This is a genomic window from Xanthomonas maliensis, from assembly GCF_009192945.1.
In the GTDB taxonomy this organism is placed as follows: domain Bacteria; phylum Pseudomonadota; class Gammaproteobacteria; order Xanthomonadales; family Xanthomonadaceae; genus Xanthomonas; species Xanthomonas maliensis.
In genome coordinates this window covers 1-56,683 of record NZ_NSET01000063.1, presented here as the reverse complement: position 1 = coordinate 56,683, position 56,683 = coordinate 1, and the positions used below count along the sequence as shown (strand labels likewise).

General features: G+C 64.8%; 36 protein-coding genes, 1 tRNA gene and 1 pseudogene. 24 read left to right on the top strand and 14 right to left on the bottom strand.

Features of this window, described 5'->3' with window-relative positions:
- Positions 1 to 46 precede the first annotated feature (46 nt).
- The 5 genes from CKY51_RS18870 (at position 47) to CKY51_RS18855 (ending at position 6,977) form a co-directional block, all read left to right on the top strand.
- Positions 47 to 4,435 (top strand): AAA domain-containing protein, encoded by a 4,389-nt coding sequence (locus tag CKY51_RS18870; protein ID WP_211904928.1) that lies wholly within the window; start codon positions 47 to 49, stop codon positions 4,433 to 4,435.
- Positions 4,436 to 4,437: 2 nt separating this feature from the next.
- Complete coding sequence (locus tag CKY51_RS18865; RefSeq protein WP_152249667.1) at positions 4,438 to 5,007, top strand: J domain-containing protein; 570 nt, start codon at positions 4,438 to 4,440, stop codon at positions 5,005 to 5,007.
- Between the two features lie 477 nt (positions 5,008 to 5,484).
- A complete protein-coding gene (locus CKY51_RS18860; RefSeq protein ID WP_152249666.1) occupies positions 5,485 to 5,754 on the top strand; it encodes a hypothetical protein in 270 nt (89 codons plus the stop codon).
- 473 nt (positions 5,755 to 6,227) lie between these two features.
- Positions 6,228 to 6,401: a hypothetical protein gene (locus tag CKY51_RS22520; RefSeq protein WP_170292354.1), complete on the top strand. Its 174-nt coding sequence runs from the start codon at positions 6,228 to 6,230 to the stop codon at positions 6,399 to 6,401.
- A 12-nt stretch (positions 6,402 to 6,413) separates the two neighbouring features.
- Entirely contained in the window at positions 6,414 to 6,977 is a 564-nt protein-coding gene (locus tag CKY51_RS18855; RefSeq protein ID WP_170292353.1) for an AlbA family DNA-binding domain-containing protein, read from the top strand.
- A gap of 32 nt (positions 6,978 to 7,009) precedes the next feature.
- Here CKY51_RS18855 and istB read toward each other — a convergent pair whose 3' ends face one another.
- Both istB and istA read right to left on the bottom strand, forming a co-directional pair.
- Positions 7,010 to 7,792: an IS21-like element ISXci1 family helper ATPase IstB gene (istB, locus tag CKY51_RS18850; protein WP_022973738.1), complete on the bottom strand. Its 783-nt coding sequence runs from the start codon at positions 7,790 to 7,792 to the stop codon at positions 7,010 to 7,012.
- Positions 7,792 to 8,802, bottom strand: a pseudogene (istA, locus tag CKY51_RS18845) (IS21 family transposase). The gene istB and the pseudogene istA overlap by 1 nt, the downstream one beginning before the upstream one ends.
- A 143-nt stretch (positions 8,803 to 8,945) precedes the next feature.
- Here istA and CKY51_RS18840 point away from each other — a divergent pair.
- Entirely contained in the window at positions 8,946 to 9,401 is a 456-nt protein-coding gene (locus CKY51_RS18840; RefSeq protein WP_170292352.1) for a hypothetical protein, read from the top strand.
- Positions 9,402 to 9,459: 58 nt separating this feature from the next.
- Here the strand turns inward: CKY51_RS18840 and CKY51_RS18835 are convergent, their stop codons facing one another.
- The 3 genes from CKY51_RS18835 to CKY51_RS18825 all read right to left on the bottom strand — a co-directional run bounded on the left by CKY51_RS18835 (position 9,460) and on the right by CKY51_RS18825 (position 15,133).
- Positions 9,460 to 12,504 (bottom strand): TrlF family AAA-like ATPase, encoded by a 3,045-nt coding sequence (locus CKY51_RS18835; protein ID WP_152249663.1) that lies wholly within the window; start codon positions 12,502 to 12,504, stop codon positions 9,460 to 9,462.
- Between the two features lie 85 nt (positions 12,505 to 12,589).
- Entirely contained in the window at positions 12,590 to 13,696 is a 1,107-nt protein-coding gene (locus CKY51_RS18830; RefSeq protein ID WP_152249662.1) for a restriction endonuclease, read from the bottom strand.
- Positions 13,697 to 14,047: 351 nt separating this feature from the next.
- A complete protein-coding gene (locus CKY51_RS18825) occupies positions 14,048 to 15,133 on the bottom strand; it encodes a site-specific integrase (RefSeq protein WP_022974746.1) in 1,086 nt (361 codons plus the stop codon).
- 104 nt (positions 15,134 to 15,237) lie between these two features.
- On the opposite strand from CKY51_RS18825, the gene CKY51_RS18820 reads away from it, so the two are divergent.
- From CKY51_RS18820 to relB, 5 genes are all read left to right on the top strand, one after another.
- Positions 15,238 to 16,137, top strand: coding sequence for a DNA-binding protein (locus tag CKY51_RS18820; RefSeq protein WP_081641473.1), 900 nt, complete (start codon positions 15,238 to 15,240; stop codon positions 16,135 to 16,137).
- 88 nt (positions 16,138 to 16,225) lie between these two features.
- A tRNA-Ile gene (locus CKY51_RS18815) sits at positions 16,226 to 16,318 on the top strand.
- Between the two features lie 63 nt (positions 16,319 to 16,381).
- Positions 16,382 to 16,936, top strand: coding sequence for a 3'-5' exoribonuclease (locus CKY51_RS18810; RefSeq protein ID WP_152249661.1), 555 nt, complete (start codon positions 16,382 to 16,384; stop codon positions 16,934 to 16,936).
- 36 nt (positions 16,937 to 16,972) lie between these two features.
- Entirely contained in the window at positions 16,973 to 17,332 is a 360-nt protein-coding gene (locus tag CKY51_RS18805) for a hypothetical protein (protein WP_152249660.1), read from the top strand.
- Between the two features lie 83 nt (positions 17,333 to 17,415).
- Complete coding sequence (gene relB / locus CKY51_RS18800) at positions 17,416 to 17,592, top strand: type II toxin-antitoxin system RelB family antitoxin (RefSeq protein WP_152249659.1); 177 nt, start codon at positions 17,416 to 17,418, stop codon at positions 17,590 to 17,592.
- 238 nt (positions 17,593 to 17,830) lie between these two features.
- Here the strand turns inward: relB and CKY51_RS18795 are convergent, their stop codons facing one another.
- Positions 17,831 to 18,307, bottom strand: a complete 477-nt coding sequence (locus CKY51_RS18795; protein WP_152249658.1) for a DUF3693 domain-containing protein — start codon at positions 18,305 to 18,307, stop codon at positions 17,831 to 17,833.
- A 153-nt stretch (positions 18,308 to 18,460) separates the two neighbouring features.
- Here CKY51_RS18795 and CKY51_RS22515 point away from each other — a divergent pair, with 153 nt between their 5' ends.
- From CKY51_RS22515 to CKY51_RS18755, 9 genes are all read left to right on the top strand, one after another.
- On the top strand, positions 18,461 to 18,619 hold the full coding sequence (locus CKY51_RS22515; protein WP_155975891.1) for a hypothetical protein: 159 nt from the start codon (positions 18,461 to 18,463) through the stop codon (positions 18,617 to 18,619).
- The gene (locus CKY51_RS22510; RefSeq protein ID WP_022973013.1) at positions 18,612 to 18,773 is read left to right on the top strand and encodes a hypothetical protein; all 162 of its coding nucleotides are present in this window, start codon (positions 18,612 to 18,614) and stop codon (positions 18,771 to 18,773) included. Before CKY51_RS22515 ends, CKY51_RS22510 begins: the two co-directional genes overlap by 8 nt.
- A complete protein-coding gene (locus CKY51_RS18790) occupies positions 18,770 to 19,867 on the top strand; it encodes a replication initiation factor domain-containing protein (protein ID WP_244952557.1) in 1,098 nt (365 codons plus the stop codon). Before CKY51_RS22510 ends, CKY51_RS18790 begins: the two co-directional genes overlap by 4 nt.
- 108 nt (positions 19,868 to 19,975) lie before the next feature.
- On the top strand, positions 19,976 to 20,266 hold the full coding sequence (locus tag CKY51_RS18785; protein ID WP_152249657.1) for a hypothetical protein: 291 nt from the start codon (positions 19,976 to 19,978) through the stop codon (positions 20,264 to 20,266).
- A 268-nt stretch (positions 20,267 to 20,534) separates the two neighbouring features.
- A complete protein-coding gene (locus CKY51_RS18775) occupies positions 20,535 to 20,738 on the top strand; it encodes a hypothetical protein (protein ID WP_152249656.1) in 204 nt (67 codons plus the stop codon).
- 141 nt (positions 20,739 to 20,879) lie between these two features.
- A complete protein-coding gene (locus tag CKY51_RS18770; protein WP_152249655.1) occupies positions 20,880 to 22,274 on the top strand; it encodes a hypothetical protein in 1,395 nt (464 codons plus the stop codon).
- Positions 22,274 to 22,564: a hypothetical protein gene (locus CKY51_RS18765; RefSeq protein ID WP_031340113.1), complete on the top strand. Its 291-nt coding sequence runs from the start codon at positions 22,274 to 22,276 to the stop codon at positions 22,562 to 22,564. The genes CKY51_RS18770 and CKY51_RS18765 overlap by 1 nt, the downstream gene beginning before the upstream one ends.
- Position 22,565: 1 nt before the next feature.
- The gene (locus tag CKY51_RS18760) at positions 22,566 to 23,717 is read left to right on the top strand and encodes a zonular occludens toxin domain-containing protein (RefSeq protein WP_152249654.1); all 1,152 of its coding nucleotides are present in this window, start codon (positions 22,566 to 22,568) and stop codon (positions 23,715 to 23,717) included.
- 163 nt (positions 23,718 to 23,880) lie between these two features.
- Entirely contained in the window at positions 23,881 to 24,153 is a 273-nt protein-coding gene (locus CKY51_RS18755; RefSeq protein ID WP_022973014.1) for a hypothetical protein, read from the top strand.
- A 50-nt stretch (positions 24,154 to 24,203) separates the two neighbouring features.
- Here the strand turns inward: CKY51_RS18755 and CKY51_RS18750 are convergent, their stop codons facing one another.
- Complete coding sequence (locus tag CKY51_RS18750; protein ID WP_031340108.1) at positions 24,204 to 24,587, bottom strand: DUF3653 domain-containing protein; 384 nt, start codon at positions 24,585 to 24,587, stop codon at positions 24,204 to 24,206.
- Positions 24,588 to 24,934: 347 nt separating this feature from the next.
- On the opposite strand from CKY51_RS18750, the gene CKY51_RS18745 reads away from it, so the two are divergent.
- Positions 24,935 to 26,518, top strand: coding sequence for an MBL fold metallo-hydrolase (locus CKY51_RS18745; protein WP_152249653.1), 1,584 nt, complete (start codon positions 24,935 to 24,937; stop codon positions 26,516 to 26,518).
- A 13-nt stretch (positions 26,519 to 26,531) separates the two neighbouring features.
- Positions 26,532 to 28,130 carry an MBL fold metallo-hydrolase gene (locus CKY51_RS18740; RefSeq protein ID WP_022973010.1) on the top strand — a complete coding sequence of 533 codons (1,599 nt, stop codon included), beginning with the start codon at positions 26,532 to 26,534 and terminating at the stop codon, positions 28,128 to 28,130.
- 71 nt (positions 28,131 to 28,201) lie between these two features.
- On the opposite strand, the gene CKY51_RS18735 is transcribed toward CKY51_RS18740, so the two are convergent.
- The 7 genes from CKY51_RS18735 to dpgA form a co-directional block, all read right to left on the bottom strand.
- The gene (locus tag CKY51_RS18735; protein WP_152249652.1) at positions 28,202 to 28,420 is read right to left on the bottom strand and encodes an MbtH family protein; all 219 of its coding nucleotides are present in this window, start codon (positions 28,418 to 28,420) and stop codon (positions 28,202 to 28,204) included.
- 100 nt (positions 28,421 to 28,520) lie between these two features.
- Entirely contained in the window at positions 28,521 to 30,254 is a 1,734-nt protein-coding gene (locus CKY51_RS18730; RefSeq protein WP_022973008.1) for a cyclic peptide export ABC transporter, read from the bottom strand.
- Between the two features lie 73 nt (positions 30,255 to 30,327).
- Positions 30,328 to 31,125 (bottom strand): enoyl-CoA-hydratase DpgD, encoded by a 798-nt coding sequence (gene dpgD, locus CKY51_RS18725; protein ID WP_022973007.1) that lies wholly within the window; start codon positions 31,123 to 31,125, stop codon positions 30,328 to 30,330.
- A complete protein-coding gene (locus tag CKY51_RS18720; RefSeq protein WP_038221624.1) occupies positions 31,122 to 32,426 on the bottom strand; it encodes an aminotransferase-like domain-containing protein in 1,305 nt (434 codons plus the stop codon). The genes dpgD and CKY51_RS18720 overlap by 4 nt, the downstream gene beginning before the upstream one ends.
- 44 nt (positions 32,427 to 32,470) lie before the next feature.
- A complete protein-coding gene (locus tag CKY51_RS18715) occupies positions 32,471 to 33,748 on the bottom strand; it encodes an enoyl-CoA hydratase/isomerase family protein (RefSeq protein WP_022973005.1) in 1,278 nt (425 codons plus the stop codon).
- Positions 33,745 to 34,485, bottom strand: a complete 741-nt coding sequence (gene dpgB, locus CKY51_RS18710) for an enoyl-CoA-hydratase DpgB (protein WP_022973004.1) — start codon at positions 34,483 to 34,485, stop codon at positions 33,745 to 33,747. The genes CKY51_RS18715 and dpgB overlap by 4 nt, the downstream gene beginning before the upstream one ends.
- A gap of 37 nt (positions 34,486 to 34,522) precedes the next feature.
- Positions 34,523 to 35,770, bottom strand: coding sequence for a 3,5-dihydroxyphenylacetyl-CoA synthase DpgA (gene dpgA, locus CKY51_RS18705; protein ID WP_022973003.1), 1,248 nt, complete (start codon positions 35,768 to 35,770; stop codon positions 34,523 to 34,525).
- A gap of 289 nt (positions 35,771 to 36,059) precedes the next feature.
- Here dpgA and CKY51_RS18700 point away from each other — a divergent pair, with 289 nt between their 5' ends.
- Entirely contained in the window at positions 36,060 to 50,531 is a 14,472-nt protein-coding gene (locus tag CKY51_RS18700) for a non-ribosomal peptide synthetase (protein ID WP_022973002.1), read from the top strand.
- On the top strand, positions 50,528 to 56,683 hold a 6,156-nt coding region (locus CKY51_RS18695; RefSeq protein WP_170292351.1), incomplete at its 3' end, for a non-ribosomal peptide synthetase. The genes CKY51_RS18700 and CKY51_RS18695, both read left to right, overlap by 4 nt.

The window sequence follows — 56,683 nt, the reverse complement described above, 5'->3', positions numbered from 1 at the left end:
CTACATCGAGCAGGTCGAGAAGCTGAAGACCAAGCCGGCCTTTACGGTGCCGACCGAGTTCTTCGTCGCGCATCAGCATGAGCTCAAGGGCCTGCCGGAGCTGCAGTTCAACCTGCAGGTCGAAGGCGACGACGTCTGGCTCCGCGTGCCTCGCTTGCAGGAAATCGCGCCGCCCGAGCTCGAGGAGCAGCTGAAGCCCTGGGTGACGCTGCCCAAGAGCCCCGAGAAGTCCCCTGAGCTCAAGAGCGAGACCGTCACTTTCGAGGGCAAGCGCGAGGTCGCTCGCGCGCAGCTCAAGGACCATCCCGAGGTGCAGGAGGCCTTCGACTGGTACGTGAGGTACCAGTGGGAGCCCTGGGCCGTGGCCGAGCGCCCGCGGCGCAAGACCATCGCCCGCTACAACCAGCTGTTCTCGCTGCAGCAGGCTATCTCCTCCGAGGGCACCGAGACGCCACTCGAGCTGGTCTGGGGCATCGGCTACGCGGCCTGGAAGAAAGAAGGGTTCGCCACGGCACTGAAGCACCCCCTGCTGGTACAGGCCTGCGAAATCTCGCTCAACGAGAAGACCTTCGACCTCGAGGTTCGGCCGCGCGACGTCGAGCCTCGCCTGGAGGCCGACTGCTACGCCGAGATGGAGCTGCCCGGCATCAAGCAGCTGGAAGCCTACTGGCGCAGCGCGCTGGCCACCGGTGCCAACCGGGTCAATCCGTTCGAAGCTTCGACGTTCGACGGCATCCTGAAGGCAGCTGTTGGCCACTTGGACCCAACGGGCACCTACGAAGTCCGCACCGATGACGTCACGCCGCCCGCCCCGAGCGACAAGCTTACTATTGCGAACACTTGGGTGCTCTTCGGCCGCAAGCGGTCTGGAGACATCTTCCTGGAGGACATCCGGCGCCTGAAGAAGAAGGTCGAGGAAGTCAAGCAGCTGCCGAGCGTCATCCGCAGCTTCGTCGAGCGCGGCGACTCCACGTTGAAGGTGCGGCCCGAGCAACCGTTCCGAGGCCTGTCGACCAGCGATGCCGGCTCTCAGGCCATGGAGCTCTACTTCCCAATGGCCTACAACGATGAGCAGGTCTCCATCGTTCAGAAGCTGCATGCCAATGACGGTGTCGTCGTCCAGGGCCCGCCGGGCACGGGCAAGACGCACACCATCGCGAACGTCATCTGCCACTACCTCGCACAGGGCAAGCGCGTCCTTGTGACCGCCAAGGGCGAGTCAGCGCTGGCGGTGCTGCAGGAGAAGCTTCCCGAGCGCATTCGGCCGCTCAGCGTCGCACTGCTTTCAGACGAGCGCGACGGGATGAAGCAGTTCGAGCACTCTATCCAGACTATTGCGTCCAGTGTCGCGGGTCTGAACCCGACGCGCGCCGCGCAGAACATCAACGCGGCCGAGGAGAAGCTGAACCAGCTGCACGCTAAGATTGCGCACGTCGACCGCACGGCGTCGGCGTATGCGTCGAAGCACATGCAGAGTTATCCCTTTAAGGGCCGCGACGTTACGCCCGAGGAGTTGGCGAAGGTGGTGCTGGAGCAAGCCGAAGCGCACCAGTGGTTCGACGACGAGCCGCCTCCGACCAAGGACGGGACGCTGCCCTTCGACGACGCAGCCGTCAATGCGCTGCGTCGTGCCCGGATGACCGTCCGCGAGGACCTTCTGTACCTCGGCTGCACATTGCCGTCGCCTGACGCGGTCCCCGTCTGGGCTGACATGCTCGGGCTGCACCGCGACTTGGTCAAAGCCAAGTCGATTGACGCCAGCGTGAACCAGGGTGCCATCCTTGCTCTGGTGGACTCGCGCCTGGAGACCTTCGAGAAGGCCCAGGCGCTGGGCAAGTTTCTCGAGGACCGCATGACGCTCAAGGCGAAGCTGGCTGGCGCGCGCCGACTGTGGCTCGAGGCACTTGGCAAGCGCTTCGCGGACATGCAGCCGACCGACCCGGTGCTGATGGCGCTCGTCAGCCTCTGCTCCGATGTGCGCACGCTCGAGCGCAAGCGTCGCGAGCTGCTGGCCAAGGCGGTCGAAGTCCCGGCCGACGCCGAACTGAACGAGGACGTGGGAGACGCTGTCGGCCGACTGGTCGCCGGTAAGAGTGCTTTCGCGCTGCCTTTCGGCAAGGGCGACGCTCGAAAGCTGGTGGCCGCGGTGACGGTGAGCGGCGTGGCTCCCGCGGGCAAGCCGGAGTGGGAGCTTGTCCAGGAGCTGCTCGCCTGGCGTGTTGAGGCGCGCAAGTTGCTCGCTCGCTGGTCATCGCTCTCGGGAGAGTTCGGGCTGGAAGCGCCCGGGCCTGGCGTTGAGCCGGCGCTGAAGAGGGTGGCGACGTGGCAAGCCGGCATCGAAGAGGTTCGGCAGCTGACCTTCGAGTTCGACGCGAAGCTGCACTCCCGGCTGGCGGAGGTGTTTGGCAAGCAGACCGCCGACCGGATGTGGGACGGTGGGGAGCCGTTCGTCGCAACCGCCTACTCCAGCTTGCAGGCGCATGTCGACAAGGGGCGACTCGCCTACGCCATGAAGCGCGTGCAGGAGCTGGTCCGCAAGCTCGAGGGCCACACCGGCGGCATCGTCGAAGAGCTGCGCTCCTTCCTCACCGAGTCGGTCGGCCGAACCAGCGCCGACGAGTCCGTGTTGCAGACCACCTGGCTGGCGCTCCAGGCCGAACTGTCGCGCCTGACTGCGCTGAATCCATCGCTGGATGAGATTGAACGCGTGACGGCCGCAATCGAATCGGCGGGGGCGACCAAGTGGGCACGTCGCCTTCGTACCGAGCCGGCGACGGCTGACCTCGACACTGCAAATCCCGCGACATGGCTCGACGCATGGAATTGGCGGCAGGCGGTAATGTTCCTCGACCGCATCGACGGTCACCACAAGATGCGCGAGCTGTTCGACGAGCGCCGCACGCTGACGACCGCGCTGGCCCGGACCTATCAAGACCTCGTTGCAGAGAAGACGTGGCTTGGCGTGTTCCAGAACTCGCCGGACTCGGTGCGGCAGGCCCTGCAGGCGTATCTCAATGCCGTTCAGGCGATGGGCTCCGGCACTGGCGTGCGGGCCGTGCGTCACCGTAAGACTGCGCGCGAGGCCATGCTACGGGCCTATCAAGCCGTGCCGTGCTGGGTACTGCCACAGTGGCGCGTGTCCGAAACCATTCCGCCCGAGGTGGGCCTGTTCGACCTGGTCATCATCGACGAGGCCTCTCAATCGGACATCTGGGCGCTTCCGGCGCTCCTGCGAGGTCAGAAGGTGCTGGTCGTCGGCGACCACAAGCAGGTGTCGCCGTCCGCTGTCGGTACGGCGGAAGAAAAAATCAAGGAGCTGACGAACCGCTTCCTGACCAACCAGCCTCACGGCTCGGAGATGACGCCGGACAAGTCCATTTACGACCTGGCCCGAGTCGTGTTCGCCGGCAACTCGGTGATGCTCAAGGAGCACTTCCGGTGTGTCCCGGCTATCATCGAATTCTCGAACCGAGAGTTCTACCAAGGCGACATCCGGCCGCTGCGCGTGCCCAAGGCCAATGAGAGGCTCGACCCGCCGCTGCTCGACGTGTTCGTCAAAGGCGGATACCGCAAGGGTGACATCAACGACCCCGAGGCCAAGGCCATCGTCGACGAAATCGAGGCCATCCTTGCCGACCCGCAGTTCGACGGACGCAGCATCGGCGTTGTCACTCTACTCGGCACGTCGCAGGCGGCGCGCATCCACGAACTGGTCAGCGAGCGCATCTCGCCCGTCGATGTCGTGGAGCGCAGGATTGCCATTGGGCCGCCGCCGGTGTTCCAGGGGCGCGAGCGCGACATCATGATGGTGTCCATGGTGCTCGGGCCCGGCGACCGCTCGGCCGCCAATCGGGCCGATATGCATCAGCGCTTCAACGTGGCGTTGTCGCGTGCTCGGGACCGCATGTACCTGTTCCGTTCCGTCGCTGAGACCGAGTTCAAGGAGGATTCGCTCAACGGCAAGGTCGTCAGTCACTTCAAGCAGCCCTTCCGCCAAGACGCGAAGAAGGTCCAGGCTCTGAGGGAGCGCTGCGAGTCGGGCTTCGAGCTCGAGATGTTCGATGAGCTGGTCAAGCGTGGCTTCCGTGTGGAGCCGCAGGTCCCGTGTGGCGGATACCGCATCGACTTCGTCGTGGAGGGCAACGAGGGGCGGCGCCTGGCAGTTGAGTGCGATGGCGACCGCTTCCACGGGCCGGGACAGTGGCAGGACGACATGGCGCGCCAGCGAGTCCTCGAGCGCGCGGGCTGGACGTTCTGGCGATGCTTCGCGTCGAGCTTTGTGCGACGGCGCGACGAAGTGCTGGACGACCTCATGCGGACACTGGCGCGACTCGGCATTGAGCCGCTCGGCGCGGAGTCCGTCGACAACACGGCGTGGGTCCACTACAAGGAAGTCGACCCGTACGGCGTCGAAGAAGAGCAGGAGGTTGCCTGACCATGCCCCGCCCACTCATGCAGCTCGGGGTCGGCGACCTGGAAGCGTTGTTCACCAAGTCCAAGACCGACGTCAAAGTGCTCAAGCAGCTTGAGCATGAGCTCCAGTACCGGCAGGTGCCACGGGCCGTAGCGCTCCTTGCAGAAGTGCAGGCAGCGATGTATGGCGCGGCACCTGTGGCGCCGGCGCCCGCCCCGGCTATGCCAGTTCCGGCACCAGCGCCCCAGCAGACTGGGCTGTGGGAGCGACCAACCGCTCCGGCGACCGGCCTCGCCGCGTCACCGATTGCCGCACCCCGCCCGGCAGAGCCAATCAAGGCGCCTACGCCTCCGGCTGTACCCAAGACACCGGAGCCCGCGATGACTGTCGAGGATGCGTACAAGCTGCTGAAGGCGACGGCCGGTTCTACGTGGGAGTCGATTGAGCAGACCCGCCGCCAGATGGTGCAGCAGTCGCATCCGGCGCGGTTGAAGTCGATGAGCCCGGAACGACTGGCACAGGCGCTTGCCGACGCCAAACAAGTCAACGCTGCGTATGTGACGCTCTCACAGGCGCGGTGCGCGGAGCACTAAACGCTAGGCTAGTCATCACAGCTACCTGCTCAAGGGAGCTGATTCATGAAACGTACTCTTGCGGTGCTTGTCGCCCTTACCGTTCTCAGAGCCTGTTCCAAGCCAACCGATGCGAGGCCCGCGTCTTCAAACTAGAGTGAGCGGCTCAGAAGCAGCCGTTGGCGACCGACCGTTCATGGCCGGACGCGGACATAGACGGCGCAGGGGATTAGGAAGATTTATCGGGGGTAGGGCGGCCCGGGAGTGGGCACAACGGGCAGGCTAGGCGTCGCCACACGCGCAGTGGTGCCAATACCGGGTTAGGGATCAATGCTGTGGTACGTTCAAACGCCAGAACCGCCGAGGCCCCCTGGCTGGAAATTTCCAATGGGACGCAGGTAGCAGGCAGGGCAATGCCACGCCTAGGGCCGACATCTGGTGGCGGGAGTCTCCTCTCGGTATCGTTGTTAGCAACGTCACATCCGCAAGGAACGGGTTATGCCGCGTCAGCCAACCATTTCGTACAACACTGGCCTCGGGGCTGATGGGAAACCGAAGGCAATCACTGCCAATTACTACCTGGCCACGACTCAGGACGTGATGCAGTTCTATTGCTTCGATGAGCCAGCAGAACAGGGCGGCGAAGGCAAGTGGGAGCTCATCGATCATTTGGATCGTACGCGTCTACTCGGCGCCGGTGACAAGATGACGGCCAAGACCTGGGCTAAGCGCCTAGGACTGAAGTCTTGGACCTATGTCCGCGTCTGACCTCTTAGGTGGGCTGCCCGAGCGGCAGCATGGGCCGAACTACCTAGCGAAGCGCTTCGCGATCCTGACGGGTCGGCACACTTGCTACAAGTGCGGTCAAACAACGAGGGTCAGCGCCATCGGACTTGCTGGGTACGATGAGTGGGACGATGAAGACGATCTGTCGAGGCCCTCCGACGGCGGTATATTGCTGACCCAAGTTACGGCTCTGAACAAGGGGGCCGCTGGGGCGGTGGTGGTCCATGCGCCTTGGCTGCGCTTGGGACATTCCCACACGGCTGACGCTTCCTATCTGGCTAATCACTGCGAGCACTGCGACACGCTCATCGGAGCATGGTTCATCAGCAAGCCAGGTGAGGCTTTCTTCCCGTTATCAGACGAGGAAACCGAGCAGTTGACGATAACGTGGATAGATCAATCCATCGAGTTGGAGGACTTGGGTGGGGCGCAGGCGTCCTGGATAGATCGGCTTCTTGGTTGCGATCGGCCATCCGCAGCTCGGCGGCGGAAGAGGGGATAGGTTGGTGCTGACGGACGAACTTCTCAAACAGCTGCGCTACAAGGGCGAAGGATCTGACCTCGATTACAAGTCTGAGCGGCCGACCTTCATCAAGGCAAGTGATGATGACAAGTCTGAGTTGCTGTAGGACATCCTTGCCTTGGCCAATGCCCCTCGAGATGGCACGGCTTACATTCTCTTCGGCTTCAAGGAGAATGTGCCGCACCCAGCAGGGGTGGTGGGGCTTCCCGCTGAGGGCGCCATTGACGACTCCAGGCTCCAACAATTCGTCAATGAGAAGCTGGAAACAAAGCTTCACTTCCGCTACGAGGAGCGATTGTTCGATGGCAAGCACGTGGCGGTGCTGAGCATTCCCAAGCAGCCGCGGCCGTTCTACCTTGCCAAGCCCTACGGCAAACTCGCCAAGGACACGGTCTATGTCCGAAGGGGAAGCGCTACCGGGATTGCCAGCTTGCGCGAGGTGGCCATGATGGGAGCGGCCAATGCCGAGAGGCCTACCCCTAAGCTGGAGTTGCTTCTGCTGGACCAAGAGGGCCGGCCGCTGGCGAGCCAGCTGGATCGTGTCTTCTATCAGTTCCCTGACGATATTCCCGACTACGAGTCAGATCCGGGCCCTCTTTATCAGATCCGATACGACAATCACGACTTCTACTGTCAACGCCGATTTAAACCTGACCCCCATTCCGCCGGATCGCCGAAGTAAATCTGACCCACCCGGGGTCTGCTTCCTGGCGGTCATGCCGCTGCCGTTGCCCTCCTGGCCGTCTGTCCGGCCTTGCGCTTGTCCTTCAGTCGGTAGCTCTCGCCGATGATCTGCACGATGTGGGCATGGTGCAGCAGACGGTCGAGCATGGCCGCGGTGAGCGTCTGGTCGTCGGCGAAGGCGCTGTGCCACTGCGTGAACGGCAGGTTGCTGGTGAGCACCATCGAGCCGCGCTCATAGCGCTTGGCGACGACGTTGAAGAACAGGTTGGCCTCATCGCGACCGAAGGGCAGGTAGCCGATCTCGTCGACCACCAGCAGCTTCGGCCCGAGCACCGCGCGGTTGAAGTAGTCTTTGAGCCGGTTCTGGGCCTTGGCCGCAGCCAACTGCATCATCAGGTCCGCTGCGGTGATGAACCGCGCCTTGTGCCCCGCCATGACGGCACGCTGGCACAGCGCCAGGGCGATGTGGGTCTTGCCCACGCCGCTGGGTCCGAGCATCACCACGTTCTCGGCACGTTCGACGAAGGCCAGGTGGCCGAGCTCGACGATCTGCGCCTTCGGGGCGCCGCCCGCCTGGGCCCAGTCGAACTGCTCGAGCGTCTTGATGGACGGCATCGTCGCTAGGCGCATCAGCACCGTGCGCTTGCGCTCCTCGCGGGCTGCTTGCTCGCTCGCGAGCACACGCTCCAGGAAGTCCGCGAAGCTGGCGCCATCACGCGCTGCGTCCTGCGCCAGGGCGGGCCAGTCGCCGGCGAGCCGGACGAGCTTGAGCTGGTCGCACAGCTCGGCGATGCGGTCGTGCTGCAGGCCCATCACACCACCTCCAGCAGGGCGTCGTAGACCGAGAGCGGATGCTGCAGGCTCTGCAACGGCAGGACGACGCGCTGGCGAACGGGTATAGGCGCTTGCAAGGCGGGCGCAGCCAGCATGACCGCACGCTCTTCGGCCAGGCGCACTGCCGGCACCGCCTTGGTGGTGGCATGCACGCGGGCATTGGCGACCTCGTCGAGCCATCGCCGGACGTGGATGTTGGCCAGATGGGCATCGAGCCGCAGCCCGCTGGCTTCCAGCGTCGCCGCCAGCGGGACCACGAAGCTGCCCTTGAGGTAGGCGTTGAACCGCTCGACCTTGCCCTTCGTCTTGGCACGGTAAGGCCGGCACAGCCGAGGCTTGAAGCCGCAACTGTCGGCGAGTTCACGCAGTTCGGCATTCCAGCGGTGCTGGCCTTCGCCGTAGGCATCGCGTTCTATGACGACGGCCTTCGTGTTGTCGAAGAGCACATGCTCGGGCACGCCGCCGAAGTAGTCGAACGCCTCACGCAGTCCGGTGCACAGGGTGGCGACGTCCTCGCCCGCGCACGCCACGAACTTGACGTAGCTCGCACGGCTGTAGCCCAGCGTGGCGACCATTGCCAGCAACGGATCACGGCCCCGGCGCACGTAGGTGAAGTCGGCTTGCATCTGCTGGCCTGGCGGCGTCTCGAAGCGCACCAGCGGCTCGGGCTCGGACTTCCTGAGCGGTGCGAGGAATGCCTTGAGCTGGCTGATGCCGCCCGTTTAGCCACGCACCTGGATCTCGCGCAGCAGCACCGTCGCCGGGATCCAGCGCGGATGGGCCTGCGCGAGGCGTTCGCGCAGATAGGACTGGTAGGCGTCGAGCTTGCAGGCCCTCGGCTCGCGCGGGCCATACCGTTGCGCATCTTGATCGCGCAGGTACCTGCGCACCGTATTGCGCGAGCAGTCCAACTGCTTCGCGATCGCTCTGACACTCTCGCCCCTGCGGGCCATCACTCGTATCTCCACTGCCTGCTCCTGAGTCAACATCAGCAGCCTTCAAAAGGCCGCCATCGTGTCCCAGGTGGGTCACTTTTACGTCGGCGCAGTGGGTCACTTTTACATCGGCGCTAACATTCTACAGGGATGGAGCGGAATACAGGTCCGCGATGGGACGGTTTGTTGGTGTCAGCTTGATCTTGGCCAATCGATCCGACTTCTCATTGAGCAATGCGAAGTTGGAGGTCAGGGTTCAAGCCCCCAATGGTGCGGTAATCGAGATGATGCGGTTCGATGATCTTCCAGATGAGCCAGAAATCTCGGGGATCAGGTCCTATATCGGTCGCTCTGTTGTGGAGCGGCTTCAGGAGCGCGTACACATCGATGGTCGTGGCGGACAACCAGTTGGCCATGTCCTCCTTGGGACGATACGACCTGGGGAAGAGACGCGCTGCGAGCAGGACATTGTCCTGCTGCCGCCGCTACCTGGAACTTACGAGCTCTATGTCCGGATCCTCGCTAGCGAGGTAGGGGCACCAGTTGAGTGGCGCCATACCTTGGCCATTAGTGGCCCCGTTGAGGTACTGGATCTCAAGGGGCTTCAATCCCTGCTCTTCCAAGACCTTACGGACAAGCTCGACAAGGACTGACGGCTGATCAGCTAGTCAGTTGTTTAGCGCAGGGACTGTACGCTTGGAAACCCTGTGTTCAATGCAGGTATTTTGCCTGCCGGTTCTCAAATGCCGGGGTGGTGCCCTCAAGCACGTTGAGGACGGACTTATTTAGCTCCATGCTCTCAATGGCTCCGCTTTGGTAACGCAACGCATATCCTCCAGCACGATCAAACTCCGCGTGGATGATCTGCTCAGCGTCACAGCACACGGCCAAGTTGGCATTATGAGTCACCATCACGATCTGACGGGTCTGCTTGGCCCGCTGGATGATCGGAACCAGCATTGAGTAGACCGTCTGGTTGTCAAGGTTCTCCTCTGGCTGATCGAGGATAAGGGGGGTGGGGTCAGTGTCGACCAGCAGATAGAAGATGAGTAGCAATGCGCCTCGTTGTCCTGGCGACATTTGCTGGATGCTTGTGCCTGCTAGGCTTAGAGAGAACTTGGCCTCCAAGTTGCGGAGATCGAACAGGGAGTCATAGAAGTGCGCCGCCTCAACTTTTGCTCTCAGGATCGGCAGCAAGGGCAGGTCGTTGTCGCCACTCCTCGTGATCTCGCTGCGGATGGCTCGTAGGCCTGTGACGACGCTCTCCGTGTCATTGAAGTCTATCGAGCGGATCAGCCCATTGAGTTTCGAAGCGCCTTCCTCCTCCCCCCGGAAGCCACCTGTATTCTGCTTCACCTGCCCAAAGAAGCTTTCAAAGAATGCAGATCGATCAAAGAACAGGGCGCTTTGGAACGCCACCTTGAGCTCTTCAGCGACGCCAGGCACTGACCTGACAATCTCCTCGACGCCATCGAAGAGCGGCCGGCGCGACTCCGCAATTGAAAGGAGTTCTTGGTGAATCTGACGAACACGCTCATCCTGCTTCGCCTGCAGCTCCCTGCATCGGTCGGGCAGCGTAGATAACTCTTGAATTCTCGCCTTGTAGAACGCCACGGTATCTGCCTGGCCTTCCGTGCCAACAATCTGGGCGCGAACCCGCTCCCACGTCGCGCGAGCAGCAAGGTACTCCTGGTACGCCTTGGAGGGGCCATCCAGCTTTTCCTGAAGCAGTTTTTGCTCAGCCTCAAGTGTCTCTCGCGCCAGCTGGCGCGCCAGTTCTTGCTGAACAAGCTGTTCGATCTGAAGCGTGTCCTCCGCCGCCACCTCCCGCAGAAGTCCCGACTTGACGTCGACGGTGACCAGCGGCTGGATATTGACAGCGACTTCTTCCAACTCCTTTTCCAAGCTTGCACCTAGCTGCCTGGCCTGTACGGCGTAGTCGTCCAAGCGCTGTGCGACGCTAACCACCTTGGTGCGGCGTAAAGCCAGCTTACGTCGGGTGGACTCGGAACTCTGGCGGATCGACTCTCCGGCGGCAAGTTCCTCGGCTATCACCTTCAGTCGCTCTGCCTCCGGGGACGCGTCATCAGTACTGGCTTCAGGTTTCAGGATTTCGACGGGCATCTTAGCGTTGTGATCGCCGAGTTCGAGCTCCTTGGACGCGAGGCGCTCCCTGAGTTCATTGAGGTGGCCTGCGCTCGCTTGGCGCTCCAATTCAGCGAGCGCGTGATTGATCTCACCGAGCGCAGCTCGGTGAGCACCGACGCGCTCAAGCGTGGGGCGCTCCTTGTCCGCCAAGTATTCATCCAACCCGGCGTGCGAGCCCTTGTCAGCGCTGTCCAGGTGCGAGAAGAGCACTTGTCGGATCTCTGCGCTGAATTGATCGGACTGTCCGTTGATGTGATCGTTGCAGAGCATCTCGAAGTAGTCCTGCGAGATGTACTTTACGCGCTCGGGTTGATCCTCTTTGAACCGCTGGTCCAACGACACCTGCGCTGCATCGTTGTTCCACCAAGTGAGCACTGCCTCGAACGCTGTGGCCCGCTGGGTCGCCCCGCTCTTGAAGCGATCATCGATCAGGAAAGTGAAGTACTCATGGGCTTTGGAATTGCCGGCCAAGGCCAATACTTCTGCCAAGCCGCTCTTGCCTGAGCCCTTGTTGCCGATGATCGCCACCAGATCGGGGTTCAGCTCAATGTCCGTGCCGTCAAACCACGCCTCAGTAAGGGTGGCCGAGGGTTTGCGCGTGACCTCCAGCCTTTTCATGAACAAGCGGCCGTTGTCTCTCACCTGGGCCAGTTTGGATGGAATGTCGCCGATAAAGGAACGGAAGGATGGCTCCTTGATCGCGTGGCACATGCCTTGGAAGGTAGGCTCGGCCTTGATCCATGTCTTCATGCCGTTCGGAAACACGCCGTAGTCTGCGTGCTTGTGGGCATCGGTACCACGCACACACAATCGGGGGGTCGACCCCAGCGATTCCCAAAATGCGTCAAAGTACTTCTCATTGACAGCCGACCTGACGCCGTGAAAGGCGTCGCGGTTGCCCTGATCCTTGCACTCGAAGATGCTCGCTGTGGTCATGTGGCGCCTGACCTCCGCATAGTGCGGCCCCGACTTAATGTCTTTGAGACCGCCATAGGTGTCCCAAGGCATCAGAAGCAGTCCGCGCGAGCCCAGCGTGTTCAGTGCTTTGGTCAGGGACTGGGGCGTCACCATTGCGGTTCGCCACCCGACATTCAATGCGTACTCGTCGTCTTGGGCTACACGTGCAGGGTCGAAGCCGGAAGGGATGAGTTTGTCTGCGCCCAGCTCTCGGGCGTACTGCACGAGACACGCTTCGCTCAGCCCTCGTTCGCCTCCACGAAGGCTTAGTTTCAGGTCGTTCAACACGTCTTGGAGGACTTGGCGTTCAACTGTAGGGTCGATTATCAGATGCACATTGAGTCGCTTGTCCAGCGAGCTCTCTACACGCAGCTCGATACCGGGGAAGATCTGCTTGTTCGGCAGCTCATCCGGTTGCTGGCGCACATAGTCGGCCACCGCCAGGTAACCATCGAATGTCCAGTAGTCCATAATTACGAAGACATCCGGTTCGGCATTCCTCAGTGAAAGGACTGTCTGTTTGACGATCGCCTGTCTGGCCTCGCCAATGGCTCCACGCAAGTTGGGCGAACCATTCCATTGATACGATGCCGGTGTGTGACAGTGGAAGTCCCAGACTCTCCACAGCGCCCCTTGCGACGTACGTTCCATCACTGAACCCCCCTGTTCTCGTAGTTGTATATCGGTGCCAACGTGTCGCGCCGGACGAGGCCAAGCAGATGCGCCTGCGCGGACTTCACCGGCTTGCGTGCAGATCAGACCCTATCTTCAGCGTCAGTCCTGGCAGCGCCGCATCAGGGCTAACCACCGCGCAGAGTAGATCGCCGATGGCCATGCGCTCGGCGGGCACCTCCGCACCGAGGCCCGTCCAGGGGGAGCAACCCATCCTGAAGATGCTTCCATTCTCCAGCGGCGCGTCGGTCGAGGTATCCGGCTGATGCGCATGCATGTGAATTCGAGAATCCTGCTTTCCGCGCTGGGCGATCAACCGCTGCTCGCTGACGAAGCTCTCGACCATTACAGCAAAATCAAGGCTCGCGCCACGATCCACGCTGATTTCCGATCGGCTTATGTGGGTAATGAACTCAAAGCCCACGCGCTCAATGCGAACGGCTGCCTTCTGTAGCCGCAATTGGCAGAAAGGTGTGGCAGTGAGGTCAAGTTCAGCACGGGCGGACAGTTGAAGTATTCCGCGCTGTGACCAGTCACGCGCCGGTTTAAGCTGGCTGACAAATGATAGAAGCAGGCGATGAGCCTCGCCCAACAGACTGACCAAGCTCGCGCCGCGTTCCCCTGTGCGGGTTGAAAACAGATCGAATTGAGGATCCAGTGCCTTTTCGGGCCGAAGATCGATGTGCAACTTAAAATCCGGCTCTAACTCGTCGATCAGTGGAATGGCGGCTGCAGCGAACTGTACATTTCGCAGTTCGGCCGCGGCCATATGCAGATGGAAATGCAGGTGCCTGCCCGGCAGTCCCCACTCCTGATCAGATAGATCACGAACTAGGTACAGCTCAATGCCCTTACTACGGGCATACGCGACCGCTCCTTCCTCAAACCCCGTGGTCGTGAATATGGCACCGTGATTGGCTGCCAAGCCTTCCAGGCTGGCAGCAAGCACGTCGACACGGTCACGCCCAACGGGCTCCTTCCAGCGCTTGCATTCCACCAGCGTAGTGAGGGTGTAGAGCGGGGATTTTCGAACGATTTTGACGTCAATCTGCCGCTTTGCACCATACCGATCAACTTCGGTGACATTGTGCTGGACGATGACATCCCCGTCGGCGGCATGAAGCTCCTTTATGAACCGCTCGAACGCATTCCAGTCGTAGTACTGATGCATGAAACCCGATGGATCCACCTCTCCCCCTTCAGTGCGAACTCCGCGCACATGGTGCCCAGACCGATTGTACTGCGGCCGGCATACGCTCGAGCCGCCACACCTTCATCCACAGCAATCCAACGTCAACGGCGGCAGCGAGTGCCCCAGCCGTGGGCGGACAGGGCTCCTCCAGCAGCTGCGCTGCCGGATTGTGGGACACACGACCGTGCTGATAATGGCCAATGACACTGGCCGCCGAGCGGTGGTCGGTCATGGCCATCAAGGAGGACAGGGCGACAGCGACCGGAACCAGCAGCGGCCTGTCCGGACTGTGGCACCTGCTCCATCGACGAGCCTTAATAGCGTCGCCCTTCAGTCTTCAAGCAGTCGAGCAGCGGGGTTAGCTGTGGCTCCGCCGGCCTGAAAATATCCCACAACGCTGGACACCGACCGGTGCTCGGTCAGCTGCATGATCGCTGGCAGCGCCACGCCCTGCCGGCTGGCCTCGGTCACGAACCCCGACCGCAGGCTGTGTCCGCCAAAATCTCCCTCCAGCCCTGCGAGGCGCGCCCGCCGCTGCACGATCTCGCCTACCGCGGCGGGGGACAGGGCAGGGCCCACGCGTTGTTTCCATAACCTCCGGAAAATCGCCCCCTCGGTGATCCCGGACGCCTCCAGCCAATCCTGCAGTGCGAGGGCAGCCCGATCCAGCACCGGCTTGTCCGGCGTCGAGGTTGCGGTGACGCCGGCTTGCTGGGTCTTGCTGTGCTCCAGGCGGTAGATATAGCCCGCCTCGCCGATCCGACGCAGGTCGCGCAGGTCGGCAGCGGCGATCTCACTGCGCCGGCGGCCCCCGCTGGCAAACCCAAAGCAGAGCAGGGCACGATCACGTATCCCTTCCAAACTGTCGTCGCAGGTGGCCAGCAGCGCCGCCAGCTCGGGCAGGGTGATGGCTGTCTTCTTACGTGGGCGCTCACCGCGTTTGACAGCGGCCCGGGCGGCCCGGCTGAGCACGGTCCGAATCGCAGGCTGCTCGCAAGGATTGCTGACTTGCTTAAGCCGGTGTGCCGTGGACAGGACCGCAACGCGATGGCGTACGGTGGCCAAGGTCCAGGGCCCAAGCTTGGCCTTGAGGCCAGCGGCCACCAACGCCTGGTCGATGGCCGTCGGCAGTTCCCAAGCCAATTCACCCTCGGCCGAGCGGCGCTGCACGTGATCGACCACGAACTGCAGCACGGTGGCTTCGGGCACCGGCAGTGCGAGCTCAATGCCGTAGCGCGCTGCGTGCCAGCCAGCCCAGTAGCGCAGGGCACTGGTGTAGCTGCGGGTGGTGTTTTCCGCGGCTGCTTCGGCCAGCAGCTCACGCACCGCATCGGCGGCCTGCTGGGCCAGCTGTTCCGGTAGCACCAGGTTGGCGGCCGTCGCGGCGAGAACGGGAATCGTAGAATTATCTTTCATACTATGTAATTTATACTACGAAATAGAGCTTATACCCGCGATAATCATCACTTATCGCGAGTACGTCAACTGCAGGGCAGGGCGCCAATCCGGGAGGCACTTCAATGGCCAGAGGCATCACAGAATCAGATGTTCACGCCGCCGCCGACGCGCTTGTCGCGCTGGGCGAACGTCCGACCGTGGAACGCATCCGAGCTCATCTTGGCACTGGCTCGCCCAACACCGTGGTTCGCTGGCTGGAAACCTGGTGGAGAGGATTGGGTGCGCGGCTAACCGCGCAGCAGGTCAAACTTGAGCTACCCAATGCCCCTGCAGAGCTGGCGACCTTAGCCTCACAATGGTGGGAGCACGCGCTGGCAGCAGCACAGCGCCACGCTGACGACCAGCTGGCTCAACAGCGTGCCAACCTCGTCGCGCTAGAAGATGACTTCGGTAATCGGGAGGCCGCTTGGCAAGCGCAGATTCACCAGCATACCGCTGCTGCCGACCAAGCTCGGCAGTCGCTGGTTGTCGCCGAACAGCGGCTGGCCGATCTCCAGCGCTTGTGCGATCAACAGCTTACTCAAATTGCCGACCTGACCACGCAACGCGAAGACTTGCGTGATCGCTGCACCCAGATGGAACAAGAGGTTGGTGTGCTGCAGGGCCGCTACAGCGAGCGTGAGGCAGTGATCACCGTCGAGCGCAATCGTCAGGCCGACCACGTGCGCGCAATTGAAGATAGGGCGCATGCAGAGATCGATCGGGCACGACAGGAAGCTCAGGCACTTCTAAAGCAACTTACGAGCGCACAACGGGAGCGTCAGACGTTTGAACAGCACGCTCGCCAGCAAGAAGACAGTACCCGTCAGGCATTGGCTGAGGCGCTACGAGAAGCTGCCGTCGAGCGAGCTCGAGCCGACACCCTGGCAGCAGAGTTACAACGTACCGTCTCAGCGAGGCCCACGTCACGCCAGAAGTCGGCCGCACCGGCGGCACGCAAGTCGCGCCGCGCCCCACGTTAGACAACAAGCGCATGGTATGCTCAAGCCATGAGTGCCTACCACCGCTACGAGCCCGGCTTTCGAATACCGGCGTGATCGCAACGATCACGCCCCTGTAGCTCAATTGGTAGAGCAGCGGATTTATATCCCGTCAGCGCCAGATAAGCGGCAAGTGCCGGTTCGAGCCCGGCCAGGGGCACCATCTTTTCGCGTCGCCGCAGCTGATGCGTCGAACTGTGCCTGCTTACGTCCAAGCTTTTAATTGATGCGCTTCTTTCTCGATACCGAATGGGCCGATACCATAGGCTCTGAGCTCGTTAGCATCGCTCTCGTGGCTGAGAGCGGCATTGACTACCTCTACGCCGAGCGAGAGATCTTGCCGGCGCGCCCGACTGACTTCGTTCGCAGCGTCGTGTATCCACTGCTGGATCGGGACCAGTCGGTCTTGACGGATCAAGCGATGACCAGACGCTTACGCGGTTTTCTCAACTCCGCAAGTGCTCCACTGATCTTTGCGGACTACGCCAACGATCTTCAGCTTCTGCACTACGTGCTCGCGGGCTTCGATCTACCCGATACCCAAGTCTCTGCGTGCGGCCCGACACCTCGAGCAGTGGATGTGCAGATCATTCACGACAGGCAGACGGCGACATTGGTGGAAGCCTACTTTGAGGCTCATCCTGCAGTTCAGTCCAGACGACATCATGCCTTGGTCGATGCAGAAGCACTGCGAGTGGCATGGCATGTCTCTACCGGTCGCGTGCCATGCCCAGCATGGGGCGTTGATGCTATGGCACGAGTAAGCGCACACCCTAGCTAACCATCGTAAGCAGAACCGTGGGGAGAGAGAAGCGGCATGAATGACCTCGCAGACGAACTAGATCCGCAGTACCGATCATGGCTGTTGTCTCAGGCTGTGCCTCATGTATGGGCTGCAACGTTTTCCCTCCATCTTGATAAAGGCGAGGGCACAGCAATCGCGACAGCAGATGCTGCGGCTGGCGTGGTGAAAAGGCTAAAGGATGAACCTGTGCTTCCTCCAGAGGAGGTTGTTGCCAAGTCGGGCTTCGTCTTTTCCTTCGACGATTTTCGGGGCTGGTACCGTGTCACTCATCGATTGCAACAGTCCAGTGGCTCGATCTACCGAGATCCCACTGATACTGAGATCGAGCAAGCCTTCGAGAGCTACCAACAAAGCCGCAGTGACTTCTACTAAGGTCTGGGAACACCAGACCGACAACGGTATGCCATCTTGGCGAATCCGGGGCAGCTTTTCCTTCGTTCCATCCTGGAGTAAACATGGCCAAGCTCGATCCCCGTGTTTCCGAATTTGAGTCGACCGAAGCCGCCGAGGACTACGACTGGTGGTTCCGGGCGAAGATCAAGCGCGCCCTGGCCAACACGCGGCCGACGATTTCGCACGACCAAGTGATGGCGCGCGCACACGCTGCGATCGAAGCAGCCGCAAAGCGATAGAAGCTCGCTGATGAACCAGGTCCAGAGCTGCAGGAACTTGTCGTCCTATGGAACAGCGCTGCTGGAACTTAAGGTCCAGATCTCAGTACTGGCGGTTGTTCCGGTCAACTCCGGGGCGTTTTTTGCGTCGTTCCATCAAAGCTGGGGCGACTTGTCCAGGCTCCGAGAAATGTGCGGCGTATGTCCGCGGCAAATGGGGTGTATGTCTGCGGGAACGGGGGCATTTCCTGCGCGGCAATCAGGTGTCTAGCTTCATTGCCGAGTCCGCTTGTTGAGGGACCAGCAGTGATAGGCCGCCAGGGCGCACAGCAGCGTCAATACAGCGAACTTCGCATAATGTATAGAAGGTAGTCGTTATGGCGGCAGGCGAGAGCGCCGCCATCAGCCCGTCATGCGCTCCTGCGTGTATTCCCAGAGCGATCACGCCTACTGCCCCGATCACCGTGGTGACCGGGGACAGTCTGTCCCACAGCGCACTCCACGCCTTCCGCTCAACCGGTGAGCTGGCTTCCTCTTCGCGCACTTTGACCGCAAGGGCAGGGTCAGCCTGAGCCAGGGCGATTAGCGCCATCAGATGCGCATCGGTGATCTTTCCGCCTTTGCGCCATACAGACACTGACTGCGCCGTGACACCCAGCGTCTGAGCTATTGCGCGATCACTGTCGCGGATACACGTTTTCCGCGCGTTGTCAAGCAATTTATTTATAGTGTCCATATCAGTTACCAGTTGACAGCTGTGTCAGTCCTCAGTTTACATGCTCGTCGTATCAGTTAGTGACTGATACCCCGCCCCCCGGTACCCCCCGGGGGCCCCGGGTCAGGGTAGGGGACAGGCACAAGGGGACATTACGTGACGCATCACATTATCTTGGCCATCTGGCTGGTCCTTATCGCGTGCGCGTACCTGCGCTGCGCCATCGGCCTGGTCGTCTATCGCCGCCAGGCTTCCTTCGCTCTCCTCGACTCCGACTACCGCGCCTTCGCCCTTGTCGCCAATGCCAAGCGCGAGGTGCGCCGCAATGTCTGACCTGGTCGAAATCCCCGGAATCAATTTGTTCATCTTGTTTGACCTGCTCAGCTGGGCGCGCGAGTTCGGCCATGCCGACCTGGTCGAAATCTACCTGGCCATGATCGCCCAGCGCATCCAGCTCATCGGCAACACCCCGGCGGTGTCTCTGTGACGCTGTCGATCGCTCAGTGGGAACGCGACCTGTGGTCTGGGCGTACTGGTTCGGTAGCACACCACTTTTCCGGCCGTGAGTCAGAGATACGTGACGCCTCAGAGCCGGCGCAGCCGGCTGGCCCGAGCAGTAACACGGGCCAAAAGTCTCCGAAGATCAGCACACTCACGGCCCCGCTGATTGACTATTGCACCCTCGTTTTTGACACCGACAAGTCGGCGAAGCTGTTCCGTCGCATGACGATGACTGACATCGTTGATTACGTCTTTGGCACCTCTGGCTCAATTGCCTGCGGCCCCTTGCTTGATCGCACCTTGAATCGTCGTTACCCACGTAGCGCAACTCTCGTTGATTGCCTATCCGAGGTTGCCGGCAAGGTTGGCATTACTGACGACGGTGAGGTTTGCCTTGTTCTTTCAGGTCAGGGTTGCCAGCACGTCCCCAGTTGGCGCCACGTCCACCAGGTGGCCAGCGATCTCGGCGCGCACATCACTCGTCTCGATATTGCCGTCGATGATCTGACCGGCGAGACCTTCGATATCCATCACTTTCACGATCTCTACCTGACCGGTGCATTCGCCATGAATGGACGTCCTCCTCAAGGCTCTTTTGTCGATGACATGGGCAGTGATAAGGGGTGCTCGCTTTACGTCGGCCAGAAGGGGCATAAGCAGCTCAATGTCTACGAGAAGGGCAAGCAGCTTGGCGACCCCGATAGCGGCCATACGCGTTGTGAGCTTCGCCTCTACGCAAAGCGCACCGAGCTTCCTCTTGATGCTCTCATCAATCCAGCTCGCTATTTCGGCGGTGCATACCCCGTTCTTGAAGACCTTGTTATTGGCGAATTCGAGCGCCTACAGGTCAAGGAGCGCATGGTCAATGCCAGCGTCAAAGCCATGGTCAAGTTTATGGCTACTCAGGTTGGCACTCACTTCACCGCATTGCTCGATGCCGTTGGCGAAGAACGCTCTATTCGCATCATTTCCGATCACCTTGCCCGCCCTGGTCGTCCCGGTCGATTCAAGCCCATCACTGGCGACTACATTGGCCTAGTACGCAATCAGCTCGACTCCATTTTTCCCGAGCCCTCCTAGCACCCTCGGGCACCGTGTCGCTTGCGGCGCGGGGCCCGCCCACTTCACCGCCACCGTACCGTGACGCGTCACGGAATTCCGCACCATCACCATCAAGGAACCATCGCAATGAAGATCACGATCACCGACACCCGCGTTACCGAAAAGAACTGGCAGAAGGGCGACCGCAGCGGTGTTATTCGCACCCAGGAAGCCATGGCCGAGACCCGTAAGTTCCGTCAGACCGTCCGACTGGATCTGGGCAAGGAACCAGCCTACGAGCCCGGCATCTATGAGCTCGACCTCGAAGAGAACGTCAGTGTCGGCGATTTCGGCGACTTCAAGCTCGCCCGCAAGCCCACGCTGGTGCGCGTAGACAAGCCCGCCGCTGCCTCGCAGCCGCCCGTCAAGGCTGCCTGATCTGAGCACTAAATCACCATGGAAAGCACCGTGCTCGTCGCTCATTGCAAAGCATCGGACTTCGATGCCTCAACGCAGACGTGTGCGGCGGTCTTCTGGGGTCCCTCGTCGAGTTTCCCGCCTCCCATGGACGTGGGCGAGGGCATCGCGGTCTCAGCTGTTATCGCTGGAGCGTGGGCCATCGGATACATGATCCGGCAGTCACGACGTGTTGCCGGAGCGTGAGGCGCCACCGCGTTACCACTCTCAACCAACCAAGGAAAAAGTCATGCCCAAGTTCAAGACCCTGTTTGCTCAAGCCGCTGCCGTTACCGCTACCGCGCTCGTCGCCCCGATGGCTTTCGCTGGCGAAATGTCGGACGCCGTCAAGGCCAGTATCGACAACACCGAACTGCTCGGCATCGGCGTCATCGTCCTGACCATCTCCGGCATCGTCCTGATGATCCGTAGCGGTAAGAAGGCGGCCAACTGATTGCGGGGCAGGGCGGGGCAACCCGCCCTTTCCCGTTGTGGGATACACCATGTATGCAGGTTACTTCGTCATGATCGCGCTCTTGGGAGCCTTATGGCTCGCCCTGGATTCCTGACCATCGTTCCCCGTGCGATTGCCTCGGTGATCGCACGTCTCTGCGCATCTGCCATTGGCCTCCTTGCCGCCTATGTGCTCGTCGCAGGCATCCTCGCTTCCGTCGGCATCAGTAACGCGCACGCTGGCATCCTCGGTTGCACCGCTGCCAGTGAGTGCGATGAAGGTAAGGCCCAGGCGCTTGCCCGGCAGCGTTCTACCCAGATCAAGTGCTATGACAAGGACATGAACCTTGTCGCCAATCCCAATCCCGGTGCCGTCCTGGCAGAGCAGGGCACAGCCTATTACCCGCTGACATGCGGCGGCGTGCCGACAGATGACCCATACCGCTTCGGCGCGCAGTGCAACTCCCGACCCGATTACAACGGACCATTTCCAGGCTCGCAGAGTGGCACACCTGTCAGCGGTTCCTATCAATGCAATAGCGGCTGCATCCAGACGTGGACGCCAAACGCTGACGGCACGTGGAACGGCGGATATGGTGCCAATCAGGTTTGCGACCCGAACAACAACAACTGCGGTCCCGGCTTCCACTACAACACCGTGCTCGCCATGTGTGAGCCTGACTTGCCGCCCGAGTGCCCCAACGGCCAGACCAAGAACGCCAAGGGTCAGTGCGAGCCCAGCCAGTGCCCCGCCGGCATGACGCTGCAGCAGGATGGCACCTGCGCACCATCCCATAACGAGTGCCCGCCTGGTCAGGTCAAATCCCCCAGCGGTAGCTGCTTGCCTGGTGATGGTCAGTGCGCCAAGGGCGAGGTCATGGGCGCTGACGGCACCTGCAAGAAGGATAGCGACGGCGATGGCTCACCCGATGACGGTGGCGGCGATGGTGATGGCGACAAGCACACGTTTTCCGGCGGCGACGACTGTGATACGCCTCCGAGCTGCAACGGCGATCCGATCATGTGCGGTCAGGCGCGCATCCAATGGCGCATCGATTGCAACACGCGCCGCAATCGCAATATCAGCGGCGGTAGCTGCGCCAACATGCCTGTGTGCACGGGCGATAAGTGTGATGCCATCGAGTACAACGCGCTGTTGTTTCAGTGGCGCACCGCCTGCGCGACCGAGAAGCTTGCTCAGGCCGGCGCCGGATCTGGCAATACAGGCCAACCCGATTGGACCAAGGTCGGCAACATGTCCCAGGATCCAGGTGCAGGCGCCAGCCCTGACGACACCAAGGTGCTCACGACCAATCAAGTCGATGTCAACTCGCTTGACCAATCCGGTTTCGGCGGTGGTCAGTGCGTTGGTTTCGTCAACGGCGTTGGCGGTTCCGGCATTTCCTCGGGCTTCATGCAGACGCTTGCCTCACCGCCTCCGCTCTGGTGCAACTTTATCGATCAGGTCAAGGCAATCATGATCCTGATCGGCGCCGTCTCCTCCGCCTTTATTCTCGCCAAGATGGGGAATACCTGATGCCAATGATCATTGGTGCTTTGATCGCCGCACTGATCCAGGCCCTGCGCACCTATCTGCCTGGCATCATTGGCCGCGTTCTTCTCGCTTTCGGCATCGGGCTCGTGACCAACGAAATCGCCATGCCTGCCTTGAAGTCCTTCGTGCAATCCAAGCTCGGCGCCCTCGGCGCTGTCGGCGTTGCGTATTGGGATGCCACCGGCCTGGGCATCATGGTCACCATGATTTTGTCCGCCATCCTCGCGGTGCAATCGCATCGCGTATTGCTCAAGAAGCTTTCAGGGAGCTGATATGGGTCTCTACCTCGTCACCGGCCAGCCCGGCCACGGCAAGACCGCCTACGCGCTCGACAAGGCGTTCCAGTGGAAGAAGGAAGGGCGCACGATCTACGCGCATGGCGTCAAGGATCTTGACTACGACAAAGCCGGCTTCAAGCACATCGAAGATCCCACACAGTGGGAAAAGCTGCCTGACGGATCTGTCGTGCTGCTCGATGAGTGCTATACCATCTTTCCGAATCGCAACCCCGGCTCCAAGGTGCCCGATCATGTCGATGCGATGGCTCGCCACCGCCATCGCGGTTTCGATTTCATCTTGATTGCACAGCAGGGCCTGCAGCTCGATCCGTTCTTGCGTGGCCTCTATGAGGAGCACTGCCATGTGCGCCAGACCTCTGTCTTCAAGTCGAAGACCAAGCTCAAGCGCTGGACGCAATATCAGTCCAACGTGCAGGGCCATTGCGCAGACGTGCGTGACTGGGTTCGCCCCAAGTACGTGTTCGACTACTACACGTCCACCACCATGGTTACGACCAAGCGCAGCGTCCCCATGTGGCTGCGCTGGATCTGCGTTGGCGTTGTTGTCCTCTTGTTGCTCCTCTATGGGCTCAAGTGGAATTTTGATCGCACCAATGCGCAGTACGAAGCCGAGCGTTCCCCAAATATAGAACGCGCGTCACCGACAGCCCTTGGACGTAGTCCGGGGGCGGGCGGGGCCGCGCGCACTTATGCGACGCCCACCGACTATGCTAAGGCGCATGTCGCGCGATTTGCGACCATGCCGTGGACTGCCCCGATCTACGATGGTGGCTCACCCGTGGGTCAGCCGCAGCTCTACTGCATGTCCAGCCTGGCCGGCACCGATGCCCACGGCGTCTACCGTGAAGCGTCCTGCAGCTGCATCACCGAGCAGGGCACCAAATACGATTTGGATCAGCCACAGTGCCGCACCGTGGCCAGGAACAGCACGCCATACAACCCGTATAAGCAACCCAGCACGCCGCCGCCTGCCTACGTCCCGCCGGTTGACCAGGTCAACCACGACCAGGTCGCAACGGTTCCCGGCGTGGTGATCGGCCACGGCACGCGCACCACGGGTACGTTCCCCGAATCCAAGCCGTACGCGACCGCGACCACTATTCCCGCGACCACGGCCGATCTATAATATTGTGACGCGACACGATATTGGTCACTTACCAAGCTAAGGGGCAGGGGATGGATCACCACACTTTGATGTCTATCGGCGCTGGCGTCCTGCTGCTCGCCGTCGCTGCCCGCCTGGTCGTTGCCGGCATTCGTTCCAACAAGAACCGTGGGAGCCTGCGGTAATGCGTGACGACAAAGACACCGCGACGCTGCAGCTTCCGTTACCCGGTCGACCAGGTCGGCCGCCTGCCAACGGCTTGGCCGCCATGACCGATGCAGAGCGTTCCAAGCTGTACCGCCAGCGTCAGGCCGTCCGCCTCGCCAAGGGCCGCCGCAACCTGCAGGAGCTGACCGATGTCCTCCTGCTTGAGCAGATCCGCCAGACCATCTCTAACGGATCGTCCCGCCGCACCGTGGCCAGGTACGTCACCGAGCTGGCGCGCCGCTACGGCTGATCCTGGTCATGACCAGGGGTGTAGGGGGCTTGCCCCCTACGGATCACGCCTCACCCGCGCCGTGGACGCCGCCGGCCCCGTCCAGGTCGGCCCACGGGTGCATCCGCGCCGAACCCCGCGCCAGCCTCCATTGATGACGCCTGTTCCCGCTGGCGCCGCAGCACGTCCCGCAGGTAGATGACCTTGCACTGTCCTGGACGTCGCGCCCCCGGAGTCATTGCGGCAGTAGGCGTTCGCGGATTTGCCGATCGCGCATTTCGCTCCATCGACATCATCAACGACCATTCCCGCGCGATCGCGCAGGTCAGCGACCACCAGGCCATGTCGGCCGGTCGCAGGTCTCTGCCTTCTGGGGTGAACATCCTGCCTCCCTGAAAACCAAAACCGGCCCAAGGGCCGGTCAGGTCGACGTGCTCGTCGGTGTCTAGCTTCATTGCCGAGTCCGCTTGTTGAGGGACCAGCAGTGATAGGCCGTCAGGCCGCACAGCAGCGTCAATAGCAGCACTTCGCATAATGTATATTATGTCATATGTCGATCAGGGAGACGTCCAGGCTTTTAGCTTCTGCCCAGGCCAATCGCCGGCTGCTCGATCCTCGTCTGCTCCGATCCGTCGATCCGGCTCCATGGTCGGTGCCGCTGCTTCAAAGGCGCCGTCGTTCGCGGCGTACCTTCCATCCCGCTGGCGCGCTGCGGCAAGCCGTTGCCACGATGGTGCAAGCGGTGCCAGCGATGCACTGGGAGGCTGTGGCATCGTCCGCTTCGTGTGCTTCGTTGCCCATCATGACTGCTACCTGGTTTCGGCTGTCCGAGCATGTTCGTCTGCTTCCGCGCGTCAATGGTTGGTTCGCGCATCCTTATCTGATCTCCCCGTTGACCTTCGGGCTGTATACCGAGCACTCGCATCTGTCGATGATGGATTCCTTCCTCGAGGATCCCGAGCAGCACCGTGCGGCGCTGCGCGAGCCGGACATGCGCGGTGGTCCCTTTATTGATCATCCGGGCGATGTCGGCGACATCCGCCGGTTTCGCGACCAAACGCTGCAGCGCTGCGCGACTCAGCTGCGGTATGCCGAGGCGATCGCGGCGGTTTATTCGCTGCTGCACGCCGAGGCCAAGGGGGCTGGGTTGGCGGGCCTGTACGCCAAGGTCGATCCTTTGATCCGCGACAAGCTGGAGCTGTTCTACGACGTCAGCAAGCAGCCGGGCGTGCGCTTCATGGAGCGCCAGTTCTATGCCAGCACGGCCTACGATCCGGGCCTGCAGAGCGCGGTGCTGGAGCCTGTCAGCGACCAGGAGCGCGCGTTTGCGCTGAGCACGCCGCAATTGCCCTCGGCGTCCGGTTCGTTGGAGCTGGCAGTGCCGTTTGCCGATCCGTTCTGGGATCAACTGTGCGGTGGCATGGCCGATGGCGATGCCCTACTCGACCAGATCCTGCGCTATGCGCCTGCCGGCACCACGCGCGAAGCGGCGCGGGCGCTGTTGACCGATGCGCCGTTGCCAGGCCAGCCCGCGCCGGACGGCGTGCGCGTGCGCTATTTCGGCCATGCCTGCGTGCTGATCGAGGGCGCCGGGGTCAGCATTCTGATCGATCCGCTGATCAGTTATCCGGGCGAATGCGCTATCGATCATTTCACCTTCGACGACCTGCCGGCGAAGATCGATTACCTGTTGATCACCCATCCGCACCAGGACCATGTGGTCATGGAGGCGCTGCTGCGTATCCGCCATCGCATCGGCACGGTGGTGGTGGGACGCGCCGGCGGCGGCGATCTTCAGGACATTTCGCTGAAGCTGTGCCTGGAGCACTGCGGCTTTGCCAATGTGGTGGAATTGGCCGACTACGAAGAGTTGCGGTTTGCCCAGGGACGCATCGTCGGCGCGCCGTTCTATGGCGAGCATGCGGACCTGGATATCCGCGCCAAACTGGTGCATGCGGTGGAATTGGATGGCAAGGTCTGCGTTCTGTTTGCCGATTCGCGTCCGCCGATGGCCGAGTTCTATGCGCCGTTGAAGGCGATGTTCCCCAGGATCGACTGTATGTTCTTGGGCATGGAATGCGTCGGCGCGCCGGCAACCTGGCTGTATGGGCCGCTGTTGCAGAAGATGCTCACACGCGGCGAGGACCAGTCGCGGCGTCTGGACGGCTGCGACAGTGCATTGGCCAGTGCGCTGCAGGAGTTCTTCCTGCCGGAGCGGCTGTACGTGTATGCGATGGGCGCCGAACCCTGGGTCACCCATATCACCAGCATCCTCTATTCCGAGGAGTTGCCGCAGTTCCGTGAGGCGCGTCAGCTGGAAGCGAATGCCCGCGCCGCCGGCCGCCATGCCGAACTGCTGTTCGGCCGGTGCGAAATCACGCTTTGAATTCGGGGTGCACATGTCCGACGCACGCGCGTATCTGCGGGCCGATGCGGTGGCCCGCCCGCTGTTGAACCATTGGGTGCTGTGGGACATGCTGATTCCGCCGGCGCAATCGGCGTTGGTGGTGGCCAAGCAGCAACTGCCGATCCTGGAGTCCTATCTGCGCGCGCCCGAACAGCATGCGTTGGCGGCACGGGATCCGGCCCTGATGGGCGGACCTTGGATCAACTACCCAACGCCCAGGACCGAGGAAATCCGCCAATTGCGCGAGCGCAGCCTGCTCGTGCAGAGCGAGGCGCTCGCGCTGGCGGCGGCATTGAAGGCGGTGGAAACGCTGCTACGGCAACAGGCCACCGGCCAATCGCTGGAGCCGCTGTATGCGCAACTCCCCAGTGAGCTGGCCGGGTTGGTGGAACTGGTCTACGACCTCAACGATCACCCCGGCCTGCGCCTGATGGAAGGCCTGCTGTATCGCAGCCGCTTCTATCGGCGCGATCTGCAACAGTTCGCCTTCGGCCGGGTCGATCGCGACTGGCTGCCGTACGAGCGCAGCACGCCGGTGTTGGAAGCGCCCGACTCGCCGGTCGTGGCGCTGCCCTGGGACGATGCGCGACTGGATGCGTTGTTCGCTGCCGAGCAGCAGCCGGTGGCGATTGCCGAGCTCGGCGAGCGCCTTGGTCTCAGTGCGGCCCAGCATGCCGGCTTCGCGCGGCTGTTCGACGCCGTACCGGCGCCGCAGCGGCACCGCCCGCCGGACGGCGGCCTGCGTCTGCGCTATCTCGGCCATGCCTGCCTGCTGATCGAGTCCGAGCAGGTCAGCATCCTCACCGATCCGTTCGTCGCCTACGACTACCAGGCCGACCCGCCCCGCTACACCTTGGCCGATCTGCCCGCGCGCATCGACTACGTGCTGATCACCCACGGCCATAGCGACCATATCCGCCCGGAGATCTTGCTGCGGCTACGCCATCGCATTGGAACCGTGGTGGTTCCGCACAGTGCCGGACGTCGCCTGCAGGATCCCTCGTTGAAGCTGATGCTGCAGGCGCTGGGATTTACGCAGGTGATCGAGCTGCACGAGTTCGAGCGCATTGCCCTGCCCGGCGGCGCGATCACTGCCCTTCCCTTCCTCGGTGAGCACAGCGATCTGGATATCCAGGGCAAGGCCGGATATCACATCCGCCTGAATGACTGCAGCGCGGCCTGCCTGGCCGACTCCTGCAATCTGGATCCGCAGTTGTACCAGCACGTGGCTGCCGAGCTGGGCGCGGTCGATGCGCTGTTCCTGGGCATGGAATGCGAAGGCTCGCCGCTGAGTTGGGGCTATGGGCACCTGCTGAGCCGTCGCATCGATCCCAAACTGGATCGCAGTCGCCGCGATCGCGGCTCGCATGCCGACGAGGCGATCGCGCTGATCGATCGCTGGCCGGCGCAACGTGCCTATGTCTACGCGATGGGCCAGGAGCCCTGGTTGAATCATGTGTTGGCGATCAACCAGTCGGGCGAGCATCTGGGCCTGCGCGAGGCCGATCGCTTCCTGGCACATTGCCGTGCGCGTGGCATCGAGGGGGAACGCCTGTTCGGCATGAAGGAATTGCACCTGCCCGCTGGCTGAGCGTGGGCAGCGAACGCCACGCTTCTCGCTCCCGGCGGCGTGCCGCCAGGAGGGAGAGCGCGGGGACCCGTTCAGTGGCCGGCAGCGGCCATGGCGTCGCGCAGGCTTTTCGGACGCATGTCGGTCCAGTGTTCGTTGACATAGTCCAGGCAGGCCTGCTTCGGATGGGACTCGAACACCACCGTCCAGCCATTGGGCACCTCGGCATAGTCCGGCCACAAGGCGTATTGCTCTTCGTGGTTGATCACCACCACGTAGTTCTGGTCCTGTTCGTCGTCGTGAATCGACATCTGTGCGTTCTCCGTTGGGGTGAGTGACGGCAGGTTGCACGCATCTGGCAATGCGCGGGGCGTCGGCCGCACGTTCGACGCGCCCTGATGGATCGTTCGATCAGCTGCCCGAGACCATGCCGGCGATCGGTCTCGGTGTCCGTGTCCTGCAGCTCAAGTCCGCTGCGTGATCGGCGTCCGGCGTCGGTTCGGGACCCACCAGGCGGCCATAGTCCAGCGTCAGGACGCGGTCGGCCAGCTGGCGGTAGCCCTGGTCGTGGGTCACCAGCACCAGCGTCTTGCCGCGCGCCCGCAATGCCGGCAACAGCACGGTGTAGAAGCGCTCGCGGAAAGCCTGATCCTGGTCGGCGGTGAGTTCGTCGAAGATCATGATCTGGCGGTCGTCCAGGCAGGCCTGCACCAAGGCCAGGCGCTTGCGTTGCCCCTGCGAGAGCTCGACACGGGCGAATACGCTCTGCTCGGCCTCGAAGCCGACCTTCGCGGCGAGGTCCACGCGCTGCAGCCACTCCTGCACTTGCGCGGGGTCGGCGCGTTCGCCGCCAGCGCCGATCACGTGCTCGAACAACATGAAATCGAAGAACACCGCGCTGAACAGCGCTTGATAGTCGGCCAGCGCCAGGTCCTTGCCCAGCACCCGCCCGTCGACGAGGATGCGCCCGTCGCTGGGCTGCAGCAGTCCGCTCAGCAACAGCAGCAAGGTCGACTTGCCGCTGCCGTTGCCGCCGGTCACGAACACGGTCTCGCCGCGCTGCACTGTCAGATCGATCGGGCCGAACTGGAACAGGTCGCCCTGGTCGCTGGCGTAGCGGTAGGCCACCTGTTCCAATCGCAGCGTGGTCCAGCTCGGCGCGCTTGGCAGTGGCAGGGGATTGGGCGCGTTTCCGACGTGCGGCGCGCTGTTGGCCGACAGCTCTTCCGCAACGTCGAGTCCCACCTCACGCAGATGACGGAGACTGGCCGTTGCGCTGCCGACCTGCGCGCCCAGATCGAACAAGGCATTGAGCGGGCCGCTGATGAACAAGCCGGTGATGACGAACTGCAGGATCGTGGCCGAGGGCACGTCGAACAGGTAGCGGCCGGCCAGGATTGCCGCCAGCACCCAGCCATAGCCGATCAACTCGGCGCAGGCGTCGCTGATGCCCCAATGCAGGCTGGTATCGAACTGGGTGCGGCGGGCGTTGTCGATCGCCGGCTGCAACTGCCGTCGGGAGAAATGCCCTGCCCTGGCCGTCGACAGCGTCAGTTCCTTCTTGCCTTCCACCAAGGTGCGCAGTAGGCCATTGAGCTGTTCCTCGGCCTGGCGCATGCGGTCATAGGCCGGTCCGGTGAAACGGCGGGTCAGATGGAACAGCAGGCCGGACAGGCCGATGAAGGGAACCACCACCGCGAACAGCGACGGCGAGATCCACGCCAGATACGCCAACCCGCCCAGCGACAGCAAGCTGTTGGTCAACAACACCGGCCCCATCTGGATCATCTGGGTCAGGCGACCGACGTCGCCGATCAGCGCACCGAAGACGGCATGCTTGCGGTGCATCAGGCGCTGCAATGGCAGCGCCAGGAAGCGGTCCGACAGGTCGCGGCGTAATTCGGCCATCAGGCCGCTGCCGACCTGCGCGGCCAGCCGTGCGGACAGCAGCCGCACCAGCAACGCCGCGCCCAGCAGAAGCGCACCGCGCACCAAGGCCTCGGCCACCTGCAGGTGCTGTAACCGGGTAGCGGTGGCATTGAGATAGTCCAGCAGCAGCATCGAGGTGCCGGCGCTGGCGGCCGACAGCAGCGACAGGCCAGCCAGCGTCCGCGCGTGACGGCGCAGATAGCGACCGATCAACACGGCTGCACTCCCACGACCGCGCGATGAGGGAACGCTGCTGCCGACGCGTGGCCGTGTGTGGGCATCGGCGCGCTCATTGTCCGCTCCACTGCGGTGGACGTTTTTCCACGAAGGCCTGTGCCCCTTCGCGGCTGTCCTGGCTATGGCGACGGCGCTCTTCCCAGGAGTAGCGCGCGGCGAAGGCCTCGGCCAGCGGCAGCGTCGCAGCCGTGGCCGCGGCCTGCTTGATCGCCCGCAGCGACAACGGTGCGCAAGCCAGCAGATCCTGCACCCAAGCGTCCACGCAGGCATCCAGGCGCTCGGCCGGTACTACGTCGTTGACCAGGCCCAGGGCCAGCGCACGCGCTGCATCCAGGCGGCGACCGGTCAGCAGATAGCCCATGGCGGTGCGATACGGCAGCTGCCGTGTCAGGCGAAACACGCCGCCGGCGCCAGCGATCAGGCCGAGCCGGGCCTCGGGCAAGGCGAATTCGGCGGTGTCGGTGGCGACGATGATGTCGCAGGCCAGCGCCAGCTCGAAGCCGCCCCCCAGCGCGAGCCCGTTGACTCTGGCGATCACCGGCTTGCACAGGTCGAAGCGCTCGGTCAGGCGCGGCCATCCGGCCGCGCCCTGGCTGCCGAACGACGATGACGGCACGCCCTCGGCCAGTCGTGTGGCCAATTCCTTCAAGTCCTGTCCGACTGAGAACGCGCGCTCGCCGCTGCCGCTCAGCACGGCCACCCATAGCGTGTCGTCGCGTTCGAAGCTGTCCCAGGCATCGGCCAGCGCGGCATGGGTGGCCAGATCCAGCGCGTTGAGCACCGCCGGGCGGTTCAAGGTGATACGCGCGACATGCCCATCGCGCTCGAACAGGACGGGCGTGCTCGTCATCCGAGCACCCGCGGGTCGCAAAGAAAACGGCGCAGACGCTGCACGCCTTCGTCGATCTGGTCATCGGAGAGATAGCTGCACGACAGCCGCAAGGTCTGCTGGCCGCCGTCGTCCAGGTAGAACATGCGCATCGGTGTCCACAGCACGCCGTAGCTCCGCGCGGCCACTTCCAGCAAGGCGGCATCCACTGGCACGCCGAGTTGCATGCAGACGAAGAACCCGCCGGCCGGCTGGTTCCAGCGCAGGGCCGGATGCGCGCTGGCCAGCGCGCCGAGTTCGCGCTGCAAGGCCGCCAGCAGGCGGGCCAGCTTGCGTTGATAGAACCCGGCGCGGTCTGCGCCCAGCGCGGCAAGCGAGCCGCCATGGCTCAGCAGCATGCCGCCGGCGATGGCCTGGCAGACCGGCGAGGTGTTGACGGTGACCATGCTCTTGAGCGCGGCCAGTGCATCGGCCAGCACCCGTGGCGGGCCGTTGTCCAATGGGGCGCAAAGCGGCTGGTCGGCAACCACGAAGCCGACCCGGATACCCGGCAAGGCAATCTTGGCGAAGGTGCCCAGATGGACCACCCTGCCCTGGCGGTCCATCGCCTTCAGCGACGGGATGGCCCGGTGCGCCGGCACGGTGAAGCCGTAGGTGCTGTCTTCCAGGATCCAGAAATCGTGCGCTGCGGCGACATCGAGCAAGGCCTGACGCTGGCTGCGATCGAGGAGGCTGCCGGAGGGGTTGGAGATATCCGGGGCCACGTAGAGCGCACGCAGGCGCCGGCCTTGTGCCTGCAAGTCGCCGCAGGCGCGTTGCAGTTGATCCAGATCGACACGGCCGTCGTGTTCGTCGATGCCCAGCAACGGGATGTCGAGGACGCGCGCCGCACCCATCGCACCGACGAAGCACGGTTGCACCACCGCCAGCACATCGCCGGGCTGGGCGAACAAGGCACGCAGCACCAGCAGCATCGCTTCCTGGAAGCCCACGGTCACCACGATGCTCGAGGCGGCGATGTCCAGGCCCTGGTCATGCCGCAGCGCTTGAGCGAGCAGTGCATTGATGATGCCGCGGCTGGGGCCGTACTGGTACAAACGCCGGCGCGCCTGCGCTGCGCTCAAGCCTTCGCTGCGCACCAGGTGGGTGAGATAGGTCTGCAGATGGACGTTGAGATCCAGCGGTTCCAGCAGGCTCGCTGCCGGTGCGCCGGGAGCGAACGAGATCGCATCGGGATAGCGGTCGATGATGTCGTTGAGGAAATCGATCGCCCCCAGCACCGGATCGCCCAGGCTGCCGTGCAACTCCGTGAGCGGAAGCATTGCCACGGCGGGCGGCGCCGGCACGGCCGCACTGGCCACGGCACTCATGCGGCCCACCGTTGGCGCAGGCGCGCTAGCACGTCGTCGGCGTAGATGCGGCTGGACTGCACCAGCGCGAACTCGGCCATGTAGCGGCGGAAATCCTCCGGCGATTCCTCCGCCACCCGCAACATGCGCCGGTTGGGCGCGACGGCTTCGCTCTGCAGCTGCTGCACCGCACGGGCAATGGTCGCGTCCATCGCTTCGTCGTCGACGACATCGTCGGCCAGTGCGGCTGCGTCCGCTTCGTCGGCGCGAATGATGCGACCGCGCAGGATCATGTCGCGGCTGATCCGCTGGCCGGCACGGGCGGCCAGGCGCAGATTGGCCGACCCGGGGACGATGCCTTCCTTGGCCGCAGGCAGGACGAAATACGCCTGGCGCTCGGCCACCACATGGTCGAACACCAGCAACAGCTGCAAACCACCGCCGATGGCGAAGGCATCCACGGCCGCGACCCAGGGCTTCTCGATGCCCTGCTCGCGCGCATCGGCGCCCGGCCAGTGCAGTCCGCGCCGCAGTTTGTTGAGATAGGTGAACTCGCGGCGCAGCAGAAAGTCGACGAAGGAAATCCTGCCCTGGTACAGGTGCTGCAGATTGATGCCTGAGCAGAACACTCGCCGGCCCTGGTACTTGGGATGCTGCATCGTGTCGCCGCGCACCACGCCGACCTGGACCTCGTCGTCGAGCAAGGCCAGATCGACGGCGATTTCCATTGCCTCTGCCAGGGCGTTGTCCTCGGCGTTGAGGCCGGCCTGGTTGCCGACGGTCAGCCAGGCGGCGCCGTCGCGACGCTGCAAGTGGACCGGCCCGATCTGCAGCTGCGCCTCGCTGCGGAAGCGCGGCAGCAGCGACAGCGCTTGCGCGGTTGGCCGCAACAAGCTGTCGATCAGGTGATGCCCGCTATCCGGGTCACGCAGGACGCCCCATACGACGATGCCCTGCTCGATCTCCCAGCCTTCCTTCTCTGCCTGCAGGCGATCGTCTTCGCGCGCCCATTGCGCCTGGCTTGGCAACAGCCCGGGCGCGCACTCGGCCGCCGCCTGCAATAGCGTGTCCAGACGGAGGCTCACGGTGTGTTGCCGGGTGGCGTTTTGATACAGCCAGTGACCGTGGCGGCGCATGAAGTCCATGCGCGCGGCCCGGCAGCGCGCATGCACGGCGGCTGCCTGCTGGGTCTGCGCCGGATCGCGCTGCACCGGTGCGGGCAGCGCGGTCAGGACCTGCTCGCCCCACGCGGCCAACGCCGCAACCTGTTCCAGGTCCTCGCCCAGGCGCGTCATGCCGAGGCCATCTGCGGGGCATCCATGGCGTATGCGTTGGCATTGCTCGGCTCTGCGTGTCGCTGGCGCCGGCGCAGCTCCACATCGCAGGCGGCCAGATGTTGTCCCACCGCTTGCTCATAGGAATGGGCCGCACTTTCGAGCAGCAACAAGCGTCGGCTCGGCAGCATCTGGACATCGATGTCGGCCAATGCCGCCTGCCACTCGGCGATCGCTTCCTGCGGATCGTCGCTGAGCTGGTCGACCACGCCCAGCTGTGCCATCCGTGCGGCAGCCAATCGGGCTTCGAACAGGAACAGGCTGCGCGCCTGGGCGATGCCGACCCGCGTGCTCATGCGGCGCATCGCCATGCTCGGCCAGGCACCTTCGCTACTTTGCATGCAGATGCTGGCGCTGGGCGCGGCGATGCGATAGTCCACCGCCAGCAGAAGATCCAGCATGCCAGCCGAACAGGTGTCCTCGATCCAGGCCAGCGACATGCCGTCCAGGCGTTCGAAGCGGCGCATGGCTTTTTCCCAGCGGCCGACCAGGTCGAGATGGATCGGTCCCGGCCAGACCGCGCCGGGCAGTGGCATGCTGGCGCCGCGCAGGTGCAGGATCAGGACAGCGGGAGACACGGCGTCTTCGACCTCGTCACAGGCGGCATGCAACCGCTGGACCAGATCGTCGCTCATCATGCTGGCTGCATCCAGATGCAGATGCACGAGCTGCAAGGTGGGGCGTGAGGAAGTGTTCATGGGAGGTCCGCAGGGTCGATGAACAGGATCTGGCGCGCTACCAACGCAACAAGGCGGTCTCGATCGACGAACCCGGCCCCATCGTCATCATCACGCCCCAATCGCCGGGGTGGACCTGCCCTTCGTCGAGCAGGCGCGCGTAAGAGAACAGGAACGAGCCGCTGGACATATTGCCGTGATCGCGCAGCACGTTGATGGTGTGGCGCATGTCGTGGCTGGTCAGCATCAGGTTGGCGGAAATGGCATCGATGACCTTGCGCCCGCCCGAGTGCACCAACCAGTGGGCGATGTCGCGCCGCCGCAGCCCGGTTCCGTCCAGCAGCCGCTCGACCACCGTCGGTGCATTGGCGCCGACCACATAGGGAACATCCTTGTGCAGGCGAAACTGGAACTTGCCATGGCCGTCGTCCCAGACAAAGCGCATGGCGTCCAATGCTTCCGGGATCACCTGGCTGGCGAACTTGCAGACGCGCGGCCCATGATGGGCGTCGTCGGCATCGGCAATCACCGCCAATGCGGCAGCGCCGTCGCCGAACAGACTATTGACCACCGCCGTCTCCATGCCGTCGTCGTCGACATAGGCCGCCGAGCACACCTCGATGCATAACAGGATCGCGAGCTTGCCGGGGTTGGCATTGCTCCAGTTGACCGCGGCATTGAAGCCGTTCAAGCCGGCGTTGCAGCCCATGCCGACCACATCCAGGCGCACGCAGTCCTGGCGCAGACCCAGGCGCTGGATCAGCAGCGAGCTGAAGCCGGGCGTCAGCAATCCAGTCGTGGTCACGCAACACAGGTAGCGCACCTGGTCCAATGCCGCGCCGATCGACTGCAGGCAGCGTTGCAATGCACGCTCGCCGATCTCCAGGCCGATCGCGCGGTGCTTGTCGAGCAGCTCGGCTTGGGATTCCCGCGGCGCCGTGCCGCCGTCGTCGCGTGGCGGCAGCACCAGGTTGCGGGCATCGATGCCATTGCGCAGGAACACCAGCCGCCGACGTTGATCCTCGATCCCGAAGCGCTCCAGCACATCCGGTTGCGAATAACGACTGCCAGGGGTGGCGGTGCCAACGCCGCGAATGCGGGGCGCGACCGCCGGTGGCGCGCTCGGTGATGCAACATGCGCAGTGGGGTTCATGCGGTTCGGAGTTCCAGCGTTGCCCAGGATGGATCGCCAATCGATGTGGGCGACAGCGATGGCGAGCATGGTGGTCGAGCCACCCTCGGGCGACTTGCTCGGATGCGCCGATGAGTTGCCTGGCAGCGTCAGTGCTTCCAGGGCGAACCGCATGCGGCGCACTACCCGCTCCGCAGCGCTGACGGCCAGCGCATCTCAACGTGCATAACACGCGCGAAGCAGGGCCGCGAAAGGCAACTGACCGTCACGGCCAGACAAGTGCGCCGCGGAACAGCGCGCTACAACGTTCGCCACGCAAGGCCATAGAGTCGAGTCAGATACGTGCAAGGCCCGATGTCGCTGAACCTGCTGCAGTCCAAACCCCTCAGACCCCACCGCTCATCCACCGTTTGCATCCGTGCGCTGTGGTCTCGCGCGCAGCTGCGCAAAGGCCGCGCCTGTCATGGATAAAGTGCTGAACACCCTGCCCGCTTCGTTCGTGCAGAAGCGCATGTGGCTGCTCGCCCGGTTGGACCCACAGGCCTCCACCACGTATCACATCGCCAATGGCGTGCGGCTGATCGGCGCGCTCGATGTCCGCGCCCTGCAGGAGGCGCTGGACCAGATCGTCGCTCGACACGAGGTGCTACGGACCAGCTTGTTGGAGGTCGATGGCCGCATCCGTCAACGCATTCACGCACACGCCACGTTTCCGCTGGTGTTGGAGGACTTGACGACAACGCAAGCCGATGCCGATGCGATTGCGCGGATCGTCCGCCAGGACGCCACACGTCCGTTCGACTTCGAGGCCGGTGCGCCCGTCCGTGGCCGGCTGCTCAAGATCGGCGCGCAGGAGCACGTACTGCTGTTGACCTTCCATCACATCGCCTGCGACGGCTGGTCGATCGGGGTCTTGCTGCGTGAGTTGGAAGCGCTGTATGGCGCATTCGTTCGGCACGAGCAACCGACCTTGCCGCCCTTGCCGATCCAGTATGCCGACTATGCGATCTGGCAAGGGGAGCAGTTGCAGGGCGAGATGCTCGCCGCGCAGCTGGCGTTCTGGACCACGCAACTGGCGGGTGCTCCGACGCTGCTGGCCTTGCCCACCGACCGGCCACGCCCTGCCCTGCAGGACTATCGCGGCGCTGCGGTCGAAGGGACGCTGCCGCTGGAACTGACAGAACAGCTCAACGCCTTGGCACGGCGGCATGGCTGTTCGCTATTCATCGTCTTGTTGGCGGCGTGGGCGCTGCTGTTGGCGCGCATCAGCGCCAGCGACGAGGTCGTGATCGGCACGCCGGTCGCCGGTCGGACGCATCCGGACCTGGAAGCGTTGATCGGCTGCTTCATCAATACCCTGGCGCTGCGCTTCCAGGTGTCCGCTACGCCGACCGTGGCGCAATGGCTGGCACAGGTGCGTGAGCAGGTCTTGCAGGCGCAGGACCACCAGGAGTTGCCGTTCGATCGCGTCGTCGAGGCGCTGCAGCCCAGCCGCAGCCTGAGCCATACACCCCTCTTCCAGGTGATGTTCAGCCTGGATGCGTTCAGCGCCGATACGTCGTTGCAACTGCCCGACCTCTGCCTGGAGCGGTTGCCAACGGCGGCGGACAGTTGCGCGTTCGACCTGATCCTGGCGATGCAGGAGTCGCCTGCCGGGCTGCATGCCTGCCTCAAGTATCCCGTCGCGCTGTTCGAACGCGCGACCGTCGAACGCCATCTGGCCCAGTTCGAAGCGCTGCTGCAGGGCATGGTCGGTAACGATTTGGCGTGCATCCAACGGCTGCCCTGGCTGCCGCAGAGGCAGCGCGAGCAGCTGCAGTGCTTCAACGCGACCGCAGCCGAGCTGCCTTGCGCGACGACCCTTCTCCAGGCCCTGCATGCCAAGGTGCAGCGCACGCCCCAGGCAATCGCCCTAATCGACGGAGAGCGCCGCCTGACCTATGCGCAGCTGTGGGACCAGGCTGCCAGCCTGGCGGCGCAGCTGCAGCAGCATGGCCTGGCACCGGGGCAGCCGCTGGCCTTGCTGCTGCCGCGCTCTGCCACACTCGTGGTGGCGCAACTCGCGGCGTTGCGGTGCGGCGCCCACTACGTGCCCATGGATACGGAGCAGCCCGCCGAGCGTCTCGGCAAGTTGCTACGCGACTGCCGCGCGCGCCTGGCCCTGGTGCCTGCGCAGGCCCAGCAGCCGGAACTGGCGGGTCTGCACTGCCTGGATCCAGAGCGATTGCTGGGGGAGGCAGCTGCGCCCCTGCAGGCACTGGCGGGCCATCCGCGCGATCTGGCCTACGTGATGTACACCTCCGGTTCCACCGGCATGCCCAAGGGCGTGGCGATCTCGCATGCGGCCGTGCTCAATCTTGTTCTGCAGGACGGGCCGGCACGCTTGCGCGCCGACGATCGTGTCGGCTTTGCGTCCAATCCGGCCTTCGACTCGGCCACGCTCGAGGTCTGGGGCAGCTTGCTCAACGGCGCCAGCGTGGTCGTGGTGCCGTCACCGGTCGCGCGTGACCCGCAGGCGCTAGGCGCCTTCCTGAGCCGTGAGCGCATTTCGGTGCTGATCCTGGTGGCCGGCGTGCTGCGCGCTTACGCGCCGTTGATTGCCGCGCCACTGAGCGCGCTGCGCCTGCTGGTGACTGGCGGCGATGTCGCTGATCCGCATGCCATCGCGCAGGTGCTGGGCGCCGCTGGCCCGGTACGCGTGCTGCAGACCTATGGCCCCACCGAAAGCACTCAGTTCGTCACTGCGGTGGGCATCGACAGCGCGCCCGATCCAGGCCAGCGCGTGCCGATCGGCCGGCCGCTGGCCAATCTCCGTCTGTACGTGCTCGACCGCGATGGGCAGCCGGTGCCGATCGGTGTGATTGGCGAGCTGCACATCGCCGGCGCGCAATTGGCCCAGGGCTATCTGCATCGTCCCGACATCAGCGCCGAGCGCTTCGTCCCCGATCCGTTCGCCGAGCGTCCCGGCGAGCGCATGTACCGCAGCGGCGATCTGGCGCGCTGGCGTGCCGACGGCAGCCTGGAATTCCTCGGCCGCAACGATGCGCAATTCAAGCTGCGGGGCTTCCGCATCGAACCTGGCGAGATCGAGGCGGCACTTCGCGCATGCTCGGGCATCCGTCAGGCGGCGGTCTTGCTGCGCGAGGACGACGGCCACAAGCGGATGGTGGCCTACCTGGTCTGCGAGGACGCGCCGAATGCCGAGCGCTTGCGTGCGGCGTTGGCTGAGCACCTGCCGGACTACATGATCCCCGCCGCTTACGTGCGCCTGGACGCGCTGCCGCTGACCGTCAACGGCAAGCTGGATCATCGCGCCCTGCCCGCCCCGGACGCCGACGCGCTGGCCTTGCAGACCTATGCGCCGCCCGAAGGCGACCTGGAGACGCGACTGGCCGCGCTGTGGTGCGAGTTGCTGGGCATTGCCCAGGTCGGCCGCCATGACGATTTTTTCGCGCTGGGCGGGCATTCGTTGCTGGCAGTGCAGCTCGCCTCGCGCATCCGCCTGCGGCTGGGCCTGGCCATCGGCCTGGCCCAGTTGTTTGCGCACCCGCGTCTTGCCGATCTGGCTGCAGCCCTGGCGGCCGCATCGAGCGACGACCAACCGAGAATCGTGGCCAGTGCGCGCACTGGCCCACTGCCGCTGTCGTTTGCCCAGGAGCGCCTGTGGTTCCTGCACACCCATGGCGACAGCGGCAGCGCCTACACGCTCGCCTACGCTTTGCGCCTGCAGGGCGCACTCGACGCCACCGCGCTCTGCCGCGCCCTGGACCGGATCGTCGAGCGTCATGAGGCGCTACGCACGCACTTCATCGTGGTGGACGGCCATCCGCAGCAGGTGATCGCGCCGGCCAGCGACGGATGTGCCCTGAACCGGCACGACCTCAGTACCGACAGCGATCCGCTGCAGTCGGCGCATGCGTATGCCGACGCCGAGGCGCAGCTGCCGTTCGACCTGGCCAGCGGGCCGTTGCTGCGCGCCAGCCTGTTGCGGCTGGACCAGCAAGACCATGTGTTGCTGTTGACCGCGCATCACATCATCGCCGATGCCTGGTCCGGCGCAGTGCTGGTCAATGAGTTGAGCGCGCTGTATGCCGCGTTCGCCCAAGGCTTGCCTGATCCGCTGCCGCCGCTGGACATCCAGTACCCCGACGTCGCTCTGTGGCAACGGCGCTGGATCGCCGGCGAGCGCCTGCAAGGCCAACTCGACCATTGGGTCGCGCATCTGCGCGGCGCGCCGGCGCTGCTGGAATTGCCAACCGACTTCGCGCGCCCCGCGCGGCCGGATCATCGCGGCGAGGTGGTGAACTTTCATCTCGACGCCGCACAGACGGTCGCATTGAAGGCGCTCGCCCAACGCCACGGCGCCACCTTGTTCATGGTGATGTTGGCGGCCTGGGCCGCACTGCTCGCACGCTTGTCGGGCCAGCGCGACGTGGTGATCGGCACGCCGATCGCCAATCGCCAGCAGGCCGAGCTGGAGCCGTTGATCGGCTTGTTCGTCAACTCGCTGGCACTGCGCATCGACTTGCGAGGCGATCAGAGCGTGGCCGCGCTGCTGGCGCAAACGCGCGCCACGACGCTGGCGGCGCAGGCCTGCCAGGACGTGCCGTTCGAGCAGGTGGTCGAAGCCCTCAACCCGGTGCGCAGCCAGGCGCACAATCCGGTGTTCCAGGTGATGTTCGCCTGGCAGAACGCGCCGGCCGGCACGTTGGCGTTGCCTGGTCTGGCGGCGGAGATGTTGCCCGGGATCCATCGCGCGTCGCAGTTCGATCTCGAACTGTCGATGCAGGAAAGCGGCGATGGCATCGTCGGCGCCCTGGGCTTCGCCACCGCCTTGTTCGCGCGCAGCAGCATCCAGCGCCATCTGCGCCAGCTGTTGCTCCTGCTTGAACGCATGGCCGCCGACGAGACGCTGCCGGTCCGTGCACTGTCGGCGATTTCGCCTGCCGAGCGGGCGTTGCTGCAGGACTTCAATGCGCCCGCCACGCTGGTCGCCAGCATCGGCGGGGGCGCGCATGCGTTGTTCGAGCGCCAGGCACGCCGCACGCCGACCGCGATCGCCCTGATCGATGGCGAACGCCACCTGTCCTATGCCGAGCTCGATGCCGAGGCCAACCGCCTGGCACATCATTTGATCGCCCTCGGCGTTGGCCCGGACAGCCGCGTCGCACTCTGCCTCGGCCGTTGCGCCGAGCTGGTCGTGGCGGTGCTGGCAACCCTGAAATCCGGTGGCGCCTATGTGCCGCTGGACCCGACCTACCCACCGCTGCGGCTGGCGCACATGCTCGCCGACAGCGCACCGTGCGTGGTCCTGACCGATGCGCAGAGCGCCGCGGCGTTGCAGATGCAGTCCGACATCCCGCTGGTAGCGCTGGATCAGCCGCAATCGCCGTGGCACACGCAAGCTTCCAGCCCCCCTGAACGTACCGCGCTGCAGGCCGAACACCTGGCTTATGTGATCTATACCTCGGGCTCCACCGGCACCCCGAAGGGGGTCATGGTGTCCCACCAAGGCTTGATCGCGCGCCTGCACGCCCTGATCGACGCGTACGGAATAGCGGCGCATGACCGCATGCTGCAATTTGCCACGTTATCGTTCGACGCTTCGGTCGAGGAGATCTTCGGTGCACTGTGCAGCGGCGCCAGCCTGGTGCTGCGCGACGATCGTTGGCTGGATACCGGTCGGTTCTGGCAGCGCTGCTCCAACGCCGGCATCACCATCGTCGATCTGCCGACCCGCTTCTGGGCACAACTGTGTGCGCAGTCGTTGCAGATTCCCGACTGCGTGCGCCAGGTCATCATTGGTGGCGAGGAACTGACCCCGGACATGCGTCAGATCTGGGTCCAGGGCACACGCACCGCGTTGCTGGATACCTATGGCCCCACCGAAGCCATCGTGGTGGCCACCGTCCAGGCGGTCGCCGCCGATACCCCGACCGGGATCGGCCGTCCGCTGCCGGGCACTCAGGCGCATGTGCTGGATCGGCATGCCCAGTTACTGCCGATCGGTGTACGTGGCGAACTGCATCTGGCCGGCACGGCGCTGGCGCGCGGCTATCTGGGCCGCCCCGACCTGACCGCCGAGCGCTTCATCCCCGACCCCTTTGCCAGCAGCCCCGGGCAGCGGATGTACCGCACCGGCGATCTGGCGTGCTGGCGCGACGATGGAACGCTGGCGTTTGTCGGCCGCGACGACCAGCAGCTCAAGTTGCGCGGTTTCCGCATCGAGCCCAGCGAAATCGAGGCGGCGCTGCGAACCGCAGCGGGCGTACGCGAGGCGGCAGTGCTGGTACACGAACCGCGCTCGGGCGAGCGTCGCCTGGTGGCCTACGTGGTTGCCGATACGCTGGTCGCCGACACGCTGCGCGCGCATCTGGCGGCCCGGCTGCCGAATTACATGCTGCCGGCCGACTACGTTCGGTTGGACACCTTGCCGCTCACTGCCAATGGCAAGCTCGATCGCCAGGCGCTGCCGGCAGTGGAGACCGCGCGCGGCGATCCGGCCGGTGCGCCACCCGAGGGAGCCGATGAAACTGCCCTCGCGCAGCTATGGGGCGAATTGCTAGGGATCGATCGGATCAGCCGCGACGACGATTTCTTTGCTCTGGGTGGGCACTCGCTACTGGCGGTGCAGCTGATCGCACGCGTGCGCGACCGCCTGGGTGTGGAACTGCGGATCGACGAGGTATTCGGCCACACGCGACTGCACGCATTGGCCCTGTGCCTGCAGCGCAAGGATCGCAGCCGCTGCGACGACGCCGGCACGATTGCCGTGGCCGACCGCGGGGCGCCACTGCCGCTGTCGTTCGCGCAGCAGCGCCTGTGGTTCCTCGACCGCTTCGACCCGAACAGCCAGCTCGCCTATTTGATGCCTGGTGCAGTCCGCTTGCGCGGTCCGCTGGCTGCTTGGGCATTGCAGCAGGCGCTGGACCGGATCGTGGCCCGCCACGAAGTGTTGCGGACCAGCATTGCGGTGGAAAACGACGAGCCGGTGCAGCGGATCGCGCCGGTACATACCGGCTTCCCGCTGCAGTGTCTCGACCTGAGCGCCCTGCCTGATCCGGAGGCTTCCGCCCGCGCGCACGCGGCAGAAGAAGTAGGCACCCGCTTCGATCTGGCACGCGCCCCCTTGATTCGTGGCCGCTTGCTGCGTCTGGCTGCACAGGAGCACCTGCTGCTGGTGACGATGCATCACATCGTCTCCGATGGTTGGTCGATGAATGTCCTGATCCGCGAGTTGAGCGAGCTGTACGCTGCCTTCGCGCAGGGCGCTGCCGATCCGTTACCGGCACTGCGCGTGCAATATGCCGATTACAGCCTCTGGCAACGCCGACGCATCACCGGCGAGGCGCTGGAGCGCCAGCGCGATTTCTGGCGCGGACATCTGCAAGACGCGCCGGCCTTGTTGGAATTGCCGACCGATTATCCACGCCCGGCACGCCAGGACCACGCGGGCGAGCTGGTGCAATTCGCGCTGGACCGTGCCGACACCGCCGCACTGATGCAGCTTGGCCAGCGTCACGGCACGACTGCGTACATGACCTTGCTGGCGGCTTGGGCGGTCCTGTTGTCGCGTCTGGCCGGCCAGGCCGAGGTCGTGATCGGCACGCCGGTCGCCAACCGGACCCACGCCGAGCTGGAGCCGCTGATCGGCTTCTTCGTCAATACGCAGGCACTGCGGGTGGATCTGGCACGCAATCCGAGCGTGGCAGAACTACTGGCGCAGGTGCGCTCCACCGCGTTGGCGGCGCAGGCACACCAGGACTTGCCGTTCGAGCAGCTCATCGAGACGCTCAACCCCGCACGCAATTTGGCCCATCATCCAGTGTTCCAGGTCATGTTCACCTGGAACAGCCGCGCTTCCAGCGACCGCGAACTCGCCCTGCCCGGACTGCAATTGGAACACGTACCGCAGACGCTGGCCTCGCTCAAGTTCGACCTGGACCTGATGCTCGAAGAGCGGGACGGCTGCATCGTCGGCACCCTCGGGTATTCCAGCACGCTGTTCAAACGCACCACGGTGCAACGCTGGCTGGGGTGCTTTGCCCGACTGCTGCAAGCCTTTGCGTACGACGATGCCGCCCGCGTCTTGCAGTTGCCGTGGCTGGAGACGCCACAGCGGCAGCGACTGGCCGGTTTCGGCACAGGCGCCATCGCCACCGTGCCGGAACACACGCTGCCGCAGGTGTTCCAAGCGCAGGTGCGGCGCGCGCCGGATGCCATCGCCGTGGTGTGCGGTCAGCGTTCGCTGAGTTATGCCGCACTCGATGCCCATGCCAACGCGCTTGCCCAGCGCCTGCTGACATTGGGTGTGCGTGCCGGCGAGCGCGTGGCGATCGTCTTGCCGCGATCAGCCGAGCTGATCGTCGCCGAGCTGGCCGTCCTCAAGTGTGGGGCGGCCTACGTGCCGCTGGACAGTGCGCATCCCGAACAGCGACTGCGTGCATTGATCACCGATGCGCAGGCGCGCGTGCTGATTGCCGTGCCTGACAGCGCGCTAGCGTCGATGGATGCGGTGGCGCATCTGAGCGTGGACGGCGTCGATACTGCCGCAACCCAGGCGCCGGCACCGACGATCAGGGTGGCGGAGACCGCAGCCGCCTATGTGATGTATACCTCCGGTTCCACCGGCGTGCCCAAGGGCGTGGTGGTGAGCCATGGCGCCGTGCTCAACCTGGTGCTGCAGGATGGACCGGCACGCTTGCGCGCCGACGACCGTGTCGGCTTCGCGTCCAATCCGGCGTTCGACTCGGCCACGCTCGAGGTCTGGGGCGGCCTGCTCAACGGCGCCACCGTCGTGGTCGTTCCTGCGGCAGTGATGCGCGAGCCGCTGGCGCTGGGCACATTGCTGGAACGCGAACGGCTGTCGGTGCTGATCCTGGTCGCCGGCGTGTTGCGCGCCTACGCGCCGTTGATCGCGCCGCACTTGGGCGCGCTGCGACAGTTGCTCACCGGTGGCGATGTCGCCGATCCGTCGGCACTGGCACAGATACTCAACGCCGGCGGTCGAGCCAGCGTCGTGCAGACCTACGGCCCGACCGAGAGCACGCAGTTCGTCACTGCACTGGTCTTGGACGCTGCGCCCACGCCGAGCCAGCGCGTACCGATCGGTCGTCCGCTGGCCAATGCGCGGCTATACGTGCTCGACCGCTATGGTCAGCCAACGCCGATCGGTGTCGCCGGGCAATTGCACATTGCCGGGCCGCAGCTGGCGCATGGCTATCTGGGTCGCCCCGACCTGACCGCCGAACGCTTCGTGCCCGACCCGTTTGCCCAGCAACCCGGCCAGCGCATGTACCGCAGCGGCGATCTGGCGCGCTGGCGCGACGATGGGCTGCTGGACTTCCTCGGTCGCAACGACGCCCAGGTCAAGATCCGTGGCTTCCGCATCGAGCCAGGCGAGATCCAGGCGGCGCTGCGTGCCTGCGAGGGCGTGCGTGACGCAGTGGTTGTCGCGCGCAATGACACTGGCGAAAGCCGCTTGGTCGCCTATGTGGTCGCCGATCAGCACGCCATGCGTGCGGAACCGGCAACGCTGCGCGCCCAACTTGCCGCGCGCCTGCCCGACCACATGCTGCCAGCCGCTTACGTGCCGCTGGATGCATTGCCGCTGACACCCAACGGCAAGCTCGATCGCGCCGCACTCCCGGCACCGGACGATCAAGCGCTGGAGTTGCACGCCTATGTCGCGCCCGAAGGCGCGTTTGAACATGTGTTGGCAGCGCTCTGGAGCGAGCTGCTCGGGGTCGCACAGGTTGGCCGCCATGACGACTTCTTCGCCCTGGGTGGCCATTCGCTGTTGGCGGTCAGGCTGATCGAGCGCCTGCGCCGGCTCGGCTGGCAAATCGATGTGCGCACGCTGTTCGCCAGCCCGACCGTGGCCGCCTTGGCCGCCACCGTTCAGGCCTGGCAACAGGTTGAAGTGCCGCCCAATCCAATCGGCCCGGCGTGCACCCGCATCACCCCCGAGCTCTTGCCGCTGGTCGCATTGCGCCAGAGCGAGATCGACACGCTGGTGGCCCTGGTCGACGGCGGCGCGGCCAACGTACAGGACATCTACCCGCTGGCACCGCTGCAGGCAGGCTTGCTGTTCCACCACCTGAGCGATCCGCTGGCCGATCCCTATCTGCATTCGTCATTGCTCACCTTCCCGTCCCGCGCATCGCTCGATGCCTTCCTCGACGCGCTCGATCAGGTCATCGCCCGCCACGACATCCTGCGAACGGGTTTTGTCTGGCAGGGCTTGGCCGAACCAGTGCAGGTGGTCTGGCGCCAGGCCGTGCTCACGCGGCGTGTGCATCACTTCGACGGAGCTGATCCAGCCGACCAATTGCTGGCCTGGATGCACGCTGCCGACGCAGCACCTTGCTTGCACCGGGCACCGCTGATCCACGCCCATCTGACCCACGATGCAGCGGCCGGACGCTGGCTGCTCGGTTTGCAACACCACCACCTGGTGATGGACCACACCACCTTGGAGCTGATGATCGAAGAGATCGGCGCCCACCTGCAGCAACGTCAGCACACCTTGCCGGCACCGCTGCCGTTCCGCGATTTCATCGCCCATGCGCGCAGTGGCGAGTCGGCGCCGGAGCACAAGGCGTTCTTCACCGACATGCTGGCCGGCATCGACACCCCTACCGCGCCGTTCGGGGTACTGGCCCCGGTGCACGATCAGGACAGCGTCCAACAGATCCATCGGCCGCTGCCAACGGCGCTGGCCCGGTCGCTACGCGATCAGGGACGCCGCTACGGGCTCAGTCCCGCCAGCCTGTTTCACCTGGCCTATGCCCTGGTGCTTGCCCGCACCAGCGGCCGCGATGACGCGGTGTTCGGCACCATGTTGTTCGGGCGCATGAACGCCAGCGCTGGCGTGGACCGCGTGCTGGGCATGTTCCTCAATACCTTGCCGATCCGGCTCGGCGACGCCCACCACAGCGTATTGCAGGCCGCACGTCAGACCCAGCTGTGCCTGGCGCGTCTGCTGCATCACGAACACGCACCGCTGGCGCTGGCCCAGCGCTGCAGCGCGTTGGATCCGTCGATACCGCTGCTTAACGCGCTGCTCAACTATCGCTATGCCGGCGGCAGCAACGTACTGACCGACGAACACGCAGCACACGCGCATCCGCTGCACGCAATGCAGGAGATCGGTGGTCAGGAGCGCACCCATTACCCACTGGTGATCTCGGTCAACGACGAACAGGCCAGCGGCGGGTTTTCGCTGGACGTGCGGTGCGTGGAGCAGATCGGGGCCGAACGCACTGCAGCCATGATGCTGCAAGCCCTGCACGCCTTGGCCATGGCGCTGGAACAGGCACCGGACACCGCACTGCGCGCGCTTGCGCTGGTGCACCAAGACGAAGAATCGCAACTGCAGGCGTTCAACGCCACGGATGCCGACCTGCCCGACCGCGGCTATCTGCACCACCAGATCGAAGCACAGGCCCGGCGCACGCCGCAGGCCATTGCCCTGGTCCAAGACGATACCAGGCTGAGCTACGCCGAGCTCGACGCGCGTGCCAACCAGCTCGCCCACCACCTGATCGCAGTGGGCGTTGGCCCCGAGTCATACGTGGCGCTATGCCTGCCGCGCGGCATCAACGTGGTTGTGGCCATCCTGGCCGTGCTCAAAGCCGGCGCGGCCTATGTGCCGATGGACCCGGCCTACCCCGCAGACCGCCTGGCTTACATGCTGCAAGACTGCGCACCGGCAGTCTTGCTCAGCGAGCGCGCCTGCGCGGCATCGCTGCCCACACCGTCCGCGATGCCGGGGCTGCACGTGCTGTGGCTGGATGCGCCACTGCACCCCCACCCACTCAGCGCCTGCAGTCCAGACGTCACGATCCATCCGGATCAGCTGGCCTATGTCATCTACACCTCCGGCTCCACCGGGCAGCCCAAAGCGGCGCAAGTCACGCACAAGGGTCTCAGCAACCTGCTGAGCTGGTGGGTCAACGACGTGGGGGCGAACGCCGATGACGGGGTCTTGCTGGTGAGCTCCATCAGCTTCGACCTGAGCCAGAAAAACATCTTTGGCCCATTGATCGTAGGTGCAACGCTCTTCCTGGCGCCAAGCGCGTTCGATGCGAGCCAATTGCTCACCTGCATCGACCGATGTGGTATCGCCTACTTGAACTTGGCCCCGAGCGCCTTTCACGCGCTCATCGAGGCCGACGACGACCACAAGATGCGCTGCGTGCGGCGCGTGGTGTTAGGCGGCGAGCCCATCCAGACGGCCATGCTGCAGAAGCTTCCCGAACCCAGGCCGCAGTTCGTCAATAGCTATGGGCCCACCGAATGTACGGATGTCGTGGCCTGGCACGTGCTTCAGGAGCCCTTGCATCGCTACGCGGAGACGGTGCCCATTGGCAAACCGCTCGCCAATGCGCGCATCCACATTTTGGATACCCACGGCCGGCCAATGCCCATCGGCGTCGCCGGTGAGTTGCACATCGCTGGCATCCAGGTCAGCCGTGGCTATCTCAATCGCCCAGGCCTGACCGCCGAGCGCTTCATCCCTGATCGTTTTGGCCCGCCTGGCCAGCGTATGTACCGCACGGGTGACATGGCACGCTGGAACGCCGATGGCACCATCGACTTCCTCGGCCGCAATGACCACCAGCTCAAGCTGCGTGGCGTCAGAATCGAACCCGGTGAGATCGAGGCCGTCCTACTCGCCTGCCCCGGCGTGCGGAAGGCCGTGGTCATCGCGCGCGAAGATGTCCCTGGCGATACCCGCTTGGTCGCCTATGTCGTCGGCGACACCGACGCGTTGAGCGCCGACACCTTGCGCAACCAGCTGGCTGCGCGCCTGCCAAACGTGATGGTCCCAGCGGTCTACATCCAGCTGGACGCGCTACCGCTCACCGCCAATGGCAAGCTCGATCGTCGCGCACTGCCCGCGCCAGATACCAACACGACCCCCGCTGTGGACTACCTGCCGCCGGCCAATGTGGTCGAACGCAGCTTGGCCAAATTGTGGGCAAACGTACTGGGTCGGCAACGTATCGGCCGCGACGATCACTTCTTCGAACTGGGCGGGCACTCGCTCTCTGCAATGCGGCTGATGACCTCGGCCAATCGTCTCGGCCTGCCGCTCACCCTCAACCTGCTGTACAGCCATCCGACCCTACGCATGCAGGCCGACTACCTGCTCGGCGGGACACATGCCTTGGGCAGTCGCGCCTTGGCTGCGCGTCGCCAGGGCACGCAGCTGCCGTTGTTTGTCGTGCCCACCGGCTTCGGCGATATTGGCTACGCGTTTGAACTTGCAGCCCATCTGGACCCGGACATCCCGGTCTACGCCCTGCCGTGGCCCGATCCGCTACCGGCCACGATGGAAGCGCTGGCCGCGCACATGGTCGAACTGATCGAGGCGGTGCAGCCGCACGGGCCTTATCGCCTGCTCGGTTACTCCTCCGGCGGCCTGCTCGCCTATGCCATCGCCCAGCACCTGTGCATGCACGATCAGTCGGTGGCGTTCGTAGGGCTGCTCGATTGCGATCTTCCATCGTCACCACCAGACACCGGCTCGCTCGATCACGCCATCGGCCAGGCGCTGGTGCGTCAACTCGAAGGCCTACTGCTGCACCGCCCCTATCAAGACCGCAACGACATTCAGGCGACCTTGAACGCGCTGCTGGATCGCATCCGCGACAGCGATTATCAGCACATGCTGCTGGCCTGCGAGAACGAACCGCTGCTTGCGCAATTGGCGGCCGAAGAACAGACCACCGTCGCGACCTTCCTGAGCACGTGCGTTACCAGCGCGAGCTTCGACCGACTGTGGCCCACGTACTTGGTCCAGGCGCTGCCAGTCGATTGCCGACTGTGTCTGTTCCAGGCCAGCGAGCCCACACCCGCCACCGACGCCGATGGCTGGCAACGCCTGTTGCCAGGGTGGCAAATCGAGCGATTCGCCGTCGGCGGCACCCATCACACGCTGATCGAAGCCGAGCATATCGCCGAACTCGGCCGGACCGTGACGCGCTCGCTTCAGCGTGCGCACTGCACGCCGGCACCGGCCAATGACCAGCTCGCTTTTCAGCTGCGTGGCGCTAGGGCGAAGCCAGGCGCACACCCTCCCTCGGTGGTCTGCGTTCCCGGCGCTGGCGACAGCGTGACCAGCTTCGTCGACCTGAGCAGCGCACTCGGCGATGGCTGCAACGTCATCGGCCTGCAGCCGCGCGGCACCGACGGCAGCTGCTTGCCCTTCGGCTCGGTCGAACTGGCTGCGCAGCACTATCTGGACGCCTTGCCCAGCGCGACGCAGTGCAGTTCAGCCTTGCACCTGATCGGCCATTCCTTCGGCGGCTGGGTCGTGTACGAGATGGCGCTGCGGCTGCATGCCCTCGGCCGTCCGCCCGCCAGTCTGACCCTGATCGACACGCCCTCCCCGAACCAGACCCTCGGGCCGCACGATTCCAGCCGCGACACCATCGTCGATCACTTCCTCGATGCCTTGCAGCTGCGTCTGCACGCTCCTCTGGGCGTCGACCGGCCCGCCCTGCACGGACTCGGCCAGGATGCGCTGCTGCAGGCCCTGCATCGGCTCATGGTCGAGCACGGCCTGATGCCGCCGCGCTCCGGGCCCGACGCGGTGCGCGGCAGCCTGGCCACCTTCGCGCATTGCTGTCGTACCACCTACATCCCCGCCAGGCCCTACCCGGGCACCTTGCATCTGGTGCTGGTGGCCGACACTCGCCTGCAGCCCGAGCAGCACGTGGCCGAGTACCTGCGCCTGCAGCAGGCATGGGCGCCCTACGCCGCCGACCTGCGGCCCTGGCACGGGCCAGGCAACCACATGAGCGTACTCGCCAGGCCGCACAGCCAGGCCCTGGCGCAATGGTGGATCGCCAACGTGCAACACGGCACACCTCCTTCTTCGACCGTCATTACGTCGGCTTCCCCGAGCACCACGGTGATTGCATGACCCCGTTCGATCTCGCTCCGGCGGCCCTCGGCACGCCCGTGCACCCGCTCAGTTCGGCACAGCAAGGCATCTGGCTCGGGCAACTGCTCGCACCGGACCGGCCCAGCTACAGCATCGGCTGCGTGATGCAGTTCGACGGCACGCTGCACCGTCAGGCCTGGGAACAGGCGGTCGCAGCGGTGATCGCCCGCCATGACGCGCTGCGTATCGTGCTGGTGGAAGGCTCGCCATTACCGAACCAACGCGTACTGGAGCATCTCCCGTTCGTGCTGCCCTGGCACGACTACACGAGCGATGCCCAGGGCGAGCAGCGCGTCCGCGAGCACATCCAGCAGGCGATGACCCATGCGTTCGGCGACGACGGCCAGCCGCTGTGGGAGATCCAATGGCTGCAAGCCTCCGCCACCCGTGGCTATTGCCTGTACCGCTGCCATCACATCGTCGCCGACGGTATTTCGATGGGCATGCTGGCGCGGCAGATCGTGGACGCCTACAACCAGCGCCTGCGCGAGCAGCCCGAGCCGGCAACGACGTCGGCGCCCTCGTTCCTGCACGCCATCGATGCCGACCGGGCCTATCTGCATTCCAGCCGTTACCGACGCGATCGGGACTACTGGCGCCAGCGCCTGCAGGCGCGGCCACAGCCGCTCTTTCCGAGCACGTCGGCCGCTCTGGGCCATCAGCGCAGCGTGCAGCTGCGCTGCGAGCTGGACACTCCGCTCTTTCTCGCGCTGAGCGCCCTGGCCGAGCGCCTGGGCGGCTCCTTCACCAGCCTGATCGTGGCCTGTTTGGTCAACGGCCTGGCCCGCCTGAACCACCACCAGGGCACGATCGCTCTCGGACTGGCCGTCCATAATCGCCACAATGCTGCCGAACGCGCCATGGTCGGCATGCTGTCCACGCAATTGCCGCTCTACCTTGCCGCGTCCCCGCACGCCGACCTTGCCACTGCCATGGGCGCCATCGCCAGCGCCTTGCGCCAGGCGCTGCGCCACGCGCGCTTCCCGCTGCACCATGCGTTGCGCGAGCTGGGCGAGGTGGGACAGCAGGCGCCGCGGCCGTTCGACCTCAGCGTGTCGGTCGAGGATTTCAGCGCACTGGGCGATGCACCGATCGCAGGCGGTGCCTGGCACATGCTGCCGCTGCACCCCGGTTACGAGGACACCGCGCTCGGCGTGTTCGTCCGCCGCTACAGCAGGCAGCATCCGGCCGTGCTGGAATTCAACGTCAACCCGGACCGGATGCCGGTGGCGCTGGCCGAACAGGTACTGCTCGCGGTGCAGCAGATGCTGCTGGCAGTGCGCGACGATCCGCATACGCCCATGTGGCGCTTGCCACTGCTGTCGCCATCGCAGCGCCAGCAGGTGCTCTACGCCTTCAATGAGCGTCCCGGCCAACCTGCCGACGACTGCCAGGTGCAGCAGGCATTCGAGCGCCAGGCCGCTGCCACTCCAGACGCCATCGCGCTGATACACGACGGTGCGACCCTCAGCTATGCCGCGCTGGAGGCCCAGGCCAACCAGCTGGCACATCACCTGGGCGCACTGGGCGTGGCCGCCGACGACCGCGTCGCCGTGTGCCTGCCGCGCGGCATCGCCATGGTCGTGGCGGTGCTGGCCGCGCTCAAGGCCGGTGCTGCCTATGTACCGCTGGATTCGACGTATCCGTCCGAGCGCCTGGCTTACCTGCTGCAGGACTGCCGGGCGTCGGTGCTGCTGACCACGCCGGCGTGCGCCGAGGCATTGAGCGTGCCCTCGGATCTGACCGTGGTCTTCGTCGATGCCGCGCAACCGGCATGGCAGGTCTTGCCGACCACCGCGCCGGCACGCGCCAGCTCGCCACTGCAGGCCGCGTACGTCATCTACACCTCCGGCTCCACCGGCCGCCCCAAAGGCGTGGCGATGCCGCATGGCCCGCTGCTCAATCTGCTGCACTGGGAAGCCGAGCACTGCGCCGCCGCGGGCCTGCAGGCCTTGCGCACCCTGCAGTTTTCCGCGCTCGGCTTCGATGCCAGCTTCCAGGAACTCTTCAGCACATTGGGGAGCGGCGGCAGCCTGGTGCTGATCGCCGATGCGCAACGGCGCGACGCGCACGCGCTGTACCGTCATGTCTGCGCCCAGCGCATCGAACGCCTGTACATGCCCTACATCGCCCTGCAGTCGCTGGCCGAGACGGTGCTGGCCGATCCGACGCTCGATGCGCTGGACTGCCCGCTGCGACAGGTGCTCACCGCTGGCGAGCAGCTGCGCATCACCCCGGCCATCCGTGCGTTCTTCGCCGCGCGTCCGGCCTGCCGGCTGCACAACTACTACGGGCCCACCGAGACGCACGTCGCCTCCGCCCACCTGCTGCCGGCAGACACCGCGCAGTGGCCGCTGCTGCCGCCGATCGGCAGCGCGCTGCCGCGCACGCCGTTGTATGTGCTGGATGCGCAGCGCCAACCGCTGCCGGTGGGCGCCATCGGCGAGCTGTACATCGCCGGCGTGCAGGTTGCGCGCGGTTACCTGCACCGGCCGGCATTGACCGCCGAGCGTTTCGTCGCCGATCCGTTCGCCGAGCACCCAGGCCAGCGCATGTACCGCACTGGCGATCTGGCGCGCTGGCGTGCCGATGGCGAGGTCGAGTTTCTTGGCCGCAACGACGACCAGGTCAAGCTGCGCGGCTACCGCATCGAGCCGGGCGAGATCGAGGCGGCGTTGCAGGCGTGTCCCGGCGTGCGCGAGGCGGCGGTGCTGCTGCGCGAGGATCGCCCGGGCGACAAGCGCCTGGTCGCCTATCTGGTCGGCGATGGACTGCAGGTCGAGCAGGTGCGCAACCGGCTCTCCACGCACCTGCCCGAGTACATGGTGCCGAGCGCCTATGTGGTGTTGCCGGCCATTCCGACCACCACGCACGGCAAGCTGGATCGCCAGGCGCTGCCAGCGCCGGATGCCAACACTCTGCGCATGCCGGACTACGCCGCGCCCGAGGGCGAACGCGAGCAACTGCTCGCCGCGCTGTGGTGCGAACTGCTCGGCGTCGAACGCATCGGCCGCCACGACAGTTTCTTCGCGCTCGGCGGTCACTCGCTGCTGGGCGTGCAACTGATCTCACGCCTGCGCAGCGCGCTGGGTGTCGAACTGCCGCTTGCCACGCTGTTCGCCCAGCCGCGCCTGGCCGAGCTGGCCGGTGCGCTCGCGCAGGCCGCGCGCAGCGCCCTGCCGGCCATCGTGCCGGCCGACCGCAAGGGGCCACTGCCGCTGTCCTTCGCCCAGCAGCGGCTGTGGGTGCTGGGCCAGGTCGATGCGCGTGCCGACCTGGCCTATCTGATGCCCGGTACCGTCGCCTTGCGCGGGACGCTGGACGTGGCCGCACTGCGGTGGGCGCTGGACCGCATCCTCGCTCGCCACGAGGCTTTGCGTACCCGCTTCGTCGCCAGCGACGACGGTGCCGTGCAGGTCATCGCTCCCGCCGAGACCGGCCTGGCGCTGGAGCGTATCGACCTGCGCCAGGACGCCGACCCGCAAGCCGCCGCACAGCGTCATGCCGAGCAGGAGAGCGTCCAGGCGTTCGACCTGCGACAGGGGCCGCTGTTGCGTGCCCGGCTGTTGCAGTTGGCCGACGACGCGCATCTGCTGCTGGTCACGCTGCACCATCTGGTCGCCGATGGCTGGTCGATCGGGGTGCTGCTGCAGGAGCTGGGCGCGCTGTACACCGCGCGCGTGCACGGCCAGCCCGATCCGCTGCCGCCGTTGCCGATCCAGTACGCGGACTACACCCTGTGGCAGCGTCGCTGGATCGATGCAGCGCAGCTGCAACGCGAGCGTCAGTTCTGGTGCGACCACCTGCGCGAGGCACCTGCGCTGCTGGAGTTGCCCACCGATCGGCCACGCCCGCCCGAGCAGGACTATGCCGGCGCCGCCATCGCGGTGACCATCGATGCCGCGCGCACCCAGGCGCTGATCGCACTGAGCCAGCGGCATGGCGCCACGCTGTTCATGACCCTGCTCGCCGCCTGGGGCACGTTGCTGGCACGCCTGGCCGGCCAGAACCAAGTGGTCATCGGCACGCCGATCGCCCAGCGCACCCGCGCCGAGACCGCCGCGCTGATCGGCCTGTTCGTCAACACCCAGGCGCTGCAGATCGACCTGCGCGCCAACCCTTCGGTGGCCGAGCTGCTGGCCCAGGTGCGCCGCACCGCGCTGGCCGCCCAGGCACACCAGGAGCTGCCCTTCGAACAGTTGATCGAAGCGCTCAACCCGGTGCGCAGCCTGGCACATGCGCCGGTGTTCCAGGTGATGTTCACCTGGCAAAACACTCCGCAGGTGGCGTTGGCGCTCGCGGGCCTGCACAGCGAAGTCCTGCCCGGCCCCACCCGCGACGCCAAATACGATCTGGATCTGGAATTGCGCCAGGACGGTCAGTGCATCGTCGGCAGCCTGCGCTTTGCCACCGCCTTGTTCGATGCCGACACGATCCAGCGCCACTGGGACAGCTTCTGCGTGCTGCTCGATGGCCTGCTTGGCGATGCGCAGACACCGGTCAGTCGCTTGCCGCTGCTCGCTCCGACGCAACGGCAACCGTTGCACGCCTTGTATGCGGGCGATGCATCGGACGAGAGGCTCGCGGCCGCGCCAGGCGACGTGGTGCAGTGGTTCGCGCAGCAGGCCGCAGCCAGGCCGCAGTCGATTGCCCTGATGTGCGGCGATGCCACGCTGAGCTACCGGCAGCTCGACCGGCAGGCCAATCAGTTGGCACATCGGCTGCTCGCGCTGGGCGCGCGGCCGGATCGTTGCGTGGCACTGTGCCTGCCACGCGGCATCGCGCAACTGGTGGCCGTGCTGGCCGTGCTCAAGGCTGGCGCGGCCTACCTGCCGCTGGAGCCCGGCCAACCCGCCGAACGGATCGCCGCCGTCCTGGTCGATGCCCGCCCCGTGCTGGTGTTGGTGGACACGCCTGCCGACATCCCCTGCGCCGCCGATCTGGCCATCCCGGTGCAGGCCGTCGCCGCGCTGCAGGCCGCTGACGACGACGCGCCCGAGCACGCCCCGCCGCTGCCGCCGCCGCACCCACAGCAGTTGGCCTATGTGATCTACACCTCTGGCTCGACCGGCCAGCCCAAGGGCGTGATGGTCGCCCACCACGGTCTGCGCGCGCGCCTGGCTGCCCTGATCGATACCTACGGGCTCGGCCCGCAGGACCGCGTGCTGCAATTCGCCACGCTGGCCTTCGATGCCTCGGTCGAAGAAATCTTCGGTGCACTGTGCAGCGGTGCCACGTTGGTGTTGCGCGACGACGACTGGCTCGATACCGAACGCTTCTGGTCACGCTGCGCACAGGCGGGCATCAGCGTGGTCGATCTGCCGACCCGCTTCTGGGCACAGCTGTGTGCGCAGTCGCTGCAACTCCCCGACTGCGTACGCCAGGTCATCATCGGCGGCGAAGCGCTGACGCCAGCGATGCGGCACCGTTGGCTGCAGGGCACGCGCACGCCGTTGCTGGACACCTACGGCCCCACCGAAGCCATCGTGGTGGGCACCGTCCAGGCAGTGGCTGCCGACATGCCGACCGGTATCGGCCGTCCGCTTGCCAGTACGCAGGCGCATGTGCTGGATCGCCACACCCAGCCGTTGCCGGTCGGCGCGCGCGGCGAGCTGCATCTGGCCGGCACCGCACTGGCACGCGGTTATCTGGGCCGACCGGACCTGACCGCCGAACGCTTCGTGCCAGATCCCTTTGCCGCCACGCCGGGCACGCGCATGTATGCGACCGGCGACCTGGCCTGCTGGCGTGGCGATGGCAGCCTGAGCTTCCTCGGGCGCAATGATCGCCAACTGAAGCTGCGCGGCTTCCGTATCGAGCCCAGCGAGATCGAGACGGCATTACTGACTTGTCCCGATATTGAGGACGCCGTCGTACTGCCGCGCGAGAGGCCTTCCGGCGAGTTCGATCTGGTGGCCTACGTCGTGGGTGCACAGGTTGAGACAGCCGCATTACGCGACGACTTGCGCGGCGTGTTGCCGGACTACATGCTGCCAGCCGCCGTCGTACGCCTGGACGCACTGCCGTTGACGCCCAATGGCAAGCTGGATCGGCGTGCACTGCCGGCCCCCGACCACGATGCGCTTGACGCATCGACCTACGTTGTACCCGCGGGCGCGCTGGAAGTCCTG

What these genes read in the sequence shown, in the direction of transcription:
- CKY51_RS18865 (WP_152249667.1), top strand. Translation starts at nt 4,438, where the DNA reads ATGCCCCGCCCACTCATGCAGCTCGGGGTCGGCGACCTGGAAGCGTTG.
- CKY51_RS18860 (WP_152249666.1), top strand. Translation starts at nt 5,485, where the DNA reads ATGCCGCGTCAGCCAACCATTTCGTACAACACTGGCCTCGGGGCTGAT.
- istB (WP_022973738.1), bottom strand. Translation starts at nt 7,792, where the DNA reads ATGGGCCTGCAGCACGACCGCATCGCCGAGCTGTGCGACCAGCTCAAG.
- CKY51_RS18835 (WP_152249663.1), bottom strand. Translation starts at nt 12,504, where the DNA reads ATGGAACGTACGTCGCAAGGGGCGCTGTGGAGAGTCTGGGACTTCCAC.
- CKY51_RS18830 (WP_152249662.1), bottom strand. Translation starts at nt 13,696, where the DNA reads ATGCATCAGTACTACGACTGGAATGCGTTCGAGCGGTTCATAAAGGAG.
- CKY51_RS18825 (WP_022974746.1), bottom strand. Translation starts at nt 15,133, where the DNA reads ATGAAAGATAATTCTACGATTCCCGTTCTCGCCGCGACGGCCGCCAAC.
- CKY51_RS18820 (WP_081641473.1), top strand. Translation starts at nt 15,238, where the DNA reads ATGGCCAGAGGCATCACAGAATCAGATGTTCACGCCGCCGCCGACGCG.
- CKY51_RS18810 (WP_152249661.1), top strand. Translation starts at nt 16,382, where the DNA reads ATGCGCTTCTTTCTCGATACCGAATGGGCCGATACCATAGGCTCTGAG.
- CKY51_RS18805 (WP_152249660.1), top strand. Translation starts at nt 16,973, where the DNA reads ATGAATGACCTCGCAGACGAACTAGATCCGCAGTACCGATCATGGCTG.
- relB (WP_152249659.1), top strand. Translation starts at nt 17,416, where the DNA reads ATGGCCAAGCTCGATCCCCGTGTTTCCGAATTTGAGTCGACCGAAGCC.
- CKY51_RS18795 (WP_152249658.1), bottom strand. Translation starts at nt 18,307, where the DNA reads ATGGACACTATAAATAAATTGCTTGACAACGCGCGGAAAACGTGTATC.
- CKY51_RS22510 (WP_022973013.1), top strand. Translation starts at nt 18,612, where the DNA reads ATGTCTGACCTGGTCGAAATCCCCGGAATCAATTTGTTCATCTTGTTT.
- CKY51_RS18785 (WP_152249657.1), top strand. Translation starts at nt 19,976, where the DNA reads ATGAAGATCACGATCACCGACACCCGCGTTACCGAAAAGAACTGGCAG.
- CKY51_RS18775 (WP_152249656.1), top strand. Translation starts at nt 20,535, where the DNA reads ATGCCCAAGTTCAAGACCCTGTTTGCTCAAGCCGCTGCCGTTACCGCT.
- CKY51_RS18765 (WP_031340113.1), top strand. Translation starts at nt 22,274, where the DNA reads ATGCCAATGATCATTGGTGCTTTGATCGCCGCACTGATCCAGGCCCTG.
- CKY51_RS18760 (WP_152249654.1), top strand. Translation starts at nt 22,566, where the DNA reads ATGGGTCTCTACCTCGTCACCGGCCAGCCCGGCCACGGCAAGACCGCC.
- CKY51_RS18755 (WP_022973014.1), top strand. Translation starts at nt 23,881, where the DNA reads ATGCGTGACGACAAAGACACCGCGACGCTGCAGCTTCCGTTACCCGGT.
- CKY51_RS18750 (WP_031340108.1), bottom strand. Translation starts at nt 24,587, where the DNA reads ATGAAGCTAGACACCGACGAGCACGTCGACCTGACCGGCCCTTGGGCC.
- CKY51_RS18745 (WP_152249653.1), top strand. Translation starts at nt 24,935, where the DNA reads ATGACTGCTACCTGGTTTCGGCTGTCCGAGCATGTTCGTCTGCTTCCG.
- CKY51_RS18740 (WP_022973010.1), top strand. Translation starts at nt 26,532, where the DNA reads ATGTCCGACGCACGCGCGTATCTGCGGGCCGATGCGGTGGCCCGCCCG.
- CKY51_RS18735 (WP_152249652.1), bottom strand. Translation starts at nt 28,420, where the DNA reads ATGTCGATTCACGACGACGAACAGGACCAGAACTACGTGGTGGTGATC.
- dpgD (WP_022973007.1), bottom strand. Translation starts at nt 31,125, where the DNA reads ATGACGAGCACGCCCGTCCTGTTCGAGCGCGATGGGCATGTCGCGCGT.
- CKY51_RS18720 (WP_038221624.1), bottom strand. Translation starts at nt 32,426, where the DNA reads ATGCTTCCGCTCACGGAGTTGCACGGCAGCCTGGGCGATCCGGTGCTG.
- CKY51_RS18715 (WP_022973005.1), bottom strand. Translation starts at nt 33,748, where the DNA reads ATGACGCGCCTGGGCGAGGACCTGGAACAGGTTGCGGCGTTGGCCGCG.
- dpgB (WP_022973004.1), bottom strand. Translation starts at nt 34,485, where the DNA reads ATGAACACTTCCTCACGCCCCACCTTGCAGCTCGTGCATCTGCATCTG.
- dpgA (WP_022973003.1), bottom strand. Translation starts at nt 35,770, where the DNA reads ATGCGGTTCGCCCTGGAAGCACTGACGCTGCCAGGCAACTCATCGGCG.
- CKY51_RS18700 (WP_022973002.1), top strand. Translation starts at nt 36,060, where the DNA reads ATGGATAAAGTGCTGAACACCCTGCCCGCTTCGTTCGTGCAGAAGCGC.